Source organism: Streptococcus oralis (assembly GCF_016127915.1).
Lineage (GTDB): Bacteria > Bacillota > Bacilli > Lactobacillales > Streptococcaceae > Streptococcus > Streptococcus oralis_BO.
Map to the genome: position 1 here is coordinate 115,343 of NZ_CP066059.1, position 57,671 is coordinate 173,013.

At 40.7% G+C, this 57,671-nt stretch carries 58 protein-coding genes (2 of these 58 running past the window's edge); 27 read left to right on the forward strand and 31 right to left on the reverse strand.

Annotated elements, in window-relative coordinates:
• The 5 genes from I6H78_RS00530 to I6H78_RS00550 form a co-directional block, all read left to right on the forward strand.
• Positions 1 to 313: the 3' end of a glucose-1-phosphate adenylyltransferase gene (locus I6H78_RS00530; RefSeq protein WP_198459588.1), read on the forward strand. The gene continues 830 nt to the left of window position 1, outside the view; the window shows 313 of its 1,143 coding nt (coding positions 831-1,143); its start codon lies off the left edge, out of view; the stop codon is at positions 311 to 313.
• Positions 303 to 1,442: a glucose-1-phosphate adenylyltransferase subunit GlgD gene (gene glgD / locus I6H78_RS00535; protein WP_198459589.1), complete on the forward strand. Its 1,140-nt coding sequence runs from the start codon at positions 303 to 305 to the stop codon at positions 1,440 to 1,442. Before I6H78_RS00530 ends, glgD begins: the two co-directional genes overlap by 11 nt.
• The gene (gene glgA, locus I6H78_RS00540; protein ID WP_198459590.1) at positions 1,439 to 2,872 is read left to right on the forward strand and encodes a glycogen synthase GlgA; all 1,434 of its coding nucleotides are present in this window, start codon (positions 1,439 to 1,441) and stop codon (positions 2,870 to 2,872) included. The genes glgD and glgA overlap by 4 nt, the downstream gene beginning before the upstream one ends.
• Before the next feature lie 61 nt (positions 2,873 to 2,933).
• Positions 2,934 to 3,578 carry a phosphoserine phosphatase SerB gene (serB, locus tag I6H78_RS00545; RefSeq protein ID WP_198459591.1) on the forward strand — a complete coding sequence of 215 codons (645 nt, stop codon included), beginning with the start codon at positions 2,934 to 2,936 and terminating at the stop codon, positions 3,576 to 3,578.
• A 9-nt stretch (positions 3,579 to 3,587) separates the two neighbouring features.
• Entirely contained in the window at positions 3,588 to 4,703 is a 1,116-nt protein-coding gene (locus I6H78_RS00550; protein WP_198459592.1) for a glycerate kinase, read from the forward strand.
• Here the strand turns inward: I6H78_RS00550 and I6H78_RS00555 are convergent.
• Positions 4,700 to 5,146, reverse strand: a complete 447-nt coding sequence (locus I6H78_RS00555; RefSeq protein WP_198459593.1) for a DUF1694 domain-containing protein — start codon at positions 5,144 to 5,146, stop codon at positions 4,700 to 4,702. The genes I6H78_RS00550 and I6H78_RS00555 overlap by 4 nt on opposite strands.
• 162 nt (positions 5,147 to 5,308) lie before the next feature.
• Between I6H78_RS00555 and eno the strand changes: the two genes are divergently transcribed.
• From eno to I6H78_RS00650, 19 genes are all read left to right on the forward strand, one after another.
• On the forward strand, positions 5,309 to 6,613 hold the full coding sequence (gene eno, locus I6H78_RS00560; RefSeq protein ID WP_000022821.1) for a surface-displayed alpha-enolase: 1,305 nt from the start codon (positions 5,309 to 5,311) through the stop codon (positions 6,611 to 6,613).
• Between the two features lie 174 nt (positions 6,614 to 6,787).
• Positions 6,788 to 7,282, forward strand: coding sequence for a YkgJ family cysteine cluster protein (locus I6H78_RS00565; protein ID WP_198459594.1), 495 nt, complete (start codon positions 6,788 to 6,790; stop codon positions 7,280 to 7,282).
• A gap of 195 nt (positions 7,283 to 7,477) precedes the next feature.
• Positions 7,478 to 8,314 (forward strand): AraC family transcriptional regulator, encoded by an 837-nt coding sequence (locus I6H78_RS00570; RefSeq protein WP_198459595.1) that lies wholly within the window; start codon positions 7,478 to 7,480, stop codon positions 8,312 to 8,314.
• Between the two features lie 191 nt (positions 8,315 to 8,505).
• Positions 8,506 to 9,549, forward strand: a complete 1,044-nt coding sequence (locus I6H78_RS00575) for a bifunctional glycosyltransferase family 2/GtrA family protein (RefSeq protein WP_198459596.1) — start codon at positions 8,506 to 8,508, stop codon at positions 9,547 to 9,549.
• Positions 9,546 to 10,457: a phosphodiester glycosidase family protein gene (locus I6H78_RS00580; RefSeq protein ID WP_198459597.1), complete on the forward strand. Its 912-nt coding sequence runs from the start codon at positions 9,546 to 9,548 to the stop codon at positions 10,455 to 10,457. Before I6H78_RS00575 ends, I6H78_RS00580 begins: the two co-directional genes overlap by 4 nt.
• The gene (locus I6H78_RS00585) at positions 10,432 to 10,842 is read left to right on the forward strand and encodes a hypothetical protein (protein ID WP_198459598.1); all 411 of its coding nucleotides are present in this window, start codon (positions 10,432 to 10,434) and stop codon (positions 10,840 to 10,842) included. Before I6H78_RS00580 ends, I6H78_RS00585 begins: the two co-directional genes overlap by 26 nt.
• A 155-nt stretch (positions 10,843 to 10,997) precedes the next feature.
• Positions 10,998 to 11,912 (forward strand): peptidase, encoded by a 915-nt coding sequence (locus I6H78_RS00590; protein ID WP_198459599.1) that lies wholly within the window; start codon positions 10,998 to 11,000, stop codon positions 11,910 to 11,912.
• Between the two features lie 238 nt (positions 11,913 to 12,150).
• Complete coding sequence (locus I6H78_RS00595) at positions 12,151 to 13,089, forward strand: FRG domain-containing protein (protein WP_198459600.1); 939 nt, start codon at positions 12,151 to 12,153, stop codon at positions 13,087 to 13,089.
• A 58-nt stretch (positions 13,090 to 13,147) separates the two neighbouring features.
• Positions 13,148 to 13,840, forward strand: coding sequence for a pyrimidine 5'-nucleotidase PynA (pynA, locus tag I6H78_RS00600; RefSeq protein WP_198459601.1), 693 nt, complete (start codon positions 13,148 to 13,150; stop codon positions 13,838 to 13,840).
• Between the two features lie 23 nt (positions 13,841 to 13,863).
• Complete coding sequence (locus I6H78_RS00605; protein WP_084881808.1) at positions 13,864 to 14,157, forward strand: hypothetical protein; 294 nt, start codon at positions 13,864 to 13,866, stop codon at positions 14,155 to 14,157.
• Between the two features lie 119 nt (positions 14,158 to 14,276).
• Positions 14,277 to 14,930 carry a uracil-DNA glycosylase gene (locus tag I6H78_RS00610; RefSeq protein ID WP_198459602.1) on the forward strand — a complete coding sequence of 218 codons (654 nt, stop codon included), beginning with the start codon at positions 14,277 to 14,279 and terminating at the stop codon, positions 14,928 to 14,930.
• A 9-nt stretch (positions 14,931 to 14,939) separates the two neighbouring features.
• Positions 14,940 to 15,404: an NUDIX hydrolase gene (locus I6H78_RS00615; RefSeq protein WP_001135768.1), complete on the forward strand. Its 465-nt coding sequence runs from the start codon at positions 14,940 to 14,942 to the stop codon at positions 15,402 to 15,404.
• 12 nt (positions 15,405 to 15,416) lie between these two features.
• A complete protein-coding gene (locus I6H78_RS00620; RefSeq protein WP_198459603.1) occupies positions 15,417 to 16,685 on the forward strand; it encodes a dihydroorotase in 1,269 nt (422 codons plus the stop codon).
• A 41-nt stretch (positions 16,686 to 16,726) separates the two neighbouring features.
• Positions 16,727 to 18,067 carry an MATE family efflux transporter gene (locus I6H78_RS00625; RefSeq protein WP_198459604.1) on the forward strand — a complete coding sequence of 447 codons (1,341 nt, stop codon included), beginning with the start codon at positions 16,727 to 16,729 and terminating at the stop codon, positions 18,065 to 18,067.
• A gap of 178 nt (positions 18,068 to 18,245) precedes the next feature.
• The gene (locus I6H78_RS00630; RefSeq protein WP_198459605.1) at positions 18,246 to 19,214 is read left to right on the forward strand and encodes a thiamine pyrophosphate-dependent dehydrogenase E1 component subunit alpha; all 969 of its coding nucleotides are present in this window, start codon (positions 18,246 to 18,248) and stop codon (positions 19,212 to 19,214) included.
• Positions 19,215 to 19,229: 15 nt separating this feature from the next.
• On the forward strand, positions 19,230 to 20,222 hold the full coding sequence (locus I6H78_RS00635) for an alpha-ketoacid dehydrogenase subunit beta (protein WP_198459606.1): 993 nt from the start codon (positions 19,230 to 19,232) through the stop codon (positions 20,220 to 20,222).
• 290 nt (positions 20,223 to 20,512) lie between these two features.
• Positions 20,513 to 21,556: a dihydrolipoamide acetyltransferase gene (locus tag I6H78_RS00640; RefSeq protein WP_198459607.1), complete on the forward strand. Its 1,044-nt coding sequence runs from the start codon at positions 20,513 to 20,515 to the stop codon at positions 21,554 to 21,556.
• Positions 21,557 to 21,601: 45 nt separating this feature from the next.
• Positions 21,602 to 23,305, forward strand: coding sequence for a dihydrolipoyl dehydrogenase (gene lpdA / locus I6H78_RS00645; RefSeq protein ID WP_269780145.1), 1,704 nt, complete (start codon positions 21,602 to 21,604; stop codon positions 23,303 to 23,305).
• 196 nt (positions 23,306 to 23,501) lie between these two features.
• Positions 23,502 to 24,491 (forward strand): lipoate--protein ligase, encoded by a 990-nt coding sequence (locus tag I6H78_RS00650; RefSeq protein WP_198459608.1) that lies wholly within the window; start codon positions 23,502 to 23,504, stop codon positions 24,489 to 24,491.
• A 73-nt stretch (positions 24,492 to 24,564) separates the two neighbouring features.
• On the opposite strand, the gene xerS is transcribed toward I6H78_RS00650, so the two are convergent.
• The 6 genes from xerS to ylqF form a co-directional block, all read right to left on the reverse strand.
• Entirely contained in the window at positions 24,565 to 25,635 is a 1,071-nt protein-coding gene (gene xerS / locus I6H78_RS00655; protein WP_198459609.1) for a tyrosine recombinase XerS, read from the reverse strand.
• A gap of 177 nt (positions 25,636 to 25,812) precedes the next feature.
• A complete protein-coding gene (locus I6H78_RS00660) occupies positions 25,813 to 26,250 on the reverse strand; it encodes a MepB family protein (RefSeq protein ID WP_198459610.1) in 438 nt (145 codons plus the stop codon).
• Positions 26,251 to 26,315: 65 nt separating this feature from the next.
• Complete coding sequence (locus I6H78_RS00665) at positions 26,316 to 27,056, reverse strand: CPBP family intramembrane glutamic endopeptidase (RefSeq protein WP_198459611.1); 741 nt, start codon at positions 27,054 to 27,056, stop codon at positions 26,316 to 26,318.
• A 48-nt stretch (positions 27,057 to 27,104) separates the two neighbouring features.
• Positions 27,105 to 28,655, reverse strand: a complete 1,551-nt coding sequence (locus tag I6H78_RS00670) for a ClC family H(+)/Cl(-) exchange transporter (RefSeq protein ID WP_198459612.1) — start codon at positions 28,653 to 28,655, stop codon at positions 27,105 to 27,107.
• 12 nt (positions 28,656 to 28,667) lie between these two features.
• Entirely contained in the window at positions 28,668 to 29,447 is a 780-nt protein-coding gene (locus tag I6H78_RS00675; RefSeq protein WP_198459613.1) for a ribonuclease HII, read from the reverse strand.
• Positions 29,434 to 30,285, reverse strand: a complete 852-nt coding sequence (gene ylqF, locus I6H78_RS00680; protein ID WP_000201310.1) for a ribosome biogenesis GTPase YlqF — start codon at positions 30,283 to 30,285, stop codon at positions 29,434 to 29,436. Before ylqF ends, I6H78_RS00675 begins: the two co-directional genes overlap by 14 nt.
• A 215-nt stretch (positions 30,286 to 30,500) precedes the next feature.
• Here ylqF and mazE point away from each other — a divergent pair, with 215 nt between their 5' ends.
• Both mazE and I6H78_RS00690 read left to right on the forward strand, forming a co-directional pair.
• Positions 30,501 to 30,716, forward strand: coding sequence for a type II toxin-antitoxin system PemI/MazE family antitoxin (gene mazE, locus I6H78_RS00685; protein ID WP_001098942.1), 216 nt, complete (start codon positions 30,501 to 30,503; stop codon positions 30,714 to 30,716).
• Positions 30,700 to 31,056, forward strand: a complete 357-nt coding sequence (locus I6H78_RS00690) for a type II toxin-antitoxin system PemK/MazF family toxin (protein WP_084851236.1) — start codon at positions 30,700 to 30,702, stop codon at positions 31,054 to 31,056. Before mazE ends, I6H78_RS00690 begins: the two co-directional genes overlap by 17 nt.
• A 33-nt stretch (positions 31,057 to 31,089) precedes the next feature.
• Here the strand turns inward: I6H78_RS00690 and I6H78_RS00695 are convergent, their stop codons facing one another.
• From I6H78_RS00695 to I6H78_RS00715, 5 genes are all read right to left on the reverse strand, one after another.
• The gene (locus I6H78_RS00695) at positions 31,090 to 32,268 is read right to left on the reverse strand and encodes a hypothetical protein (protein ID WP_198459614.1); all 1,179 of its coding nucleotides are present in this window, start codon (positions 32,266 to 32,268) and stop codon (positions 31,090 to 31,092) included.
• Positions 32,269 to 32,285: 17 nt separating this feature from the next.
• The gene (addA, locus tag I6H78_RS00700; protein WP_198459615.1) at positions 32,286 to 35,939 is read right to left on the reverse strand and encodes a helicase-exonuclease AddAB subunit AddA; all 3,654 of its coding nucleotides are present in this window, start codon (positions 35,937 to 35,939) and stop codon (positions 32,286 to 32,288) included.
• Positions 35,936 to 39,211: an ATP-dependent nuclease subunit B gene (gene rexB / locus I6H78_RS00705; RefSeq protein WP_198459616.1), complete on the reverse strand. Its 3,276-nt coding sequence runs from the start codon at positions 39,209 to 39,211 to the stop codon at positions 35,936 to 35,938. Before rexB ends, addA begins: the two co-directional genes overlap by 4 nt.
• A 106-nt stretch (positions 39,212 to 39,317) precedes the next feature.
• On the reverse strand, positions 39,318 to 39,737 hold the full coding sequence (locus I6H78_RS00710; RefSeq protein ID WP_198459617.1) for an EVE domain-containing protein: 420 nt from the start codon (positions 39,735 to 39,737) through the stop codon (positions 39,318 to 39,320).
• Complete coding sequence (locus tag I6H78_RS00715; protein WP_198459618.1) at positions 39,730 to 40,191, reverse strand: MarR family winged helix-turn-helix transcriptional regulator; 462 nt, start codon at positions 40,189 to 40,191, stop codon at positions 39,730 to 39,732. Before I6H78_RS00715 ends, I6H78_RS00710 begins: the two co-directional genes overlap by 8 nt.
• Positions 40,192 to 40,337: 146 nt before the next feature.
• On the opposite strand from I6H78_RS00715, the gene I6H78_RS00720 reads away from it, so the two are divergent.
• Positions 40,338 to 41,147 carry a Cof-type HAD-IIB family hydrolase gene (locus I6H78_RS00720; RefSeq protein ID WP_198459619.1) on the forward strand — a complete coding sequence of 270 codons (810 nt, stop codon included), beginning with the start codon at positions 40,338 to 40,340 and terminating at the stop codon, positions 41,145 to 41,147.
• A gap of 45 nt (positions 41,148 to 41,192) precedes the next feature.
• Here I6H78_RS00720 and I6H78_RS00725 read toward each other — a convergent pair whose 3' ends face one another.
• The 19 genes from I6H78_RS00725 to I6H78_RS00810 form a co-directional block, all read right to left on the reverse strand.
• Positions 41,193 to 41,930: a TraX family protein gene (locus I6H78_RS00725; protein ID WP_198459620.1), complete on the reverse strand. Its 738-nt coding sequence runs from the start codon at positions 41,928 to 41,930 to the stop codon at positions 41,193 to 41,195.
• A gap of 144 nt (positions 41,931 to 42,074) precedes the next feature.
• Positions 42,075 to 42,950: an N-carbamoylputrescine amidase gene (gene aguB / locus I6H78_RS00730; RefSeq protein ID WP_198459621.1), complete on the reverse strand. Its 876-nt coding sequence runs from the start codon at positions 42,948 to 42,950 to the stop codon at positions 42,075 to 42,077.
• Positions 42,951 to 42,959: 9 nt separating this feature from the next.
• The gene (aguA, locus tag I6H78_RS00735; RefSeq protein ID WP_198459622.1) at positions 42,960 to 44,045 is read right to left on the reverse strand and encodes an agmatine deiminase; all 1,086 of its coding nucleotides are present in this window, start codon (positions 44,043 to 44,045) and stop codon (positions 42,960 to 42,962) included.
• Positions 44,042 to 45,169 (reverse strand): carboxynorspermidine decarboxylase, encoded by a 1,128-nt coding sequence (gene nspC, locus I6H78_RS00740; RefSeq protein WP_198459623.1) that lies wholly within the window; start codon positions 45,167 to 45,169, stop codon positions 44,042 to 44,044. The genes aguA and nspC overlap by 4 nt, the downstream gene beginning before the upstream one ends.
• Positions 45,169 to 46,428, reverse strand: a complete 1,260-nt coding sequence (locus I6H78_RS00745) for a saccharopine dehydrogenase family protein (protein WP_198459624.1) — start codon at positions 46,426 to 46,428, stop codon at positions 45,169 to 45,171. Before I6H78_RS00745 ends, nspC begins: the two co-directional genes overlap by 1 nt.
• A complete protein-coding gene (gene speE, locus I6H78_RS00750; RefSeq protein WP_000366713.1) occupies positions 46,425 to 47,285 on the reverse strand; it encodes a polyamine aminopropyltransferase in 861 nt (286 codons plus the stop codon). Before speE ends, I6H78_RS00745 begins: the two co-directional genes overlap by 4 nt.
• Positions 47,286 to 48,746, reverse strand: coding sequence for an aminotransferase class I/II-fold pyridoxal phosphate-dependent enzyme (locus tag I6H78_RS00755; protein ID WP_198459625.1), 1,461 nt, complete (start codon positions 48,744 to 48,746; stop codon positions 47,286 to 47,288).
• Positions 48,747 to 49,367: 621 nt separating this feature from the next.
• Positions 49,368 to 49,922, reverse strand: coding sequence for a hypothetical protein (locus tag I6H78_RS00760; protein ID WP_198459626.1), 555 nt, complete (start codon positions 49,920 to 49,922; stop codon positions 49,368 to 49,370).
• A 178-nt stretch (positions 49,923 to 50,100) separates the two neighbouring features.
• On the reverse strand, positions 50,101 to 50,607 hold the full coding sequence (locus I6H78_RS00765; protein ID WP_198459627.1) for a YfbM family protein: 507 nt from the start codon (positions 50,605 to 50,607) through the stop codon (positions 50,101 to 50,103).
• Between the two features lie 91 nt (positions 50,608 to 50,698).
• Entirely contained in the window at positions 50,699 to 50,881 is a 183-nt protein-coding gene (locus I6H78_RS00770; RefSeq protein WP_198459628.1) for a hypothetical protein, read from the reverse strand.
• A 21-nt stretch (positions 50,882 to 50,902) separates the two neighbouring features.
• Positions 50,903 to 51,778: a DUF4300 family protein gene (locus I6H78_RS00775; protein WP_198459629.1), complete on the reverse strand. Its 876-nt coding sequence runs from the start codon at positions 51,776 to 51,778 to the stop codon at positions 50,903 to 50,905.
• 156 nt (positions 51,779 to 51,934) lie between these two features.
• Positions 51,935 to 53,674, reverse strand: coding sequence for a glycoside hydrolase family 13 protein (locus I6H78_RS00780; protein ID WP_198459630.1), 1,740 nt, complete (start codon positions 53,672 to 53,674; stop codon positions 51,935 to 51,937).
• Between the two features lie 179 nt (positions 53,675 to 53,853).
• Entirely contained in the window at positions 53,854 to 54,345 is a 492-nt protein-coding gene (locus I6H78_RS00785) for a phosphoribosylanthranilate isomerase (RefSeq protein ID WP_198459631.1), read from the reverse strand.
• Between the two features lie 63 nt (positions 54,346 to 54,408).
• The gene (locus I6H78_RS00790) at positions 54,409 to 55,290 is read right to left on the reverse strand and encodes a diacylglycerol/lipid kinase family protein (protein ID WP_198459632.1); all 882 of its coding nucleotides are present in this window, start codon (positions 55,288 to 55,290) and stop codon (positions 54,409 to 54,411) included.
• A 175-nt stretch (positions 55,291 to 55,465) separates the two neighbouring features.
• On the reverse strand, positions 55,466 to 55,828 hold the full coding sequence (locus I6H78_RS00795; protein WP_198459633.1) for a hypothetical protein: 363 nt from the start codon (positions 55,826 to 55,828) through the stop codon (positions 55,466 to 55,468).
• Between the two features lie 38 nt (positions 55,829 to 55,866).
• Positions 55,867 to 56,160: a hypothetical protein gene (locus I6H78_RS09320; RefSeq protein ID WP_002874562.1), complete on the reverse strand. Its 294-nt coding sequence runs from the start codon at positions 56,158 to 56,160 to the stop codon at positions 55,867 to 55,869.
• Positions 56,161 to 56,169: 9 nt separating this feature from the next.
• A complete protein-coding gene (locus tag I6H78_RS09325; protein ID WP_001108323.1) occupies positions 56,170 to 56,628 on the reverse strand; it encodes a hypothetical protein in 459 nt (152 codons plus the stop codon).
• A 162-nt stretch (positions 56,629 to 56,790) separates the two neighbouring features.
• Positions 56,791 to 57,453 carry a DUF443 domain-containing protein gene (locus I6H78_RS00805; protein WP_084859945.1) on the reverse strand — a complete coding sequence of 221 codons (663 nt, stop codon included), beginning with the start codon at positions 57,451 to 57,453 and terminating at the stop codon, positions 56,791 to 56,793.
• A gap of 115 nt (positions 57,454 to 57,568) precedes the next feature.
• A protein-coding gene (locus I6H78_RS00810; protein WP_000597683.1) for an SAP domain-containing protein crosses the window boundary here: on the reverse strand, positions 57,569 to 57,671 show its 3' portion. Its footprint extends 515 nt past the window's final position; only the last 103 of its 618 coding nucleotides appear in the window; the start codon falls outside the window, past its right edge; it ends in the stop codon at positions 57,569 to 57,571.

The window sequence follows — 57,671 nt, forward strand, 5'->3', positions numbered from 1 at the left end:
AAACTTGATTTCACCACCCAACTTCTTTGGAGCACATGCACACGTTGAAGATTCATTGGTCGTGGATGGCTGTTTTGTAGATGGAACTGTTAAACGTTCGATTCTTTCAACAGAAGCACAAGTACGTGAAGGTGCTGAGGTCGTTGATTCTGTCATCATGAGCGGAGCTATTATTGGCTATGGAGCAAAGATTACTCGTGCTATTATTGGTGAGGGTGCCATTATTGCAGACGGCGTAGAGATTGACGGAACTGACGAAGTACAAGTAGTAGGATACAATGAAGTAGTGGGGGTAGCAACAGATGAAGATTGATAAATATTCAGCCATTTTAGGAAACACAGTTGGTTTTCATGATATGTCAACGTTAACAGAACACCGTCCGGTGGCTAGCTTGCCTTTCGGTGGGAAATACCGTTTGATTGACTTCCCCCTTTCCAGTCTTGCAAACGCAGGTGTTCGTAGTATCTTTGGTATTTTCCAACAAGATAATATCAGCTCAGTATTCGACCATATCCGTTCAGGTCGTGAGTGGGGCTTGTCCACCCTTCTAAGTCACTACTATCTAGGAATTTATAATACTCGTGTTGAAAGCAGTACAGTTGGAAAAGAGTATTACCAACAGCTTCTTACCTACTTGAGACGTTCAGGTTCAAACCAAACCGTTTCGATTAACTGCGATGTGCTGGTGAATATTGACTTGAATCAAGTCTTCCATCTACACAATACAACGAAAGGTCCGATCACAGTTGTATATAAGAAACTTCCGAAGAAAGACATTTCAGATGTGAATGCTATCTTAGAAATTGATGAAACAGACCATGTTCGTTCGCATAAACTCTTTGATAACAAGTCTACGGATGAACTCTTCAACATGTCTACAGATATCTTTGTTGTGGATACTCCTTGGTTGATTGAACAACTTGAAGAAGAGGCTCAGAAAGAATATCCTGAAAAGCTGCGCTATGTTCTTCGTGATTTAGCTGCAAAAGAAGGAGCTTTTGCTTACGAATACACAGGCTACTTAGCGAACATTCATTCTGTTCAGTCCTATTATCAAGCAAACATCGATATGCTTGAATCTAAAAAATTCTACTCTCTTTTCTCACCAAATCAAAAGATTTATACAAAAGTTAAGAATGAAGAACCAACCTACTACGCGAATACTTCAAAAGTAAGTACTTCTCAGTTTGCTTCTGGTAGTATCATTGAGGGTGAAGTAGTTCAGTCAGTCCTATCTCGTAACATTTATGTTCACAAAGATAGTGTGGTGAAGGACAGCATTTTATTCCCTCGTGTTGTGATTGGGCAAGGAGCCCAGGTTGAATATGCCATTCTAGACAAGGGAGTTGAGGTTGCGGACGGTGTTGTCATTCGAGGCACAGCAGAACATCCAGTTGTAGTGAAGAAGGGTGAAACAGTAACAGAGGATATTTATTCATGAAAATTTTATTTGTAGCGGCAGAAGGAGCACCATTTTCAAAAACAGGTGGTTTGGGCGATGTCATTGGCGCACTTCCCAAATCACTTGTAAAAGCGGGGCACGAAGTTGCAGTTTTCTTGCCTTATTATGATATGGTAGAAGCTAAGTTCGGAGACCAGATAGAGGATGTTCTTCACTTTGAAGTTAGTGTGGGATGGCGTAGACAGTATTGTGGTATTAAGAAAACTGTTTTGAATGGGGTTACCTTCTACTTCATTGATAATCAATATTATTTCTTCCGTGGTCATGTGTACGGTGATTTTGACGATGGTGAACGCTTCGCCTTTTTCCAACTGGCTGCTCTTGAAGCTATGGAACGCATCGGCTTTATCCCTGACCTTCTCCATGTTCATGACTACCACACAGCCATGATTCCCTTCTTGTTAAAAGAAAAGTACCATTGGATTCAGGCTTATCAAGGAATCAGAACCGTTTTAACCATTCACAATTTGGAATTCCAAGGTCAATTTTCTGAAGGAATGTTGTGGGATTTGTTCGGTGTTGGGTTTGAACGCTATGCTGATGGCACTCTTCGCTGGAATGATTGCCTTAACTGGATGAAGGCTGGTATCCTATATGCAGATCGTGTCTCAACCGTATCTCCTAGCTATGCGCATGAGATTATGACCAGTCAGTTCGGTTGCGGTTTGGACCAGATTCTTCGCATGGAGTCAGGTAAGGTTTCAGGTATTGTCAATGGTATTGACGCAGATCTTTATAATCCTCAAACAGACCCGCTTTTAGACTATCATTTTGATAAGGAAGATTTGTCTGGAAAAGCTCAAAACAAAGCAAAATTACAAGAGAGAGTTGGGTTGCCTGTGAGAGCAGATGTCCCTCTAGTTGGGATTGTCTCTCGATTGACACGCCAAAAAGGTTTTGATGTCGTTGTAGAAAGCTTGCATCGTTTCTTACAGGAGGACGTTCAAATCGTTCTTTTAGGAACAGGTGACCCAGCTTTTGAACAGTCCTTCTCCTGGTTTGCGCAAGTCTATCCTGACAAACTATCAGCAAATATCACTTTTGATGTCAAACTTGCTCAAGAAATCTACGCAGCTTGTGATCTATTCCTCATGCCAAGTCGTTTTGAACCATGTGGTTTGTCTCAAATGATGGCGATGCGCTATGGAACTCTACCATTGGTTCATGAGGTTGGTGGTTTGCGTGATACGGTTCAATCCTTCAATCCGATCGAAGGAACTGGTACTGGATTTAGCTTTGACAATTTAACACCATACTGGCTTAACTGGAGTTTCCAAACAGCCTTGGATGTCTATAAGCATCAGCCAGACGTTTGGAGAAATCTACAAAAACAAGCTATGGAATGTGATTTCTCATGGGATACAGCTTGCAAGTCTTATCTTGACTTGTACCATAGTTTAGTCAACTAATAGATAAAATCGTATGATTCTTTCATACGATTTTTGGGCTGTTTAGAAAAGAGGAGAAGTGATGACTCAAGTAATGGGGCTCTGTGTTATGGATGTTGATGGCACTCTGATAGCAGAGGAAGTGATTGATCTTTTAGGAAAAGAAGCAGGTTGCGAAGAAGAAATATCGCAGATTACAAGCCAGGCAATGCGAGGCGAACTGGACTTTGAAACAAGCTTACGAGCGAGAGTGGCTTTGTTAAAAGGTCTTCCGGTTTCGGTCTTTGATACTGTCTTCAAATCCATCAATCTGTCCAAGAATGCTCAAGAATTTATCTCCATACTTCAAAAGAAGGGCATTCTAGTCGGTCTAGTGTCTGGTGGATTTGCACCAATAGTTGAGAGATTAGTAAAATCCCTTGGCATCTCCTATTTTTCTGCCAACCAGTTGGAAGTCAAAGACGGTTTTTTAACAGGTCGACTAGTTGGTGAAATTGTGACAGCCCAAGAAAAACAAGCCACTCTTGAGAAATGGAAAAAAGAACTGAAACTTCCCAAAGAAAGAACGATTGCTATCGGTGATGGTGCCAATGACCTCTTGATGTTAAAGTCAGCAGGATGTGGTATTGCATTTTGTGCCAAAGAGGTCGTAAAAACAGAGATAACTTGTCATATAGATACGAGGGATCTTTTAGAAGTTCTACCTTTGATTGATTTCTTAGAATGAGAGGGAACTATGAAAATTGTAATTGCACCCGATTCTTTTAAAGAAAGTTTGACGGCAGAAGAGGTCGCTCAAGCTATAAAAAGAGGATTCCAAAAATCGATAGCAAATGTAGAATGTCTGCTCTGTCCTGTTGGTGATGGTGGGGAAGGAACTGTAGATGCTATTCGACATTCTCTTGAACTCGAAGAAAAATGGCAAGAGGTGACAGGGCCCTTTGGCCAAAAAGAAGCCGTGCGCTACTTTTATAAAGGCCAAATAGCGCTTTTTGAAGTTGCTGACTTGGTTGGTTTAGGAAAGATTCCGCAGGAGAAACGAAACTCTCTTCACATCCAAACTTGTGGTACCGGAGAGTTGATTCGCCATCTCATTGATCAAGGGATGAAAGAAATCTATATCGGAGTTGGTGGTACGGCAAGTAATGACGGTGGGATAGGCATTGCCGCTGCTTTGGGTTATCGTTTTTATGATAAGAATGGAAAGGAATTGCCAGCTTGTGGTCAGACTTTGCTTGAGTTCGAGTCAGTTTCAAATAGCAAGTTGTATAGGATACCTGAAGATGTGAAAATCCGTATTTTAGCAGATGTCGTGAGCCCTCTATGTGGTTATCAAGGAGCAACCTATACATTTGGAAAACAAAAGGGCTTAAATCCTGCTTTGTTTGAGACAGTAGATTTGGCTATACAGCGGTTCTATGAAAAATTTTCACCATCAACCCTGTCTCTTAAAGGAGCAGGAGCCGGCGGTGGGATTGCGGCTGGGCTCTGTGCCTTTGCTGAGGCCACTATCGTATCTGGGATTGATACTTGTTTAGATTTGATTGATTTTGATAAGAAAGTTGCAGGGGCAGACTTGGTTATCGTTGGAGAAGGTCGACTGGACAGTCAAAGCTTTGTTGGAAAAGCTCCTATTGGTGTAGCAAAAAGAACCCCTAACGGAGTCCCTGTTATTGCTATTTGTGGTAGTTTTGCTGACGATTTGCCTCCCCTACCATTCGAAAATATACAAGCAGTATTCTCTATCCTAGAGAAAAGTGAACCTTTGGAAGATAGTCTTAAAAATGCAAGTCTCTATTTGGAGCACACAGCTACTAATATTGGTCGTTTGTTAAATTTGAGAAATCATTAACCAAACCATTTCTTCCAAATAGATTTTTTAGGAGCCTCTGCCTTTTTCTCCTCCCAGAGGTTTGAGAAAGCAAGTCTGAGGTCCTTTTCGTCTACTTGAACAGGTTCATTTGTATGAATGACAAGACCAAAAGGAGAGGTGATATGATCATCTGAAACAATAGTCGCCTGACAGTTGCTTTCCTTTGCTTGTTTTAAGTAAAAGACCTGTTTGTCAAACTCGATATTTGGTGAAATCTTCACAAAAAGTGCCTCTACCTTTTCTTGAAAACCCTCTAAAATAGAGAAAAATCCATGTTCTAATTCAGGACTATTGGCAGTACTGATATCCGCGTAGCCAAGAACTCTTTCCTCAAAAGTGCCGAGATAGCGGCGTTGTTCGTCAGGGTTTAATTTCGGCCCACCATGAGCTTTTTCTAATAGTTGTTTTGATAAATCTGTCATAAAAACAGTATATCACAAAAATCGCAAGAAAACAGACAAAAGAAAGCGATTACTTTATAAAGTTAAGGAAAATTTGCACAAAGATAACGTTTTTTCTTGAAAAACGCTTATTTTTAAGGTATCATAGAGGTGTAAAAAATTTAACTCAAAGGAGAGTAAAAAATGTCAATTATTACTGATGTTTACGCTCGCGAAGTCCTAGACTCACGCGGTAACCCAACACTTGAAGTAGAAGTTTATACTGAATCAGGTGCTTTCGGACGTGGTATGGTTCCATCAGGAGCTTCTACTGGTGAACACGAAGCAGTTGAACTTCGCGACGGTGACAAATCTCGTTACGGTGGTCTTGGTACACAAAAAGCTGTTGACAACGTAAACAACATCATTGCTGAAGCAATCATCGGCTACGATGTACGTGACCAACAAGCTATCGACCGTGCTATGATCGCACTTGACGGTACTCCTAACAAAGGTAAATTGGGTGCAAACGCAATTCTTGGTGTGTCTATCGCTGTAGCTCGTGCTGCTGCTGACTACCTTGAAATCCCACTTTACAGCTACCTTGGTGGATTCAACACTAAAGTTCTTCCAACTCCAATGATGAACATCATCAACGGTGGTTCTCACTCTGACGCTCCAATCGCTTTCCAAGAATTCATGATTGTACCTGCTGGTGCACCATCATTCAAAGAAGCTCTTCGTTGGGGTGCTGAAATCTTCCACGCTCTTAAGAAAATCCTTAAATCTCGTGGTTTGGAAACAGCCGTAGGTGACGAAGGTGGATTCGCTCCTCGTTTCGAAGGAACTGAAGACGGTGTTGAAACTATCCTTGCTGCGATCGAAGCTGCTGGATATGTTCCTGGTAAAGACGTATTTATCGGATTTGACTGTGCTTCATCAGAATTTTACGATAAAGAACGTAAAGTTTACGACTACACTAAATTCGAAGGTGAAGGAGCTGCTGTACGTACTGCTGCAGAACAAATCGACTACCTTGAAGAATTGGTAAACAAATACCCAATCATCACTATCGAAGATGGTATGGACGAAAACGACTGGGACGGTTGGAAAGCTCTTACTGAACGTCTTGGTGGTAAAGTTCAATTGGTTGGTGACGACTTCTTCGTAACAAACACTTCTTACCTTGAAAAAGGTATTGCAGAAGGTGCCGCTAACTCAATCCTTATCAAAGTTAACCAAATCGGTACTCTTACTGAAACATTCGACGCTATCGAAATGGCGAAAGAAGCTGGTTACACTGCTGTTGTATCACACCGTTCAGGTGAAACTGAAGATTCAACAATTGCTGACATCGCAGTTGCAACTAACGCAGGACAAATCAAGACTGGTTCACTTTCACGTACAGACCGTATCGCTAAATACAACCAATTGCTTCGTATCGAAGACCAACTTGGTGAAGTAGCTGAATACCGTGGATTGAAATCATTCTACAACCTTAAAAAATAAAATAGTTCAGTGAACTATTTTATCCCGAACCTTGAAATTCAAAAGTTCGGCCGTTGATTTAACAACGTTTTTAGCCCCTCGGATTTTTTCCGAAGGGCTTTTTATGTGCAATACTCAAAAATGAAAAATAACTTATGGTATAATAGACAAAAACACTTGTATTAGAAAGAAACTATGTCTAAAGAAATTGATATTGAGTATTACCATCAGCTAGCCTTGCAAAAGCAGAAGGAGCACCGCAAAGTGTTAGCTAATCTAAAGAAAAAACCTCCTAAAAACTTAGATAAGATTGCGCAGCAGATTCACCAAGAAGTCTTTGCTGAGATTGATTGTACTGCCTGTGCCAACTGTTGCAAGACTTTGGGACCAGACTTTAAAGAGGCAGACATCACCCGTATTGCTAAGTACTTTAAGATGAAATTACCAGCTTTTGAAGCGGAATTTCTGCAGGTGGATGAAGATGGGGACAAGGTTTTCAAATCCATGCCCTGCCCCTTTCTAGGGGGAGATAATCTCTGCTCAATCTATGATGTTCGTCCCAAGGCCTGCCGGGAATTTCCTCATACAGACCGTAAAAAGATCCATCAGATTAATCATCTGACCATCAAAAATACCCTGACCTGCCCAGCGGCTTATCTCTTTGTGGAGAAGCTGCGGGAGAGATTGTAGAAATCCCCTAAATCTTGTACAAAAATTCTGGGGCGGAAGTATCTTATATCTGTTATACTATAGTTAGAATTGAACACGGCCTAAAAGCTGTGTGAAAAAGATGAAATTTTCTCGGAGCAGGAGCCCCTCCGTCAATTTTCCAATTTTCACTTTGCTTTTAACGGTCTTAGTATCTTTTGTGAGGTGAAAAAGAATATGATGCATCAATTCAATCAAACCATGGATTATTTGGAGCAGCAGTTGACTGGAGAAGTGGATATGAAAATATTTCAGCAGCTATCGGGCTATTCTTACCCTCTCTTTAGCAGGCTATTTTCTATCCTGGCAGATATGACATTAGCAGAATACCTGCGCAATCGCAGGCTGTCAGAAGCTGTGATAGACTTGCGGGAAGGCTCTGAGAAGGTCATTGACATAGCGTTGAAATACGGCTATGAGTCTGCGGATGCTTTTAGCGCAGCCTTTAAGAAATTCCATGGGGCAACTCCCTCAGAAGTTCGAAATGGAAAACCTTATCGGGTTTTTCCTAAACTTCAATTATCCTTAAAAATCACAGGAGGAAAGAACATGAATATCAAGATTCAAAAGAAACCTGCATTTTCCGTGGCAGGCGTCCTATTGGAAGCTATTGACAATAGCCAGTGTCCGTCTGCATGGGAGCAGCTCTATGCCAATCACAGCTTTGAAAGGCTAGAGAGTCTAGGCAGTGGCCAATCCTTTGGTGTCTGCTCCGATGTCAAAGAAGGCGAAATCATCAACTATATGGCTGCCTATGATGTGACGGATAAAGCTAAAGCAGAAGAACTAGGTCTGTTCATCAAAGATATCCCAGCCGCTGAATATGCTATTGTACCAGTCAAAGGCCCTATACCAGCTAGCATTCACAATGCTTGGAAATATGTCTTGGAGGTCTTTTTCCCTGAAACAGGCTATCGCCACTCAGGCTCACCAGACTTCGAAGTCTATACCGAAGGTGACATGTCATCACCTGACTATCAAATGGAACTCTGGATACCAGTAATCAAGGACTAGATCATTTTCTGACATTTTATAAAAATGCAAAACCAACTCTGTAGAAGATAGCTTTTACAGAGTTTTTCTTTGTTTTGGATTGGTGATTTCTGAGAAAAATAATAAATTTGATTTTATTTAAATTTAAGTATAAGGAATTTTTAAGCATTTGTCTGTATACTTTTCCAATCATCAAAGAAAGAGGTGTAAATATGAACTATCTAGTTATTCCAGCTTACGAACCTGACTACAATCTCATCAAATTGATTGAAAAGATTCACAATAAGAGCGATTTTTCCATCATCGTCATTGATGATGGAAGTTTGCCAGAATGCCAAGGCATTTTTGCTCGAGCAGCGGATTTTGCGACAGTCCTTCGCCACCAGGTCAATCAAGGAAAAGGGCAAGCTCTGAAAACAGCCTTTGAGTACATTCAGTCTCTCAATAAGCCAGGGACTGTGGTTACAGCAGACGCAGATGGACAGCACAGGATCTGGGACATATTTCGTAGCTTGACCAAATCAAATGAAAATCCTAATACACTTGTCCTTGGTGTCCGTGCCTTTACTGGCAAGGTTCCCTTGCGTAGTCGCTTTGGAAATAGCTTGACTCGTATCTTGTTTAAACTGCAAACGGGTGTCGCTGTATCCGACACACAGACAGGATTACGTGCCTTTTCAATGGATATGATTCCTTTTATGCTCAAGATAGAAGGACAACGGTATGAATACGAGATGAACATGCTCCTCGAAGCAAGTCAATCCTACCCAATCTTAGAAGTTCCGATTGAAACAGTCTATATCAACGACAATGAGGCTTCTCACTTCCGGCCTATTCGAGATGGATTGATGATTTATAAAAATATTTTAAAGTTTGCGCTCTCGTCTTTTAGTAGTTTTATCGTAGATTATGTGGTCTACGCTCTCTCTATTCTATGCTTGAGCTTTATTCCGACAGGTCTTCGTGTTCTCCTCTCAAATGGTTTGGCACGTGTGACTAGCTCCATCTTTAACTTTTCTACCAACAAAAAATTGGTCTTTAAGAACAAGGCGAGCAGTTTTAAAACAGGATCAGGTTATTTTGGATTAGCAGTTGGTCTCTTTATCTTAGACACCATCCTGATTCGACTTTTCAATTCTAGTCTTGGAGTCAATTTGCTAATCGCGAAGATACTTGTCGGAATCATGCTCTTTATCCTCTCTTGGACCATTCAAACTCGCTTTATTTTCAAAGAAAGGACCTGTAGCCCATTATGAAAGTTTTAAAGAAACCCTATCTATACGCCTCGGTCTTGGGCTTGCTCCTGACAAGTTCCTTTACCTATTCGATGTTGAAGACCTTTGTACTTGCTGAAACGATTTCTACTGTATCTAATGCCAGCTCAACGTCTAACACCACAGCAGCAAGTCAGGCAGCAAAAAATGCCCAGGTGACGGATACTAGCTATTCAGATGGAAATATCAGTGTCACCCTCACTGAAAAGACTGTGAATGAAACGCAGGTCTATGTGGCAGATATAACCCTTAGTTCATCGGATTATCTCAAAACAGCTCTAGCTCAAAACTCCTATGGAACCAACGTCACAGCTAAAACCTCTGTAACGGCTGCTGAAAACAATGCTATTCTAGCTGTCAACGGTGACTACTATGGAGCTAATAGCTCTGGTTATGTTATCCGTAATGGAGTTGTATATCGGGACAGTGTCCGTGAAGATGCTAGTAATGGTGACCTTGCCATTTACAAGGACGGCTCCTTTAAAATCATCTACGAAGACCAAGTTTCAGCCGATCAGTTGGTTCAGGACGGTGTCGTCAATCTACTGGCATTTGGTCCGTCTCTAGTTGAGAATGGAGAAATATCCGTTGATACCAATACAGAAGTCGGTCAAGCCATGTCATCCAATCCTCGTACAGCTATTGGGATTATCGATGAAAACCACTACATCATCGTCGTTTCGGATGGTCGTACCTCTGAAAGCAAGGGATTGTCTCTTTACCAGATGGCAGAAGTGATGAAATCTTACGGAGTGAAGACAGCCTATAACCTTGATGGTGGTGGATCCTCAACTCTCTACTTTAACGGTCAGGTAATCAATAAACCGACTACAGGTGGAAGCAAGATATCAGAAAGGGCGGTGAGTGATATTGTCTACATCGGTTACTAAAATCAAAAACAAACGCCTCAAAAAGACACTCGTTGGCTATAGTCTTCTCACTATTTTCTTCTTTGCATTTAGCCGTATCTACGAGTCCTTTAGTTTTGGGGAGACGTCGCTTCATATGCACTATCTCTTTGCAGTACCTTTAGTAGGGGGCATTGTTCTAGCATTACTGTCGAAAATCATGCCAAACCTAGGACGAATCAGCCTAAACTTATGGAACTCGGCAGTTGCAGTCCTAACAGCTGGAATGCTCTTTCGAGGAATTGTCAATCTATCAGGTCGTTCAACGACCTTAGACCAACCTTACTGGTATGTTGGCCTAGCATTTGTTATTTTGGCTATCGCCTCGCTTTTCTTTCATAAGAAGAATAGTCAAGAATTAGCTTAAAAATTGAAAACTGGATGTTGAGAGAAACAGCCAGTTTTCTTGTTGAAGTTCATGACTATAGATCACAAATACCCATATTTTTTGTTTGGATTTTATGGGGTATGAGAATAGTTTTCTCGGTATAATAGTCCCATAGAAGATAAGGAGGCAGGAATATGCAGATGTATTTTGGAGATGTGTCGCTTTGCTATAGTTATTCATTGGCAATGGCACTGGATTCCTATGGTTATGACTTTAAAGCAGATTTTTTAGAGGCAATCATGGTGATGGGAAATGGCGCTAGTATCGTAAAGGAAGATGAACAACACCCTCTAGTATTCTTTGATAATGGTATGCCAGATCTTTCTATCTCTCATTCTTTAAAAATACTTGGATTTGACTATGAGGATTTCTATCTAAAGAATGAAGCAGAAGTAGATTTGGAAGAGATTAAAAGAAAGTTGGAAACGTTTCTGTTCAATGGACCTGTCGTACTGGGACCTCTTGATATGGGCCATCTGACCTACAACCCCAATCACACAATCCTTTATGGTGTGGATCATTTTGTAACCGTGTATGACATTGATGATCGGTATCTCTATTTGCACGATCCAGCTGGTTTTGCCTGTATGAAGGTTGCTTTTAATGACATACTAGAAGCCTGGAAGGCAGAGGGTATTGACTATAAGCGCGGAGCCTACTCCATGTGGGGAAATTTTAAGAAGGTTAAGAGTCCTAGTCAAACTCAAATCTATCAAGAAACGGCAAGGCTTATAAGGGCCAGATATCTGGATGGACAAAGTAATGTTTTGGAATTCTATGCAAAAGCAGTTGCTGAAAATGGCTTAAATACAGAGCAAAAACAATTGCATCATTATTTCAGCTTTAAACTTGCTGCTGTTCGAAATCTCTATCTCAGTAAGTTCTTAAAAGATCATAATCCAGAAGGTGCAAGATTAAAAGAGAAATTGGCTACATTATTTGGCCAAGCCCATCTTTCATGTTTAAAAGAAGATTACCAAGAACTATCACACTTGCTCTATCAAATAGCAGAAGTAGATGGTCACTTTAAAGATTTGTATGTAAAGTAGAGAACAAGGAGATGACTCTATGCATTAAAAACTAGTTAGTAAAAGCAGTTTTTCGTAAAATGAAGAACTGCTTTTTGAATTGTTAACAACAGAAATATGAGTCCAATTTTTAATATCCTATTTATTTAAAACATAGAAAAATGACAACACTTAAAAAGAACGAATAAGAATTTTAAAATAACTATTTGAGTATTTTTCGTTTCTTACTTTTTCTAAGTGTAAATGATATAATATACCTATGGTTATTAAAAATTATTTTGCAAATTCAATTGAATCGTATATTCAAACTATTAGAGAGATTAATTCAGAGAATCCATCCCATAGACTATGGTATAGAGGGCAAAAGAATTCCGAATATGGGTTAATACCTGGAATTTGGCGTGAGGCTTATTCTGTTTTTAATTCGAGGAGAGAGAAAACCCCAATTCTTCGAACAAATTTTTACAATCCTGAAGGAGAGGTAGTTGTTATGCCATCTCAAAATGTTCTTCTTGAAAAATTTAAGAGTAAGGCAAAGACAGAAGATATTATAGGGCCGCAAAACGAAGTACAGTGGTTAGAACTAGCTCAACATTATGGTTTACCAACAAATTTATTAGATTGGTCTACAGACCCATTGGTTGCATTGTTTTTTGCTGTCTCTACAGTTGATTGTAAAAATAACAATCACACTTACTTAACTAAAAATCAAGTTATTTGTCGACAAGATGATGAAGATGAGGATGAGATAATTCATGATCATGCTTCTGTATGGGTAATAAATCCGTTGGAAATAAACCGAATATTACTAAATGAACCTGGTTTAGAAGGAGTTTTTCAGAGTTTCAATCATAATGATATCGAGAGAATTAACCAAGAAATTTCTTTAAATTGTGGCACATTTTGTTTTGAGGGGTCTAAAATCAATCCTCGTATCACCAGACAATCAGGGAACTTCACACACTCAGGAACAAAACTCACACATCCTCTAGATTTTTTGTCAGCTACTCAATCAGAAATTATAAAAATTAATATACCTTATAATTGTATTTTCCAAATTATGAAAGACTTGAGTGCATTAGATATTACAAATCAATCTATATATTTTAGAAGTAATGAAAGAGATTTGACTGCAGGTGAAATTAAAGACGAAGTATATTCGGAGTTTATGGATTATCTGAATTCAATTATTGAGTAATTATTTTTCTTGCACCTCCTTTTGAATCTTTGCACCCCTAGAAAGGAAAACTCTCAAATTGTCCTACAAATTTCTACTTTTCGATCTCGATCACACCTTGCTTGATTTTGACGCTGCTGAGGATGTGGCACTGACGCAACTTTTAAAAGAAGAAGGAGTTGCAGATATCCAAGCCTATAAAGACTATTATGTTCCTATGAACAAGGCTCTCTGGAAGGACTTGGAGCAAAAGAAAATCAGTAAACATGAACTGGTTAACACGCGCTTTTCTCGTCTATTTGCTCATTTTGGACAGGGAAAAGACGGTAGGTTGCTTGCCCAGCGTTACCAATTTTACTTAGCCCAACAGGGACAAACTCTTTCGGGTGCTCATGAACTCTTGGACAGTCTCATAGAGCGTGACTATGACTTGTATGCTGCGACAAATGGCATTACCGCCATCCAGACAGGACGTCTGGCTCAATCAGGTCTGGCTCCCTATTTCAACCAAGTCTTTATCTCCGAGCAATTACAAACACAAAAGCCTGACGCACTATTCTATGAAAAAATCGATCAACAGATTGCTGGATTTGATAAAGAAAAGACACTGATGATTGGAGATTCTCTAACCGCCGACATTCAAGGTGGCAATAATGCTGACATTGACACTATCTGGTACAACCCTCAACGCCTCGAAAATCACACACAAGCCCAGCCGACTTATGAAGTTCATTCTTACCAAGACTTGCTGGATTGTTTAGATGCTTTGTAGTGATTTCCCTAAGAGGTGTTGATATGGAAATTAAAGTCATTGAAGAGATTGATAACTTACTAAACCTCATCGAGCAGTATCAGTTAAAAGGTGTGGTTGCTCAAGTAAATTCGTTAAAAGAGTTAAAGTATATCATAAGCAATCATATAGAGTTAAGTACTCGAGAGAAGATGAATATCCACTATTCACTCTTTCTCCCTAGGGGTGGCTTATCTGAACTCTACTATATGGACGCTAATCTTGAACGGATGAAGTCTGTAAATAATCAACTTTCCTATGCTATTGATACAATAGAAAAGTTTTTAATGGCTGATTGATACTGTGAATACTAATGTCAAATAATAGGGTCAATAACAGTATATATAAGAACTGTAAAAAGTGGTTTAGATAGCCACTTTTTGCTATAATAGAGGCAGTAAAAACGAAGGAGTCGGCTATGGAACACTCGTCTTGGCATGCTTTGATTAAGGAGCAATTACCTGAGGGGTATTTTGGGAAAATCAATCAATTTATGGAACAGGTCTATGCTCAGGGAACTGTTTATCCACCTAAGGAAAAAGTTTTTCAGGCTCTCTTGACTACACCGCTTGAAGAAGTGAAGGTGGTGATTCTAGGACAGGATCCTTATCACGGGTCAGGGCAGGCGCAGGGCTTAAGTTTTTCTGTACCTGACTCAATCCCAGCTCCGCCGTCCTTGCAAAACATTTTAAAAGAATTGTCAGATGATATCGGGGTTAAGAAATCACATGATTTGACGGCTTGGGCTGAGCAGGGAGTCTTACTTCTCAATGCTTGCTTGACGGTCCCTGCTAGTCAGGCCAATGGTCATGCTGGGCAGATATGGGAGCTTTTTACTGATGCCGTGATTCGGGTTGTCAATAATCTAGACAGACCTGTAGTCTTTGTATTCTGGGGTGCTTATGCACGCAAGAAGAAGGCCTTGGTTACCAATCCTCACCACTTGATTATCGAATCAGCCCATCCTAGTCCTTTATCGGTTTATAGAGGATTTTGGGGCTCCAAGCCTTTTTCCAAGGCCAATGCATTCTTAACAGAGACAGGACAAGAGCCAATCGATTGGCTTAGATAAGGAGAGAATATGCCTCAGTTAGCGACGATTTGCTACATTGATAACGGAAAAGAACTGCTCATGCTCCATCGTAATAAGAAGCCCAACGATGTCCATGAAGGCAAATGGATTGGTGTGGGTGGAAAGCTAGAGCGAGGTGAGACTCCACAGGAATGTGCAGCGCGTGAAATCCTCGAAGAAACAGGGCTCAAAGCCAAGCCGGTTCTAAAAGGTGTTATCACTTTTCCAGAATTCACGCCAGATTTAGACTGGTACACCTATGTTTTTAAGGTGACGGAGTTTGAGGGTGACTTGATTGACTGCAATGAGGGAACCTTAGAATGGGTTCCCTATGATGAAGTCTTGAGCAAGCCAACTTGGGAAGGTGACCACACCTTTGTTGAGTGGCTTTTAGAGGACAAACCTTTCTTTTCAGCCAAGTTTGTTTATGATGGGGATAAATTGTTGGATACCCAAGTTGATTTCTATGAATAAAGGAGAAAGCAAATGCTACTAATCAAAAATGGTCGTGTCATGGATCCCAAGTCAAGTTTGGATCAAGTGTGTGATGTTTTGATCCAAGATGGGAAAATTGTCAAAATTGCGTCTGAAATCAAGGAAGAAGGAGCAGAAGTGATTGACGCTACTGGTCTTGTGGTTGCGCCTGGACTAGTTGATATTCATGTTCATTTCCGTGAACCTGGTCAGACCCACAAGGAGGACATCCATACTGGGGCACTAGCGGCTGCTGCAGGTGGTTTTACAACGGTTGTCATGATGGCTAATACTAGTCCAACCATTTCGGACGTAGAAACTTTGCAAGAAGTTCTCCAGTCAGCTGCCAAGGAAAAAATTAACGTCAAGACAGTTGCGACTATTACCAAGAACTTTAATGGCCAAGACTTGACAGACTTTAAGGCGCTTTTAGAAGCAGGTGCGGTTGGTTTTTCTGATGACGGTATTCCGCTTGAGAGCAGTAAAGTGGTCAAGGAAGCAATGGAAGAAGCTAAAAAACTCAATACTTTTATTAGTCTTCATGAGGAAGATCCAGGTTTGAACGGGATTCTTGGATTTAACGAAAACATCGCTAAGGAACATTTTTATATCTGTGGAGCGACTGGGGTGGCTGAGTACGCTATGATTGCGCGTGATGTTATGATTGCCTATGCAACCAAGGCCCATGTTCACATTCAGCATTTGTCTAAGGAAGAAAGTGTCAAGGTGGTGGAGTTTGCTCAAGGACTAGGTGCGCAGGTCACAGCAGAAGTAGCGCCACAGCATTTCTCTAAGACAGAAGCTCTTCTTTTAACTCAAGGAAGCAATGCCAAGATGAATCCGCCGCTTCGTTTGGAATCAGACCGTCGTGCCGTGATTGAAGGTCTTAAGTCAGGTGTCATCACAGTCATCGCGACAGACCACGCGCCTCACCATGCAGACGAGAAGAATGTCGAGAATATTACTAAAGCACCGTCTGGTATGACAGGCTTGGAAACATCACTTTCTCTCGGTTTGACTTATTTGGTCGAAGCAGGAGAGTTGAGCCTGATGGAATTGCTAGAAAAAATGACTGTTAATCCAGCTAAATTGTATAACTTTGAAGCAGGTTACTTGGCTGAGAATGGTCCAGCTGATATCACTATCTTTGATGACAAGGCTGATCGCCTTGTGGACTCCCATTTTGCTTCGAAAGCAGCTAATTCACCATTTATCGGTGAAACTTTAAAAGGGCAGGTTAAATATACCATCTGTAAGGGACAAATCGTCTATCAAAACTAGATGGGATTTTGCTCTATAAACTATAAGAATAGAGAGCGTATATGTATCCAACCCATCAATTTAAAGATAAGTTTGTCTTATTTCTTAAGATATTTTTCCCTATCCTGATCTATCAATTTGCTAATTATTCTGCCTCTTTTGTTGATACAACCATGACTGGGCAGTACAATACCATGGACTTGGCGGGGGTGTCAACCGCAACGAGTCTATGGAATCCTTTCTTTACTTTTTTAACAGGGATTGTTTCGGCCATGGTTCCCATCATAGGCCATCATCTGGGACGGGGCAAAAAGGAAGAAGTAGCATCTGATTTTTACCAATTTATCTACTTGGCTTTCGGACTGTCTTTGGTCTTGCTTGGAATGGTAGTATTCTTAGCGCCATCTGTCTTAAACAACATCGGACTAGAAGCTCAAGTGGCGGCAGTTGCAGTTTCCTATCTTTGGTACCTTTCTATTGGAATTATTCCCTTGTTGCTTTTCAGTGTCATTCGGTCATTGTTAGATTCTCTTGGTTTGACCAAGCTATCGATGTACCTCATGCTCCTATTACTTCCTCTTAATAGTGGTTTTAACTATCTTTTGATATATGGAGCATTCGGTTTTCCTGAGCTTGGTGGTGCAGGAGCAGGGCTAGGAACTTCGCTAGCCTATTGGGTTTTATTGGGCATTTCCCTGCTTGTTTTGTTCAAACAAAAAAGATTAAAAGCGTTACATCTTGAAAAACGCATTCCACTCAATATAGATAAAATCAAGGAAGGTGTTCGATTAGGTCTACCAATCGGGGGAACCGTCTTTGCTGAAGTAGCTATTTTCTCCGTGGTGGGACTAATCATGGCTAAGTTTTCATCGCTCATCATCGCTAGTCACCAGTCAGCTATGAACTTTTCCAGCCTCATGTATGCTTTTCCTATGAGTATTTCCTCTGCTATGGCGATTGTTGTGTCTTACGAGGTGGGGGCTAAACGTTTTGAGGATGCAAAAATCTATGCACGTCTGGGGAGAATAACAGCCCTCATTTTTGCTGGTTTTACCCTATCTTTTCTCTACATTTTTAGAGATCGTGTAGCAAGTCTATATGGGAATGACTCTCAGTTCATTGAAACAACTGCTGTATTTCTAACCTACAGTCTCTTTTTCCAATTAGCTGATACCTTTGCGGCCCCACTCCAGGGGATTCTAAGAGGCTATAAGGACACTATCGTTCCTTTCTATCTTGGCTTAATCGGGTATTGGGGAGTAGCGATACCTCTAGGATACCTACTAGATCAAGCAACTGACTTAGGGGCATTTGCCTACTGGATTGGGTTAATTGCCAGTTTGATTGTTTCTGGCTGTTTGTATCAATGGCGTTTGAAATCCATAATGAAAAGATTGAGCTAATTTTAAGAAATTATCCTGAAAAATTACTTTGTGAAAAAAATATTCTAACTAGAGAGAATCCTTGTTTTAACAGGGATTTATTTTTTATATTGTGAAATTTTATTAACCATATACTTTGACAGCGTATACTAAAAAAGGTAAAATAGTATGGTAAGAACAATGTTAGAAAGGCAAGATTATGTCAACTTTAGATAAAAATCTTTTGCTAGAGATGTTCCGTAAGATGGAAGAAATCCGTCGCATGGACTTAAAAATCGCTCAGTTAGTGAAAAAGGGAAAAGTTCCCGGTATGACTCACTTTTCTGTTGGAGAGGAAGCTGCTAACGTTGGAGCGATGTTGGCTCTCAACCCAGATGACCTAATTACCTCCAACCACCGTGGACACGGGCAAGCTATTGCTAAGGGGATTGATCTCAACGGAATGATGGCAGAAATCCTTGGGAAATACACTGGAACCTGTAAAGGAAAAGGTGGTTCTATGCACATCGCCGACCTTGATGCGGGTAACCTCGGTGCCAATGGTATCGTAGGTGGTGGTATGGGGATCGCTGTTGGTGCAGCCCTCAGTCAACAAATGCAGAACACTGGAAAAATCGTCGTCTGCTTCTTTGGAGATGGTGCGACCAACGAAGGTGTGTTCCACGAAGCAGTCAACATGGCTTCTATCTGGAACCTGCCAGTTATTTTCTACTGCATTAACAACGGTTATGGGATCTCTGCGGATATCAAGAAAATGACTAACGTGGAACATATCCATCACCGTAGCGCAGCTTATGGAATTCCTGGAATGTTTATTGAAGATGGAAACAACGTCATCGACGTTTATGAAGGATTTAAGAAAGCTGTAGACCATGTTCGTGGTGGCAATGGACCAGTCTTGATTGAAAGTGTCACATATCGTTGGCTTGGTCACTCATCATCTGACCCTGGTAAATATCGTACGCGTGAAGAAGTGGAATTGTGGAAACAAAAAGACCCAATCGAAAACCTTCGCAAGTACCTCGTTGAGAACAACATTGCAAGTTCAGAAGAGTTGGAAGAAATTCAAGCACAAGTCAAGGAAGCAGTAGAAGCTTCTGTTAAATTTGCAGAAGAAAGTCCATTCCCACCGCTTGAATCCGCATTTGAAGATATTTACGCAGACTAAGGAGAAAGAGATAAAATGGAAACAAAAACAATGTCGTTCCGTGACACCATTATCCTTGCTATGTCTGAGGAAATGCGTCGCGATGAAAATGTATTCTTGATGGGAGAAGACGTCGGTGTCTTCGGAGGAGACTTCGGAACTTCTGTCGGAATGCTTGAAGAATTTGGTCCAGAACGTATCCGTGACTGTCCGATTTCTGAAGCGGCCATCTCTGGAGCAGCAGCAGGAGCGGCCATGACAGGACTTCGCCCAATCGTCGATATGACCTTCATGGACTTCTCAGTTATTGCCATGGACAATATCGTCAACCAAGCTGCTAAAACACGTTATATGTTTGGTGGTAAAGGTCAGGTTCCAATGACTGTCCGATGTGCAGCTGGTAATGGAGTTGGTTCTGCGGCTCAGCACTCGCAATCACTAGAGTCTTGGTTCACTCACATTCCAGGACTTAAGGTTGTAGCTCCAGGTACACCTGCTGACATGAAAGGACTGCTCAAGTCTTCTATCCGTGATAACAACCCTGTTATCATCCTTGAATACAAGTCAGAATTTAACCAAAAAGGGGAAGTGCCAGTTGATCCAGACTACACAATCCCACTTGGAGTTGGTGAAATCAAACGTGAAGGTACAGATGTAACAGTCGTTACTTATGGTAAAATGCTTCGTCGTGTGGTTCAAGCTGCTGAAGAATTAGCAGAAGAGGAAATTTCAGTTGAAATTGTGGACCCACGTACCCTCGTTCCACTTGATAAGGATATCATCATTAACTCAGTGAAGAAGACTGGTAAGGTCGTTCTGGTTAACGACGCCCACAAAACAAGTGGTTATATTGGAGAGATTTCAGCTATTATTTCGGAATCAGAAGCATTTGATTATCTAGACGCACCAATCCGCCGCTGTGCAGGAGAAGATGTGCCAATGCCTTACGCACAAAATCTAGAAAATGCAATGATTCCAACAGTTGAAAGCATCAAAGATGCAATCCGTAAGACTTATAACAAAGAATAGAATTACATAAATTAAATTATGTAAAATTTTAGAGATTTTTAACTTTAGTAACTTGAGACACATTCGGACGGGGTCTGCGAAAAAAAGAAAGATTTCCTTGTGTTCAGCGAACACATCGTCAATCTTCTATTTTTTCATTGCACTTTTCGTCCTTAATATCTTAGATTAGAGCACGGGCTAAAAGCTCGGAAAAAAGATAAATCTCCTTGGCTTCATCGAAGCCAGCGTCGATTTCCTATTTTTCAGTCGCTTTTTACGCCCTTTGTATCATAAATAGAATTGGAGAGGTCATGGCTGATGACAAGCTAAGAGCGACTCCTGCGGCTAGAAAGTTAGCGAATGATCTAGGGATCAACCTCTACGACGTTTCTGGCTCAGGTGCAAACGGTCGTGTCCACAAAGAAGACGTGGAAACTTATAAAGACACAAACGTGGTTCGCATTTCGCCACTTGCAAAACGAATTGCCCTCGAACATAACATTGCTTGGCAGGAAATCCAAGGAACAGGTCATCGTGGCAAAATCATGAAGAAGGATGTTTTAGCCTTGCTTCCTGAAAATATCGAAAACGATACTATCAAGTCTCCTGCTCAAATCGAAAAAGTGGAAGAGGTTCCAGATACTATCACTCCTTATGGTGAGATTGAGCGTATTCCAATGACACCAATGCGTAAGGTTATCGCCCAGCGTATGGTTGAATCCTACCTAACCGCGCCAACTTTCACACTCAACTATGATGTTGATATGTCAGAAATGTTGGCTCTTCGTAAGAAGGTTCTTGATCCAATCATGGAAGCAACTGGGAAGAAGACTACTGTAACTGACCTTCTTTCTCTCGCTGTTGTAAAGACCCTTATGAAACACCCTTACATCAATGCTTCATTGACAGAAGATGGCAAGACCATTATCACTCACAACTATGTCAACCTTGCTATGGCGGTTGGTATGGATAATGGTCTAATGACACCAGTTGTCTATAATGCTGAAAAAATGAGCTTGTCAGAGTTGGTTGTAGCCTTTAAGGATGTCATTGGTCGTACCTTGGATGGTAAATTGGCTCCAAGTGAACTGCAAAATTCAACCTTCACAATCAGTAACTTGGGAATGTTTGGTGTTCAGTCCTTTGGTCCGATTATTAACCAACCCAACTCAGCAATCCTCGGGGTGAGCTCAACAGTAGAGAAACCTGTAGTTGTCAATGGTGAGATTGTTATTCGTCCTATCATGAGCCTAGGATTAACCATTGACCACCGTGTCGTAGATGGTATGGCTGGTGCTAAGTTTATGAAAGACTTGAAAGCCTTAATTGAGAACCCAATCTCAATGTTGGTTTAAAAATACAGTATTTATTTTTAGAGATATAGATAAAGGAAGTAAGACATGGCCTTAGAAGTAATTATGCCAAAAGCCGGCGTGGATATGACAGAAGGACAAATCGTCCAATGGAATAAGAAAGTCGGAGAATTTGTAAAAGAAGGAGAAATCCTTTTGGAAATCATGACTGACAAAGTCAGCATGGAATTGGAAGCCGAAGAAGATGGATACTTGATTGCCATCCTCAAAGGAGATGGTGAAACAGTCCCTGTAACGGAAGTTATCGGTTACCTTGGTGAAGAAGGGGAAAACATCCCAACAGCTGGAGCAGCTGCACCAGAATCAAAACCTGCACCTGCAGTTAGTGCCTCAAACGACGACGGCAAGAGCGACGATGCCTTTGATATCGTTGTGATTGGTGGAGGACCTGCTGGTTATGTAGCAGCCATTAAAGCTGCCCAACTTGGTGGTAAGGTTGCCCTTGTTGAGAAATCTGAACTTGGTGGAACTTGCTTGAACCGTGGCTGTATCCCAACTAAGACCTACCTTCACAACGCTGAAATCATCGAAAACATCGGTCATGCAGCAAACCGTGGTATCGTCATCGAAAATCCAAACTTCACTGTAGATATGGATAAACTTTTAGAAACTAAATCTAAAGTTGTCAATACCTTGGTAGGTGGAGTTGCAGGTCTTCTTCGTAGCTACGGAGTTACTGTTCATAAGGGAATTGGTACGATCACTAAGGATAAGAATGTCTTGGTAAATGGTTCTGAATTGCTTGAAACCAAGAAAATTATTCTTGCTGGTGGTTCAAAAGTCAGCAAGATCAACGTTCCTGGTATGGAATCATCACTTGTAATGACTAGTGATGACATTCTTGAAATGAACGAAGTTCCAGAGAGCCTCGTAATCATCGGTGGTGGAGTTGTTGGTATCGAACTTGGTCAAGCCTTCATGACATTTGGGTCAAAAGTAACTGTTATCGAAATGATGGACCGTATCGTTCCAGCTATGGATGCAGAAGTTTCTAAGAATCTTCGCTTGATTCTTGAGCGTAAGGGTATGACCATCTTGACAGGTACAAAACTGCAAGAAATCATCGAGGAAAATGGGCAACTTCGTATTAAAGTTGAAGGAAAAGACGATATCATCGCAAGCAAAGCCCTTCTTTCAATCGGTCGTGTACCAGACCTTGAAGGAATTGGCGATGTTGAGTTTGAACTGGACCGTGGACGCATCAAGGTCAACGAATATATGGAAACTTCTGTTCCAGGAATCTACGCACCAGGTGATATCAATGGTACTAAGATGTTGGCGCACGCAGCCTTCCGCATGGGTGAAGTTGCGGCTGAAAATGCCCTCAAAGGAAATCATGCTGTTGCCAAATTGAACTTGACTCCTGCAGCCATCTACACTCTCCCTGAAGTAGCAGCAGTAGGTCTGACTGAAGAACAAGCTCGTGAGAAATACGATGTCGCTATCGGTAAATTCAACTTTGCAGCTAACGGACGTGCTATTGCATCGGACGCTGCTCAAGGTTTCGTAAAAGTTATCGCCGATAAGAAATATGGAGAAATCCTTGGTGTACACATCATTGGTCCTGCAGCCGCAGAATTGATCAATGAGGCATCAAGCATCATCGAAATGGAAATCACTGTTGAAGAAATGCTGAAGACTATCCACGGACACCCAACCTACTCTGAAGTGATGTACGAAGCATTTGCGGATGTTCTAGGAATGGCCATCCATTCACCTAAGAAAAAATAAATAATTTTTTCAACTAAATTTTCTTAAAGTAGTACGGACGGCAGCGACCTCTATTAGAGTTCCATGCCTAAAAATTGATCCTCTTGTCTCAATTTTTCCGAGAAATGTAACAATAACACGTTACATTTCTTTTTACCACTTTAGAAAATTGGATTGCTATGAACAGAATTTAAAAATTAAATTTTTGGGAAATACTATGAAATATATTATCAATCATTCAAACGACACTGCCTTTAATATCGCCTTGGAAGAATATACCTTTAAACACTTACTAGATGAGGATCAAATCTTCCTTCTTTGGATTAACAAGCCATCTATCATTGTTGGACGTCACCAGAATACTATCGAAGAAATCAACCGTGATTATGTTCGCGAAAATGGCATTGAGGTAGTCCGCCGTATCAGTGGTGGTGGGGCTGTTTATCACGATCTAAACAACCTCAACTACACCATCATTTCAAAAGAAGATGAAAACAAGGCCTTTGACTTCAAGAGCTTCTCAACTCCAGTTATCAACACCTTGGCTCAACTCGGTGTTAAAGCTGAATTTACAGGGCGTAATGACCTTGAGATTGATGGCAAAAAATTCTGTGGTAATGCCCAAGCTTATATCAATGGACGTATTATGCACCATGGTTGCTTGCTCTTTGACGTTGATTTATCAGTCCTTGCTAACGCCCTCAAGGTGTCAAAAGACAAATTTGAATCAAAAGGTGTGAAATCCGTCCGTGCCCGTGTGACCAATATTATCAATGAACTACCAGAAAAAATTACAGTTGAAGAATTCCGCGATTTGCTATTGGAATACATGAAAAAAGAGTACCCAGAGATGACTGAATACGTTTTTTCTGAGCAAGAATTAGCGGAAATCAATCGTATCAAGGATACCAAGTTCGGTACTTGGGACTGGAACTACGGTAAATCACCTGAATTTAACGTCCGTCGTGGAACAAAATTCACCAGTGGTAAGGTTGAAATTTTTGCCAACGTCATTGAATCAAAAATCCAAGATATCAAGATCTATGGTGACTTCTTTGGTATCGAGGACGTTGCAGCTGTAGAAGATGTCCTTCGTGGCGTGAAATACGAACGCGAAGATGTCCTTAAGGCCTTAGAAACTATTGACATCACACGCTACTTTGCTGGTATCAGCCGTGAAGAAATCGCTGAAGCGGTAGTGGGGTAAATCAAAAAGAAGTTGCTTATTTTAGCAGCTTCTTTTTACGAGTTATTGGTTTACATAATTTATTTTATGTAATTTATAAATTGTCCAGAGCATTCTTTTGTTCATCGTTGACGATATGAGTATAGAGGTCAGTGACTTGTGTACTGGCGTGTCCTAGCTGGTGGCTAACCAACACTTGCGATTTAGTTGCATCATAGAGCCTAGTTGCTAGGGTATGACGCAGTTTATGGGGAGTTACACGCACTTTGAAGTCCTCAGAGTACTTAGCAACCATTTTCTCAACGCTGGAAGCATCGATACGATTGGGAACGCCACGATATAAGGTCAGAAAGAGAGCTGTATCCGTCTTTTCCGTCTTATAGCGTTGATTTCGAATGGCTAGATAATTCTCTAGATAAGGTTTTGCAAAGGCAGCGACATTGACCGAGTCACGTTTACCACCTTTTCGAGTGACATCAATGACCATCATTTTTAAATTGAGATCTCTTAGATCCAGATTAACAGCTTCAGATAGGCGGACACCAGATGCTAGGAGAAGGGCGATGATGGCCAAATCACGTTCTTTATTTTTGTTAAATGATGAAAGAGCGCGATTTGAGAGCTGTTGTGGGTACTCCTGGTCGATATAGGTTAGAAAACCTTCTGTTTCATCACCTAGAAAGAGTTTTTGCTTGATGTTTTCAGCTCTGGCAGCAAGAGTTTCTTTCTTTTTCCTGGTTGAAACTTTCTTCATTACATTACGATAGAAATAAGGCTCCCCCTGGTCGTTTTCAACCTCCTCGGTCAGATACTTGTAAAGACTGGAAAGTGCTGACAAGGTCCGATTGATGGTCGTCTGAGAGACACCTTGCTTGGTTGTATTAGCATTCAGCAATGGACGTTCACGTAGATAAAGGATAAAGGATTCCATGTCTTTTTTAGACATATTTTCCAAGACCGATAAAGGAATGTCAGACATTTTATCAGCATTTGAAATACCAGACTCCAAAACCCAGCTAAAAAATCGATCGTATTCCTTGAGGTATTCGTACAAGGTTGTAAAACTGTAGGGAACAGCAAGCTTTGATTGGTAGTATTCCAAGACATACCAGGGCATGATTTGTTTTAGTTTGTCGATTCGTTCCAGTAAAATCTCACGTTTCATGTATTTTCTCCATAATTAAGTCTACTAGTAGTATAGCATAGACTAATATATTTTTCAAGAAAATTATAGTTTTTCGGAAAGATGTTATAAGTGTGTGATGGATTTTAGAAAAACAAAGACCTGGTTCTGCAATTATAAAAACCAAGTCTTTTGTGTGTATGTAATCCGGCAATATGTTTATACTTTAATTTCTCTAAAATATTGCAATTGCCATTTTTGTGTTGCTCGAGCTGTTGTATTTAAATTTGAGCACCAAGGAGGATAAAATCGCATAGACATTTTTCCATTGCTATCTTTTGTCGACAGAATGTTTTTACGAATAGCCACCTCGTTTGGAATAATGAATAGTCCCCTCTTATCATTATCAATGATAACGATTATAAGTTCATTTCCTAAATCCTCATTGGTATAAGGAATGTTCTTGTTGTTTTGGTCTTTTTTCCAAAAAACTGTAAAATATCCTTCTTTTTTCGGTGTTCTTTTTGCCAAGCGGCATCTTTTATACCCTTGCTCTTCCTTTATATTGATAAGAATACCTTCGTATTTTTCATTGTATTTTTCTTCAATGAAATCAAAATCACCATAAAAATTATATAAAACATCGAGTATTTTCATTATGATGTATATCCTCCTTAGCAAATAACTTTTCCAAAGAATAATACTGTTTCCAACAAAATCAGCTACCGACTATACTCATCTTTTTTATATATTACCATATAGCAGGATACCAAGATGATGAAGATTTTAAGCAGGTAGGTTTCGGATCGATCAGTGTCTATGGTTAGCTGAGACAAGACATTAATGATCGAATGTGTCATAACGCAAATCCAGAGATTCTTTGTTTTGTTATAAAGAGCTGAGAGTATGAAAGAATTCGTCAGCAATCCAAATAAAAACGGTAGAATTTGCAGAGTTGCTAGGGAACCATCAATGTAAAAGAACAACAGATGCCAAATCGCCCAGCTGAAAAAGGTTAGGATTGTTGAGTGAAAATACGGTAGCTTCTCTTGTAAAATTGGTTGAAAGACATATCGCCATCCAATCTCTTCTATACCACCAAACACAATAAATTTGAAGAACATCAAAAATGGGAGATACCAGCTAAATTCTATTATTTTCCCACCAAACCTTAGAAAAGAAAAATCAAGGATAATTAGGAAAAAAGATAATAAATAATGTTTATAACTAGTATGGATGTTAAAAAAATCTTTTACGATCTTCTTAAAATGAATATGAAAATAGTGATTTGCAACAATTATTCCCCAAAGAGCTGAAGAAATCCCACCAACAATGATTCCTAAAACAGTTAATAGATTGGAATGAACAGAAAAATGATTCAAGAAAAAGAAAAGGAGACAAACTGATACTATTTGGCTAAATGTGCCTAGTAAATATATCGCAATTGCCTTATTTCTTTTCATAGAGAATCCTTCAAATTTATTTTACGTAAAATAAATTATGTAAAAAACTTACAACAACAAATCTTTGACTTTCCCAATTTCACTTTTTGGAATCACCAGGTGAATCATATCACCCAGATACATTCTAGTTGAGCCGTTAACTGTTTGGCTTTTGCCATTATGAACTTGGGTGGTGATGAGTACGTTATGTGGCAAGTTGAGCTCGTGAACCTGCTTTCCAGCTATCTTGTCAGATACAGGGATTTCAATTAGGGTAACTTCTCCTTCGTCTGTTGCTTCTTCTGGTAGTATTTTTTCAAGCATGGCCTCATAGACTGGAGCACCCTTGAGTAGATCCATGACGATGTAGGCAACTAAGGTCACTAAGCCAAGTGGCATGAGGTTGCGAATATCTCCAACCATTTCGGTTACGAGTATCATAGCAGTTAAGGGAGCCTTAGATATTGCCCCAAAGTAGCCACTCATCCCCAGAATGACAAATATAGGAAATTGTTCCTGACTGACAAATCCAAGGTTGACACAAATAACACCGACTAGGGCACCTAGTAAGGAACCAAGCGCCAAAATGGGTAGGAAAATTCCTCCTGGGAGGCCGCTTCCATAACTAATCATGCTCCAAATAAAGCGAATCAAAAAGTAAGCTAATAGAAGCTGAAAACTAAAATCTTGCTCAGTCAAAGAAAGAACGACCTGATTTCCACCACCAAGAATTTGAGGTAAGAAAATTCCGACTGGTATGATGAGGATAAAGGCTAGGATTGGATAATAAGCTCTATCCAAATGGATTTTTTGACCAAGCCATTCATAAATTTGACCAACATTGAGTACAGCTTTCTCATAGAGAAAACCAGAAAGCCCGAGAAAAACTCCCATAACCAGGTAAATCCAATACTGGTCTAGGGTCATGAGAGGAATATTGTCTGGCATATCTAGTACGGGTGTTAGGCCAAATATGAGTAGTGAGACAAAGTTTGCTACTAGACTGGCTGCTAGAGTTGAGACCCAGAAAAAGCGGGAAAAATGGTGGTATACTTCTTCTACGACAAAGAGCAACCCAGCAATCGGAGCATTAAAGGCAGCAGCTAAGCCAGCTGCAGCACCACTGGCAATCAGGGAGCGTTCCTCTACTAGGCTAGATTTGAGCCACTTGGCGATACCTTTACCACCAACAGCTCCAAGTTGAATACTCGGCCCTTCACGCCCTAGCATAAGACCACCGGCAATAGCAAGAATCCCTAATACATATTTCTTCCAGAGGACACTCCACCAGTTGAGGCTCATCAGTCCCTTCAGCTCGGCTTCGACTTGAGGAATTCCTGAACCCTTGATATCTTTTTCTGACCGAGTTAGTTTCGCACTAAGCCAGCAAACTATTAAATAAAATAGACCAATGATAAAAAGATTGCGCACTAGGTGCGCTTGATCTTGATAAAGTCCTTGTATCAGGTGGAAGCCCTTTTCGATTAAGAAACGAAAGGATCCGACGATTACCCCGACGACGAGACCAACAATGATTCCTCGTCCAACTTGGGATAATATGGTGCTTGAGGCAAAGGCAAATTCTTTCTTGGAACTAAGTGTTTTTGACTGTTCCTCCATAATCATTTCCTCTTACTTATCTTTCTTGGTTGAAACTAGTGTTTTGACTGGTTCAAAACTGGTTCGGTGAATTGGGGTGACACCTAGTTTTTCCAATCCTTCTAGATGTTTAGCTGTTCCGTATCCTGCATTAGTTACAAAATCATATCCAGGATATTGATCATCATAGTCCTTCATCAATTCATCCCGTGTCACCTTAGCCACTATAGATGCAGCTGCGATCGAGAGGGAGTTAGCATCTCCTTTGATAATGGAGGTTTGTGAAATTGGTAACTCCAGTTTCATGGCATCTATCAAGAGGTGCTCAGGTTGCGGACTGAGCTGAGAGATTGCTTCTTTCATGGCGAGTTTTGTCGCTTCATAGATATTGACTTGGTCAATAATGTGATTATCCATGGTACCAATACCGATTGATAAAGCTTGGTCTTGAACGGCTTGAAAAATCTCCGCATGCTTCTTTTTAGGGATTTTCTTACTATCGTTGAGGCCTCTGATTTTACAATTTTTAGGCAAGATTACCGCTGCTGCAACTACAGGTCCAGCCAGAGGACCACGGCCGACCTCATCAACACCTGCTATTAAGGTCACTCCTTGCTTGTAAAGCTCTTTTTCATAGGAAAGCATGGATTCCAAACGAAGGTCCTCATCCAGTTCAGCCTGTATGGCTTTTTTACGCTTGCTGATTTCCTTTTGAACCCCAGAACGACTATCTTTTTCCAGTTCAGGAAAAAGAGGATTGTCTAATTCTTTGACAGTAGCCAGAAGTTCTTTGATTTCTTTAATCGTCGTCATCGATGTCGTCCAATGTATCTAAGGTATAGTTACCGAGTTTTCCATCACGGACTTCCTTGACGAAGAGGCTGTAAAAGCGGTCGTAGTCGTCTCGGAAACCAAGGGCACGTGTCATATCCATGATGATAACAGGTGCTTCTTCTTCTATCTTCATTTGTTTGAAGCGTTCAGCTAGCTTTTCTGGATAATGTTTTTTGAAATAATTGAGACCAAAAATGGTCACTTCATCCATAGGGAGCAACTGGTCTTTAATGGCTCCAGTCAAGGCTAGTTTCAAAGCAACGGTTTCGTCTTCAAATTTAGGCCAGAGAATCCCTGGTGTGTCTAAAATTTCAAGGTCTTTATTGGTTTTAAGCCATTGTTGCCCCTTGGTAACACCTGGTTTATTGCCGACAACCGCAATCTTTTTCCCAGCCAAACGGTTCATGAGAGTTGACTTACCGGCATTTGGAATTCCGATAATCATGGTCCGCAAGGTTTCGATCTTGATACCGCGTTCTTTCTGGCGTGCAATCTTATCAGCCATGAGCTTTTTAGCGGCATCAGTCACAACTTTTACAGTTACTTGCTCTTTGGAGTTGATAGCCAGAGTTTGAATTCCCTGTGATTCAAAATACTGACGCCATTCTTTGGTCATTGCGGGGTCAGCCAGATCTGCCTTATTCAAAATCAAAAGCTTTGGTTTATCCCCAACAATCTTAGTTAACATAGGATTTTGACTAGATAAAGGTAGCCGAGCATCCACCAAAATCGTCACAAAATCAACAAATTTTAAATTCTCCTGAACTTGCCGCCGAGCCTTAGACATGTGGCCCGGAAACCATTGAATAGTAGCCATAATATTTTCCCCTTCCGACTAAAAAAAACGTAGTAAAAACGTTTTCTTTCTTACTACCTATTCTATCATAAATGAGGAACTTTTGCACAGGCTTTGACCACAATAAATGACAAATAAAATAGGTCCGACACATCCTTGATGCCAGTCACGATTTACTTGACTTTTTTTGCCAACAGGTATATACTTAGTGTATACTAATTCGTGGAGGTAGAGCGATGAATACAGTAAAGACTCGGAAGGTAGGGAATTCTCTCACTGTGACCATTCCTAAAAATTTAGGTATGACAGAAGGTCAAGAAATGGTTGTCTACAAAGGGATTGACGGAGTCATTGTCTTAGCTCCAAAACTGAAAGATCCTTTTGATGGGATTACTGATTTGAGAATGACAAATGATTTTGAAGGGGTAAGATCACTTGATAGCGAAATCTGAGTATATTCCTGAAAAGCAGGATATCATTTGGCTGGACTTTGATCCATCAGTCGGTCGGGAGATTCAGAAAAGGCGACCTGCCTTGGTAGTTTCTAGGAGAGAATATGCCTTGCAAACTGGTTTTGTGGCTGTCTGTCCTATCACTCATGGCCAACATCGTTTGGCTGAAAAAGGCTTGCTCGTTCCTGTCTCGTCGGACAAGGTAGATGGCGCTGTCAATCCATTTCAACTCTATACCTTTGATTTTCGGATGCGTAATGCTCAAAAAATAACAAGAATGGACACACAATGTTTTCAGAAAGTCGTCCAACTTTACCAGTACATCTTTGGAGATACTTAAATCCTACCATGCATAGACAAGGTAGGATTTTTTCTATATGAGTAACCTATCTAAAAACGGATGAAGACAATTGAGGAGAATCCCTCTAGTCCAACTTTCTTGTGCAGATGATAGATGTTCTGCCTGAAGGCATTCTTTTAGAAAATCGCGGACTTGTTCTGGTGCAATTTCAAACTCAAAGGCTTTCATCTTGTAGAAAAAATCGATGAGATGCTCAGATAAGTATTCATCTGAAAAGAGTACTTCTCCACTTTTTCGATATTCTAATAGAAGCCGAGAAAATCTAGCTTTTTCATCAGGCAAATCCCGAAAATAGGAATTAAGAAGCCAAGTCTGCTTCTGCTTTCGTTCAATAGGATCTTGATTTGCAATACGCTGATCCTTTTCCAGCTCCTTTTGGTTTTGTTTAGCCTTGATAGCCCGTTCGTCTCTATTTTTACCAAAGAGGATTTTCTCCCATTTTCGTTCTTCTTGGGTCAAGGTTTCTGTAAAGCCAAAGTAATCTTGATAGGCTCGTTCTGCAGGCCCCATGGCAAGAATGAGATTGTCAGCGTATTGCTTGGCGATTTTATCTCTTTTCTTACGTTCTTTCTCTGCTTGAATCCGTAAATGCTGTTCGTAGTCGATTTTCTCCTTGCCTAGTTTGACAAGGTAGAGTTGGTCATCGGTCTTACCAAGTAAAAAAGGTTTGATACACTTTTCCAGCACTTCTTCCATACGAGCCTTCTTATTTGGCTCTGCCTTGGTCCAACTTCCACCTTGAAAGACTTCTAGGAAGAGCTGATAGTCTCTCTCAGGTGCGAATTGATTGCCACGATTGGCTTTGAAAACACCTTTCTCCCAAAACCATTTTAAAAGTCGTTCGTCAAAGTCGTTTTTATTAACCTTGATTTTTTCCTTTTTCTGAGCCTTTCTAGTTAGGTTTTCAACTTTTCTGAGTAGTTTTTCTTCCTCTTCTAGTTGCTGATCGAGGCTAATACGATGAAAATGGCGAACACAGTCACTGCCGATAGGAAAAAGACGTTGACCAGTGGCATTGTTAAAAAGCTCGTAAGCGTACTTAATGGCATTTCCGCAGATACAATTACTGCGCCCAATACCATTAAAAATCAAGGAAACTTCATTCCATTCCTTGGTAGCTTGATCCCAAGTATCGGCTTTTGAAGCCTGTAAAACCGCATCGTGTAGGGATTTTCTAACTGGAAGTGGCATGAGGTCTCCTTTCTAGGTTATACTTTTACAACTTGAACCTCGTCTTTGCCAAGTAAGATCAAGTATTTTTCAATATTTTTAATAGAATAGGCTCGTGATAAAGCCTCTCCGTATAGCGCTAACTGGCCACGATAACGGTCTATGAGTTGACTTGGTTCGTCGTAACGGTCTGTTTTGTAGTCGAAAAGAACGATACGATCCTTATAAAGAAGATAGCCATCCAAGATTCCACGAACAACAAAGTCTTCCTGACTCTTTTGGTCGCGTTTGAGCATGGAGAAAGGTTGCTCGCGATAAAGATGGCTGGTATTACCAAGAATCTCCTGACCAAGTGATGTGTCAAAGAAAGCTAGGATTTTAGAAAGATTGATTTTGTCTCTAACAGCTGGACTAGTCTGAACTTGTTTGAGAGTTTCTGCCAGACTAGCAAGTGTTGGTTGCTGACTGAGGTCAATTCTCTGCATCAGTTCGTGGGTTGCACTACCAATCTCCGCTCCAGTTACCTTTTCTTTAGTTGAAAAATCTGGTAAATCAAAGCTGATTTGCTTTTCCGGTGATTGAGTTTGGTTAGCAATTTGTACCCCTTCCATATCCATAACGGGTTCGTAGAATTTCTTGATTTGGCTTGGGGTTTGAACACTTGATAGTTCAATGGCTGCGCGGTGAAGAGTATTATAAACTTCCACCTCTTTCAGCATTTCCAAAGCCTCTTTGATGGTTTCTGACTGGCGGTTGTCTGCTTGAGAGCTATCTTGTAGAGGACTCTTGTTTTCCAATTCTCCGATAGCTTCTCTGGTCAGCTGGTCTTCACCAACAAAACGATAGCTAAAGTTGAGATTGTCCTTGGCAAATACTTTGCTAATAGCCCAGATCCAATCTTGGAAATTTCTGGCTTGCAGTCTGGTATTGCTATCTAATTTTCCGTTATTTGCTGCTGGGTATTCCTTAGCTTCTAGCTTTTCACGAGAGCCCTTACCGACAAGATAAAGCTTTCTCTCGGCTCGCGTCATGGCAACATACAGCAGACGCATCTGCTCTGAGTAGCTAGCCAATTGCAGTTCTTCTTCATTCTGCGTATAGGTAAGGCTGGGAATGGAGAGTTTGATGGTTTTAGGATAGTGTGCTTCCACTGCTCCTGTTTCCACCTTGGCAATGTATTTGACACCAAGCCCATTTTGACGGCTGAGAATGACGTCTGACATCGAGTCTTGCTTATTGAAGTCCTGATCCATATTGAGGATAAAGACATAAGGAAACTCCAGACCTTTACTCTTGTGAATGGTCATGAGCTCTACGGCGTCTTTTGGTGGTGCGACGGCTACGCTTGCGAGATCATGCTGGGCATCCAAAACCTGATCAATCATACGGATAAAACGAGACAAACCCTTGAAATTGCTCTTTTCAAACTGGTCTGCTCGCAGAGCTAGGGCATAAAGATTGGCTTGTCTGGCTGGACCATTGAGCAAAGCACCAACATAGTCATAGTAAAAACGGTCATTATAAATCTTCCAAATCAAGTCGTAGAGTGAGTGAACTTTGGCATACAAGCGCCAAGAATCTAAAATATCCATGAATTGATTTAGTTTTTCAGCTAGAGCGGTGTGGATTAAGTTTTTCTGGCTAGCTGCTTGTTTTTGAGCATTGACCAGTTTCTCATAGAGATTTTCTTGGATTTTATCCTCTGCTTTCTGAAGGGACAAACGTGCTAACTCGTCCTCATCAAAACCAAACATAGGGGACTTCATAAGGGCAACCAAGGCGTAGTCTTGCAGGGGATTGTGGATGACACGAAGCGTATCCAGCATGACTTGTACTTCTAGGGATTGGAGATAGTTGTTTTGCTCACCGTCGGTTTTAACTGGAATTCCGTACTCAGACAGTGCGAGTAGAATCTGGTCATTTCGACTGCGACTGGAAGTCAAAAGGGCAATTTCCTTAAAGGCTACACCTTTCTCTTGATGGAGCTTCAAGATTTCCTTGATGACCAGACGCATTTCACCAGTTAGTTTCGATTCTGTTTGGCTCTCTTCCTCCTCTTGCCCACTATCGTCCTTATCGTAGAGGAGAAATTCTGCCTTGTTGTCTGGATTAGGAGTCAGCTTGGTATTGGCAAAAACAAGCTGGTGCATGCTATCATAGTTGATTTCGCCGACCTCTTGGTCCATAAGGCGTGCAAAAACATCATTGGTTGCAGACAGCACTTCTGAACTACTACGGAAATTTTCCTTAAGAAGAATCAACTTGCCTTCTTTATGATTTTGCGCATAGCGTTGGAATTTTTCATTGAAAATTTGGGGATCTGCCTGACGGAAACGGTAGATGGATTGCTTGATATCTCCCACCATAAAGCGATTGTGACCATTCGACAGCAATTCCAGCATCCGTTCTTGAATGTGATTAGTATCCTGATACTCATCGACCATGACTTCATGAAATCGTTCCTGATAAGCCTCGCGGACTTTAGGGAAATTCTCTAAAATCTCAATGGTGTAATGGCTGATATCAGCGAATTCAAAGGCATTTTCCAAACGTTTACGCTCACGATAAGCCTCCACAAAATCACTCATAAAGGTTTGGAAGGTTTTAGCTAGCTCCCAAGTATCTTCATGATAATGTTCTTGGTAGTCGAGAATCGTTATCTGGTCCGCCAGTTGTCCTAGTTTAGAAAACAGGGTCTTTCTTTCATCGTTATAGGCATCAGCCAGTGTCTTCAAATCGGCCTTACGACTAGAGTTAGCCAGAGCTCGACCATTTTTCTCCTTAGAGATGGCAACAACACGTGCAAGCACTGCTCGATAAGCCTGGCTATCGGACTCTTGATTTAAGGAGCCAATTTCATCCAGAACCAGCTGCACATTTTCTAAATAGGCAGCTTTTGGAAACTCCTTGGCATCGTTATCCAGATGATAACGAAAGAAACTTTCCAAGTCCCAAAGCGCCTGCTTGATTTGCTCAGTTAATTTGTCTTTTTCAATTACAAAGTCAGCTTCTTCAAACCCTTTGAGAAAAGACTCGTTCAACCATTTTTGGGGACTGCTGGTGGATTGGAGGAAATCATATATTTTGTAGACTTGCTGGCGCAGACCACGTTCATCCTTGCCACGCCCAGCAAAGTTTTTCACCAAACGACTAAAGGTCTCTTTATTTTCACCTGGGTAATGGGCTTCAAACACCTGATGAAAAACTTCGTTTTTGAGGATTAACTGTTCACTTTCATTTTGTAGAATACGGAAATTTGGTGCAATATCAATCAGATAGCCATGTTTACCGAGGAACTTTTGTGTGAAGGAGTCCATAGTTCCGATGGCCGCGTTTGGCAGATCTGCCAACTGACGTCCCAAGTGTTGTTTGAGATCAACATCTCTACTTTCTTGGATTTGCTTGCTGATTTTTTTCTCCAAGCGCTCCTTTAGTTCAGTAGCAGCCTTGACGGTAAAGGTCGAGATAAAGAGTTGGCTGATTTCCACACCTCGCGCTAACTGATCCAGAATGCGCTCGGCCATAACAAAGGTCTTCCCTGAACCAGCAGACGCTGAAACAAGGATATTTTGCCCTGCGGTATAAATGGCTTCGATTTGCTCAGCTGTTTTCTTTTGTTCCTTGTTCGAACTCGCTTCTGCTTCTTGCAGTTTTTGAATTTCTTCCTCAGTTAAAAAGGAAATGGGCTTCATCGATTCAACTCCTCTCTCATTTTCTCAAACCAAGCTTGCTTGAGCTTTTCTCCGACCAGACGCTTACCGTCAGCTAAGTCCAACTTCTCTAGGAAACGGGCTTGTCCTAAGTGGTAATTGGCTTCAAATCCAGTGATGGCTTGGTGTTGCTGGACATACGGGGCAATACTTCTGCCGTTTTCTGTGTATGGATTAATGGCAAAATGGCCTTCTAAAATCTTCTCAGCTGCCTTCTTGTAAAGATGGGCATTGTAGTCCAATAAGAGCTGGAATTCCTCGTCTGTCAGCTGATTAGCCTTGTTTTTGTTGTAAAATTCGCCCAAGTGACTGCTTTCTTTTTCTAAAAAGAGTCCCTGGTATTTCATAGATTTGCTGGCTTCTGCTACTGCTCCTGCCAGACTTTTAACAGCTAATAAAGATTGGACAGGCTCAGCCATTTCCAAGTACATGGCACCGAAAAAGTTCTGCTCCCCTTCTCTTTTTAGGGCAGCAAGATAGGTTGGCAGTTGGGAATTAAGCCCATTAAAGAAATGAGGAAACTGGAACTGAGTCAGACTAGACTTGTAGTCCACCACTCCTAGCGCTCCATCAGCTTTCAGGCGGTCAATACGGTCAACCTTGCCTCGCACATGGACACTGCGACCATCGTCCAATTGAATAAAGGCCTGATCCTTTCCACCAAATGTTGCCTCCTCTTGGATGGTTTCAATGGCTGGATTATGACGAAGGATGTGGCCTGTTGTCCGCGCAACATCAAGCAGAATTTCCTTGGTAAACTGGGCTTCCAAACTTTCCTGATAAATAGCTTCAAATTCGCGTTCTTGGCTGGTTTCCTTGATAGCTTGCTCCAAACGCTGATCAAAGGAATTTTCAGCAGGGAGTTTCAAGGTACGTTCAAAAATACGATGCAAGAAATTCCCATGACTGCGAGCATCAGGACGAAGGCGCAATTCTTCCTGCAAACCTAAGACATAACGGAGGAAATAACTGTATTCATTGCGGTAAAACTCCGTCAAACCAGACGTAGACAGGCAAAACTCCTTGTCAGCGGGATAGAGAGCCTGCAAGGTCTCTTTCTCTAATGGCTTGCTACTTGGATTAGTTGGGATAACTGGATTTGTAAGACCTTTTTGGTCAAGTTTTTTCCCCATGATACGAGCCAAAACCTTGACAAAGGTCAAATCTTGCTCAGTATTACTTGTCTCGCCCTGCTGATGATAGGCAACTAGACTAGACAATAGACTGTGATAAGAACCCATATCATCCTTAGACAGACTTTTTTGATGAATCTTCTTCTCTGTCCGGCTAAATCCAAAACTCACCAGTTCCTGAAGATAGGCCGTTTCCTTGCTCTCATTTTCATTAAGAAGACTTGGTGCTGACAACACCAACTGCTTACGGGCGGCATTGACTAAAGAAAGCATGGTATAGCGATTTTTCTTGAGATTTTCGCTACTTGCAATCAGTAATTGTGCTCCCTCTTCAGTAGCTTGGTTTAGGCTTTGTCTTTCTTCATCTGTCAATAGACTGGTGTTTTGCGCAATTTTTGGCAAATGATCCTGAGTGAGTCCAATGGCATAGACAAAGTCAGCGGTCAGAGGTGCAATCAAATCGTAACTCTGCACCAGAACAGTGTCCACTGTCGCTGGAATAGTGCGATACTGAGATAAAGTCATCCCTGAGTGGAGCAAGGCTAGGAAGTCCTCCAGACTAACTTGCGAACCATCAAAAACCGTCGCAAATTGTTCTAAAGCATGACAAAAGGCTTTCCAAACTTCAGCTTGTCTTTCCTGTTCTAGAGTTTCCATAGTAGCTGTCAAATCTTGCATCTGCTTGCTTAAAGCAGCATTTTTTAGAAAAATACTCCACTTTTGCAAGAGATTTTCAGCTTTTTGCTTCCGACTGGCAAATAAGGTTTCAAGTGGTACCAAAACTCGCAGACGAATGGCGTTCAAACGTGCCAAATCAAATTTTCCGTGGTGGGATTTTGTGAAGGTCTGCTGAAAAGCTGGCAACCCATTGATGCCAAGATAGCGGAGATATTGCTCAAAAGTATCAATATCATCCTGACTAAGGTCAGTATACAAACCAGTTCTGAGGAGATTAATCAAATCTTCTTGACGAAAACGGTAGCGTTTCAAACGCAAAATAGATTCGACATACTGGGTTAAGGGGTGGTGAGCCATAGATTCACTTCTACCAAGATAGAAAGGAATCTGGTACTGGTCAAAAATGGTCTTTAAGGACAACTGATAAGAAGCCACATCTCCTAAGAGAATACGAAAATGCTTGTAACTCAGTTCTGGATTGTCATGTAATTGTTGACGAATGCTGCGGGCTACCAACTCCAACTCTTCCTTTTGTGTCAAACAAGACCAGATTTGCAGATTTTCACGGTCTTTCTCATCGATATCTAAAGCGAGTTCTGAAAAGTCATAAGTAGACTCCAGCAAACGAGAGGCCTTGTCAAAACTATCGATCTTCTCATGCGTCTGAGAACAATCCTGAGCAGGTATTTGGTATTTTGCCCCCAAATGATGGAGGAATTCCACACTGGCTTGGTAGAGATTTCCTTCAGTGAACGGACTGGTATAGGCTTTCTTGCTTGCATAGGCACCAATAACAATCTCGGCACCTTTGCGATGGAGTAGATCCACTACACGCTCTTCCTCAGCAGAAAAACGGGTAAATCCGTCAATTACCAAGGCAAGTTGACTGAAATCACTACTTACCTTATCATTCTCAATAGCCTCAATCAAATGGGACAACTGACTTCCCTGAGCCAACTGACCATGATTGAGATAGGCCGTTACTTTCTCAAAAATCAAGAGTAAGTCTGCTCTCTTGTCCTCATCCGTCAAATTTTCTAAGTCCAAAAAGCTCATCTGAGCAGTCGTCATCTCATGATAAAGTTCAACCAACTGCTGGATAAATTGAGGATCCTGCTTAATTGCACCATAAACACGTAAGTCCTTGGGATCGAGTTCCGCAAGGCACTTATAAAAAGCCATCCCAAGCCCGATGTCATCTAGACTAGTTTTAGTCGGCAAATCATTCAAGACCAGGTAACGAGCCATTTGAGCGAAACGCGTGACGGTAATCGCAAAAGAAGCCTGCTGGGACAAGCATTCCAGCACGGCGCGTTCCTTTTCAAAAGAAAGAGAGTTGGGGGCGATGTAGAAGACCCGCTTGCCAGCAGCAACTAGCTCTTCCGCCTCTCTCGTTAAAATTTCAGTCAAAGAAGTCCGAATATCAGTATAAAGTAATTTCATCTCAGCCTCGTTTGCTTTATCAAAGTTTCTTACTCTATTATAGCAAAGTTCGCTTCACAGTCCAAATCCAAAATTCTAGTTGACAATCATTTAATTAGCAAATCAATCATGCTTCATCATCCACTTTCATATGCTGAAAGATATAGAGGAAAAAGTCTTTGGAAACTTCAAAATGTCCATAACGAAGTCGAGAAGTATAGTCTCTCCATTCAGGATGTTGTCTGGCTATTTCTATGGAACAATCTTTGACTGGTTGATAATACTCGACATTTCGTCTAAAGGGAAAGAATCCTTCGAATTGCTCTACTTGATGGGCCTTGTCGTCTATAATTTTACCTACGGCCACAAAAGCCTGTAACTTATCTTGACCATTCATATCGTATTTTGGACTATAGTATAAAAGGTAGTCTCCTTTTTTCATACGATTTAAGGGGCCACCCTTTCCATGACAGACCTGACAAAAATTTCCTTCAACTCCTCTTAAAACATGGTTCTTCGAAACAACTCCGACCCAATATCTAGGCATTTTTATCCTCCAACTCTACTAACAAACGATTAAAAACTTCTCTATCGTTAGATAGTTTTTCAAAAAATTCTTCATCAACACCTTCTACTAAGGGTAAAGCTTGATTGGCCTTCTCCGCGCCAGACTTCGTCACTGAGACCAGTTTTGCCCGGCTATCCTTTGGATGTTGATCTCGTCCAATGTAGTCCTTCTTCTCCAGTAGCCTAACAATCTGGGAAACCGTCATGACATCCATACCAGTGAACCGAGCAATATCAACTTGCGTTACATATTCCTCTCTATTAGACAGAAACAAAAGCGAAGTCAAAACGATAAATTGGGGCAAAGTGAGGCCAACTGATTTCAAGACTCTTTTTAAGTTGCTTTCCCACTTGTTGTAGACTTTGATGAAAAGAAGACCTGTAGACTCTGTTTCATCATTTTTGTAAATTGAATTAAACTGATACTTTGACATTATCTCTCCTTAAATATTAAGTATACATATTATATAAGAATTTATTTTGTTTTTCAAGAAAAGGAAAGCCGAATGTTACAATTCTGTCAGACATTTTATAGTCTATATGCTATAATAAAAGCAAAACACCTAGAAAAGGAAGTCTTATGATTAAACTACTTGCCTTGGATATGGACGGAACCCTCCTTAATGAAGCCAAGGAAATCCCTCAAGCCCACATTACTGCTATTCACCAAGCCATTGAAAAAGGTGTCAAACTGGTTCTCTGTACAGGTCGCCCACTTTTCGGTGTCCTTCCCTACTATAAAAAACTAGGACTTGACCTCCAGAATGAGTATGTCATCGTCAATAACGGTTGTTCAACTCACCAGACCAGTGACTGGAGTCTAGTTGACTGGCAAGAACTCAGTCCAGCTGACATTGAATACCTCTATGACCTAGCTGAACAAAGCGACGTCCAGTTGACTCTTTTTGATGAGAAACATTATTTTGTTCTCGGTGGCAAGCCAAATGAAATTGTTCAAAATGATGCCAAGCTAGTCTTTTCAGACCTAACTGAAATTTCCCTTGAGGAAGCCACCAGTGGTAAGTACCGTATGTTTCAGGGTATGTTTTTAGGCACCAAAGAGCAAACAGACGATTTTGAGCAGCGGTTTACTGAGGAACTCTGCCAGCGATTTAGCGGTGTTCGTTCGCAGCCTGTCATTTATGAAGCCATGCCACTTGGAACAACAAAGGCTACTGCTCTTTCTCGACTAGCAGCGATTTTGAAGATCGAGCCCTCAGAAATTATGGCCATGGGCGATGCCAATAACGATATCGAAATGCTTCAGTTTGCAGGACTTGGCATTGCTATGGGAAATGCCAGCGACCATGTCAAATCCTTAGCCAATGACGTTACGGCTAGCAATGAAGAAGGTGGCGTCGCGCGTGCCATTGAGAAGTATATTTTATAACAAGAAAAAGCAAATAGAGAGAATTTACTGCTATTTGCTTTTTTGCTATTTAACTAAATAAGCAATCAAAGTTATGATCCATAGATGAGCTGGGTAGAAAATATAAAAGAAATATTTACTCCAACTAGTTTCTTTTCCTCGCTGTCCATTATACAAGGCCATAAAAGGAAAAACGGTGATAAAGAGCCAGTCAGAATTGAAAAGCATCATTTCCAGTGTTTGGTGCCAAGTGTCGTAAATTTGGATGGAAGTCACTAACAAGAAGGCCCACAGAAAGGCATAGAGGAGATTTCGCAAGCCCTTGCGATTTCGACAAGAGTAACTAATCAAGAGAAATGGTAGCATGGTGATGCCACCCTCAGTAAAAAGACACCCGAAAATCAAGAGCCCAGCAAGCCCAATCCGACGCCACAACTTCTCCTTTTTATCCAACTCTTTTCTGGGAAAACCAATCCAAAGCATGGTAACACCGATGGCCAAAGTCAGGAAAATATTATTAGTGACCATTACTCCTTTGGATACAAATAGGGCATTGAGAAGGCTATTTCCAGCAAACATGATAAGCGCCCAACTCCAAAGGCGGATGAGGTAGTTTTTCAAATTTCGAGTATGGATAAATCCTTCCATAGCCATATAGGCAAACCAAACTCCCACACAACGGGTCAAGGCGTGAAAGATGCCTTCCCACAAAGGAGAAACGATCCCTGTGATATGAGGGATATGGTCTAGAACCATTACTGCCGCCATCAGATACTTCAACTGAGTCGCATTCCATTTTTTCATAATAAACCTCTTTCTTTTTGATCTACATAGAGTATAGCATACATTTCCACGTATAATCGTACACCCATCTTACATTTAAAAAGCCTATCTTACATTTTTGTAAGACAGGCGTGAATATCAAAAAATTATTATGATATTTATCTTCTAGTCGGTAATCCGTTGGTACATTTCTGGTCTTCTATCACGAAACAGTCCCCAGTTGAGGCGTTCACTTGCTCCCTTGTCCAGGTCATAAGTTGCTAACAGAACAGCTTCTCCTTGTCTTTCAGCTCTCTCTAGAATAGCTCCTGTTTCATCCGTCATAAAGGAGGAACCGTAGAAGTCAAGACTAGAACTCTGTCCGCCATTTTCCTCACTAGGAGTGACTTCCTCCAAACCATAACGATTGGCTGCAATGACTGGGACAATATTAGCTGCTGCGTGCCCTTGCATAGTACGTTGCCAGTGACCACAACTGTCTGTATCCAAAATTGGCTCTGAACCAATAGCTGTTGGGTAAAAAAGCAATTCTGCCCCATCCAATGCAAGACAACGGGCTGTTTCAGGGAACCATTGATCCCAACAGATACCAATTCCAATCTTAGCATAACGAGTGTCCCAGACCTTGAAGCCAGTGTTACCAGGCGTGAAATAAAACTTTTCTTGATAATAATGGTCATCTGGTATGTGGGTTTTCCGATAAACGCCAAGTACCTCTCCATCTGCATCAATGATGGCGATTGAGTTATATAAGACATTCCCATCTTTTTCGTAGAAACTAATCGGTAAAACAACATTTAGTTCCTTAGCAAGCTCCTTGAAATGCTGAATAGCTGTATTTTCTGTCACCGACTGGGCATACTGGTAGTAGTCATACTGGCGTTCCTGACAAAAATAAGGACGTTCAAACAATTCGGGCAAGAGAATGATTTGTGCGCCTTGTTCTGCAGCCTGACGTACTAGACGTTCCGCTGTTTGGATATTCGTTGCCACATCCTTAGCACATTGCATCTGGATCGCTGCAACTCTTACATTTCTCATCTTTTTCTCCTATTCTGGGATTTGTTGGGTGATACAGTGGATATTGCCACCACCTAAGAGAATATCTCTAGCTGCTATTCCTACGACTTTACGGTCTGGAAAACACTTGCTGAGGATATCTAGGGCCACTTGGTCATTGACATCCTCAAACTGGGGCACTAAGACAGCCTTGTTGGCAATATAGAAATTGACATAGGAAGCTGCAAGACGTTCACCTGCATAACGCTCTTCTTCCCCTTCTTCATAGATGTAGCCTGGCAAATCCTCTTCGGTTACAACTTGTCGAACTGCAGGGATAGGCAATTTATGAATGGTGAAGGGACGCCCTTTTGCATCCGTTTCCTTCTCTAAAAGCTCTAAATCAGCTACTGACATGGCATATTGGGGATCATTTTGATCATCTGTCCAAGCCAAGACAAGTTCTGCAGGACCAACGAAAGCGGCAACATTGTCAACGTGTTCATTGGTTTCGTCCTGATAAATACCATAAGGCAGCCAGATAACGTTTTCAGCGCCAAGGCACTCTAATAAGGTGTTTTCAATTTGCTCTTTAGACAGGTGGGGATTGCGACCAGCGCTTAGTAGGCAACTTTCAGTCACAAGAATGGTCCCTTGACCATCGCTTTGGATTGCCCCGCCTTCCAGTACAAAAGGTTTGGCATCGTAAACAGGCATTTCCAATGCCTCAGCAAAACGACTAGCTACTTGGTTATCCTCTTCATAATCTTGATAAAGACCATCTACAGCTCCACCCCAGGCATTGAAAGACCAATCGACTGCCAACTTGTCTCTTTTATCATTGACGAGAATAGTCGGACCAGTATCACGGGCCCAGGCATCATTGGTAGGAATATCTAGATAAACGACCTTGTCTCCGAGATAGGATTGGGCTTCAGATAGATGGTCCCGTTCCACCAAAAGATAAACAGTTTCCCCTTCTGCTATGGTCTTGATAATTTGGCTAAATGCTTTTTTTGCAGCCTTTCCTTGAAAAGGCCATGAACCTGGTCGAGTCGGCCAAATCATCAAAGTCCCATGATGAGCTTCATACTCTGCTGGCATACGATAGCCTAATTTTTTTGGACTGTCCATCATGATAATCTCCCTTTAAAGTCTTGATAGCCAAAGGCTTTGACTAAGCTGCAGTCACCTCGCTCGTCCATGAGATAGAGACTTGGCAAGCCAATACCGTTAAAGGTATTATTTTTGACAAAAGAATAAATGGCCATGTCTTCGAAATAAAGTCTATCACCGATTTGGACTGGATTTTCAAAGCTATAATCACCAATCACATCGCCCGTCAGACAGGTATTGGAAGAAAGTCTATAGGTATGGGCTTTTTCCTGTGCCTCAAAGCCATTTCTCAAAGGTGGACGATAGGGCATCTCAAGTACATCAGGCATATGGCAGGTCGCAGAGGCGTCTAAAACCAAGATTTCCATACCGTTTTCGACAATATCCAATACTTCAGTTGCTAGATAACCCGCATTGAGCGCAATGGCTTCACCAGGCTCAATATAAACTTCAAGATTGTAAGTTTCTCGGATACGCTTGATTTCAGAAATCAGCAAATCCACATCGTAGTCTTTTCTTGTGATGTGGTGTCCTCCACCCATATTGAGCCATTTGACCTCATGTAAATAAGGTCCAAACTGTTCTTCTACAGCTTTCAAAGTTGTCTCTAAATCATCTGCCCCCTGCTCACAAAGGGTATGAAAATGAAGACCATCTACTAAGTCCAGCAAATCACTCGGTATCTTCTCTAAAGTAACTCCAAACCGAGATCCCGGAGCACAAGGGTCATAGAGCGCATGATCTCCTTGGGTAGAACATTGAGGATTGAGGCGCAAACCGACACTAATACCAGCCTCTCGGCAACGAGCCCCATGTTTCCGCAACTGTCTCTCCGAGTTGAAGACGATATGGTCCGTTATCTCCAGCAATTCCTCCAAGTCTGCATCCTTGAAAGCAGGTGCAAATACATGGACTTCCCCTGGGAACTCTTCTCTAGCTAGCTTAACCTCATAGAGACCACTAGCCGTCGTACCTGATAGATACTGACTAATCAAGGGATAGGTTTTGTAGAGGGAATAAGCCTTCTGAGCAAGTAAAACCTTGCAGCCCGCTTCTTCCTGAACTTGCTGTAAAATACGGCAATTGGCTTCTAACTTGGCCAAGTCAATGACATAGGCTGGTGTGGGTACTTGTTCTAACTTCATTAGTCCACCATTTGTGGATTTTCAACCACAACCCATGGCAAGCCGTACTCATTCAAAGCTTCCATGAATGGATCTGGATCCAATTCTTCAAGATTATAAACACCCGGTTGTTTCCAAGTACCGTTCATCACTAATTTGGTCCCAATCATGGCTGGAACTCCTGTTGTGTATGAAATTGCCTGTGACCCAACTTCTGCGTAACATTCCTGATGGTCGCAAACATTGTAGATATAGATAGCCTTTTCAACACCGTCTTTGACACCTGTAAAGATACAGCCGATATTAGTTTTACCAACTGTGCGTGGGCCAAGGCTGGCAGGATCAGGAAGCAAGGCTTTCAAGAATTGAATCGGTACAATGTCTTGTCCATTAAAGTTAATAGCATCCGTACGAAGAAGACCAACGTTTTCCAAGCATTTCATATGCGTTAGATAGGATTGGCCAAAAGTCATAAAGAAACGAATCCGTTTGACTCCAGGAATGTTTTTGGCCAATGATTCAATTTCTTCGTGGTGAAGGAGATACATGTCTTTTTGTCCAACCTGAGGGAAATCATACTCACGCTTAATTGACATGGCTTCGACTTCGACCCATTTTCCATCTTCCCAGTAAGAACCTGGAGCAGAAACCTCGCGGAGATTGATTTCTGGGTTAAAGTTTGTTGCAAATGGATAACCGTGGTCACCACCATTACAGTCTAGAATGTCGATATAGTGGATTTCATCAAAATAGTGTTTGAGGGCATATGCTGAAAAGACGCTGGTTACACCTGGGTCAAAGCCAGATCCAAGCAGAGCGGTCAAGCCTGCTTCTTTGAATTTTTCCTGATAAGCCCACTGCCATGAGTAGTCAAAGTAGGCTGTAAAACCAAGGTCCTTGCAACGTTTTTCATAAATGGCACGCCATTCTGGATCTTCTGTGTCCTCAGCCTCATAGTTGGCCGTGTCGATATAGTGGACACCTGTCGCCAAACAAGCATCCATGATGGTCAAATCTTGGTACGGTAGAGCTACGTTCAAAACGGCTTCTGGTTTGTAGCTTTCAATCAAAGCAATCACTTCTTCTACCTTGTCAGCATCAAGAGCAGCTGTCTCAATCTTAGTACTTGTTTTGCCTTCTAATTTAGCCTTCAAGTCATCACATTTTGACTTGGTACGACTGGCAATCATAATCTCTGTAAAGGTTTCACTATCTTGGCAAATCTTTGAAATAGCAACTTGGGCAACGCCCCCACATCCGATAACTAATAAACGACTCATTTTTTTCCTTCCTCTTCTTCTAAAATGTCCTCAACATACTTGGGCAACATAAAGGCTCCCACGTGTAAGTTTGCAGTATAGTATTCCGTGAAAAGCTGGCGTTTTTTCCAGCCTTCCTTGTCAAAATCTTTGACAGGGTGATATTTTTTCGATGCAAAGCCAAATAACCAATAGCCAGCTGGACTGGTTGGGATATGGGCCTGATAGACTCGGCTGATTGGAAAGGCTTGATTGACCTTACGGTGCATACTTCGGCAAGCTGACTCATCTTCGTCAAAGAAAGGACTCCCATGCTGATAGATCATGATGCCGTCTTCCTTCAGAGCTCTGTAACTGTTACCGTAAAATTCCTTGGTAAAGAGCCCTTCCGTATGTCCAAATGGATCTGTCGCATCGTTGATAATGATATCGTAATCATCCTCACAGTTTCGTAAAAAACGAAGCCCGTTTTGATAGTAAATGGTAACACGAGGGTCATCAAGCCCTGCAGCAAAGTCTGGGAAATACTCACGACAAACCTCAACCAACATCTCATCTGGTTCTACAATATCGATTTGTTCCAATTCTGGATACAGTGTCAAAACTTGGGCAACACCGCCGTCACCACCCCCTATAACCAAGACTTTCTTTGGATTTGGGTGGACAGCCATGGGAACGTGGACCGTCATTTCGTTGTAGACAAAATCATCCGCATCTGAGAACAAGACATGCCCATTTAAAATCAGTATTTTCCCAAAAGCTGGTGTGTCTAAAACTTCGATATCCTGCCATTCACTTTTACCGGCGTAGAGTTGCTTGGCAGTTCTCAAGGACAATTTCACATCTGGAGTATGAACTTCAGAAAACCATAAATCCATCTAGTTCTCCTTTCTTTCAATGACGTTGATGTGATTGACCTCTGGATCTTCCGTCCCTTGGAGGGAGCAACCACGCTCTTTGGCAAACAGGATATAATCCACAATTTCTCGTGTAATGCGTTCACCTGGTGCTAGGATTGGAATTCCTGGAGGATAGCACATGACAAATTCCCCACAGACTTGTCCAACAGAATCATCCAAGGTTAAACTTCTTCTCTCTGAATAAAAGGCTTCCTGAGGAGACAGCACTAACTCTGGCTGGATATATTCTCCAGCTATCAAGTCCTTTCCATCTCGTGAGTAAAGTCTCTTAATATCAGCTAAAGCACCAACCAGACGCTCAATGTCTTGGATGCGGTCACCAATTGAAATATAGGCCAATATATTGCCAATATCCCCGAATTCAATCTGAATATCGTATTCATCTCGCAAGAGGTCATAAACCTCGATACCTGTTAGCCCAATTCCCTGAGTGTAGACTGACAGCTTGGTCACGTCAAAATCACAGACTGACACACCGTCTATTAACTCTTTTGAGTAGGCATAGTAACCACCGATAGCATTGATTTCACGACGAGCGTATTCGGATAGCTCAATGACTTTCTCAAAAGACTCTTTGCCACGAAGAGCTAAGTTACGACGTGAAATATCCAGACTAGCCATCAACAAGTAAGATGCTGATGTTGACTGGGTCAGGTTGATAATCTGACGAACGTACTCAGGATTCATCTGCTCCCCGATAAGCAGGATAGAGCTCTGAGTCAAACTTCCGCCAGACTTATGCATAGAAACTGCTGCCATATCCGCCCCAGCATCCATAGCGGATAGCGGCAATTTATCTGTAAAATGCAAATGCGCTCCATGGGCTTCATCCACTAAAACCAGCATGCCAGCTTCGTGAGCCATCTCTGTCAATCCCTTAAGATCTGAACAAATCCCATAGTAAGTAGGATTGTTGATTAGGATAGCTTTAGCATCTGGATGTTCCTTAATGGCCTGGGTAGCCCGGTCATTTTCAAGACCTAAAGCGATGCCAATTTTAGGATCTACACTCATCTCGATATAGATGGGAATGGCACCACATAGAACCAGCGCATTGATAGCAGATTTGTGGACATTTCGTGGCAGAATAATCTTATCTCCTGCCTTACAGGTCGAAAGAATCATGGTCTGAACTGATGAGGTTGTTCCCCCAATCATGAGAAAGGCATGGGCTGCGCCAAAAGCATCCGCAGCCAGCTCCTCCGCATCTCGAATAATCGAAATGGGATGGCCTAGATTATCCAAGGGTTTCATCGAATTGACATCAATACCAACACATTTTTCCCCTAACAGTTCGACCAGTTCTGGATTTCCCCGCCCACGCTTGTGACCTGGCACATCAAAGGGAACAATCCTTTTCTTGCGTAGCTTGACCAAGGCCTCATAAATTGGGGCTTGGTTTTGATCTAACTTCTTCAAGACATACTCCTTTACCGTATTTTTAGCACCTCAAGAAGATAAAGGCGCTAAAGGTTGACTTATGAAAAAAGAGCAGGTTTTCACCTGCTCTGCAATCTTCTGACGTGTGTATTTTGGTTTCTGTTGAGTATGTCTGTTCCTGATGTTTCCTAACTCTCTAGTAGCAAATATTACGTACTTTATTGATCGTTTCACAAGATGACGTGTGCTTTCACCACACTAAAAATTTATGAATTAGGACAAGCGTCCTAACATCAACTTATAAAAGTAGGCTTTTAACCCTATCAATAATGTGGCTTTTCAACCACGCTTCGGCATTCAACCCTGCCTGTCCGTAGGCATTTTTTACTCGGGTTTATATTTGCTAGAAAACATCTTCTCATTTTCTAAGCCTTATAACTATATCATGTTTATAAGAGCTTGTAAAGGATTTTGTGAAACTTTTTTAAACAATTTCTTTTTTTGTTCGTAAAATATTATTCATTAATAAAAGGAAATCGCTTTAAAACGTCAAAGATATAAGAAAAAAGAAACTACAACCATTAGATATTTTAATAATCTTAAAGTATGACTTGATATTGAAAATCAATTCTTTTCATCAGATTTTATATATATTTCCAGCTAGGAAGTGCAAATCAACTGCTCCAATTCTACTTTTGAAAGCTGTCCTTGATTGTAAAGTTTTCTAAGTAAGTCCTCATCTACGGTAATTGAATAGTAATCCGTCACAAACTCATGAAATTTCTCAAAACTGTCAAAGAAATAGGATAACAACCATTCGCCACCGTCCTGATCTTGGTGGCTATTTTGATGCTCTTGACCGTCATACCAGATAAAGAAGGTTGTTTCATCTTTTTGCTCTTCTGAGTAAAGGTTTTGATACTTTTCATCTAGTCCTCTATAAAATCCGTCTATGATGTCTTGATTCCACTCGTCAGCAGCAAATTGACTCAAACTGCTTTCATGATCAAAACCCTTTATAAGGATCATTTTATCAGTAAAGATCACATCTAGAGAATCACCAGAACCGTTGTCGATAAGGTAACGGACCCCATAGCTCTCCTCAGTCTTACTGATCAATCGAAGCCAGGTCTTGTTTGGATCTGTTCGATACTCATCAATGACGAGCAAAGCGTCTAAGCGAGTCTTTACCTTGTCCCATTCAATTTTTCCCATCTCTTTAATTCTCCGTCTTAAAGTTTAAAATCTATTATGCTTACAAATTCTATAACCAATTTCTATCTATCCCGTCCGACTACACGGTGGAATATTTCCTGCACCAGACAAGTCATCAGGTGTTCGGTTTTCTAGATGTGCATTCATCACGCACCTGACTAACAGTTGGTAAAAGCACTTAACAAATAGTCACTAAGATATTTCCCTTGAGATCTAAGATTTTCTTGTAAAAGTCTTTCATTTTTACAAAGCTGGTTCGAATATCATTCTTGATTTCTTCCTCTTCTTCAAGATAATCCCAAATATCAGGGTATAAATCTGCCTTCTTGCATGCTTCCATGCTAAAATCTGTCAGAGCCCCATCCATGTCAAAATTCTCTAAAGCTTGAACAATCTCAGCTATCTTTGAGTGTTCAGTATAGGCTATATATTCTGACACATTTTCTAAAGGGGTCACTCCCAAGACAGCTTCTCTCAAAGGATCTTCATCCATAAATTCTGAACTACTAAAACCTGTCATAGCAAAGAGTAAGGCATCCCACATTTTGTCAATATCTATCAACGTCTCATTTTCCTTAGTAGATTCCTCGACTAAGTCAAGCAATTCCTCTTCCTGACGAGAATCTCGCATTATTTGGCTTAATTCATTGTCAGATAGATATCGATAATTAGCAATCATTCCCATAATGTTTCCTCCTATAAGTTCCTTAGGATAGCACTAATGTTACTAGTTCCCTTTCTTGAAAAGGCATAATACTGTTTTTGGACTCTCCTCCTTATTTCAAATCCTCATCATCTGTCACCTCCCAGACTTCTGACTGATAGCCCTCACCGTCAATATCATAGCGCTGCATATAGCCAATAAATCTTTCCTTTTTATTTGACTTACGAGGCTTGAGAATGTTTACAGCCCAGAATCCGATAAGAATAATAACTAAAAGCGCTATTACAGTCTCCATATTGCTTCTCCTTTGCCTATCTTAATATCCTTCAACCCATTTTTCATTGTCCATGATGAAAGGCTTAGCAAGTCCATCACCTGTATAATCCGCATACTTTGTAGCTAAATACTTGTAACAATCCTCTTTACTCGCAAACTTAATAGCTTGATAGGGCTCTTCAAAAGTCAGTTTCTCTACAAATAAGAAACCCTCCTCAGCTGGCACTAAAACACCAACATGCCCGACAAAAAGATACTCTCCATCCAAATTGTCATGCAATACAACAGACAACATTCGAGCTTTATCATTGAATTGAAACTGAGAGAAGAATTTCTCCATCTTCTGCGCGTGAACTTTTACATCCGTCGTTGCTTCCGTCTCCACTCTAGAAAATAGAATATCAAACTCTTCCTTATCTTTCGCATCAAATACTTTTCCCTTATCGATAGCATCGTTATCCACAAAAAGCAGCTGATCATTCTTTTCAAGTTTTGGAATGGTGACCGAATTTTTTAAGAGCGCATAGCTATTGATGCGACAGTTGGTCCCAACAAAGTCACCCTTTTTTTGATTCCAGAGATTGCTGATTTTCTCTACGTCATATTCTGTCTTCGTAAAGGAGGTAAAATCCCCACTTAAACCAGTGGAGCCGACAGTCACATTATAGTCTGTAACAAGATTGAAAAATGCCTCAACACTATTTGGATCCAAGTGAGCTGATAAGAGAGATTTGACCTCTTCGGAACTTACCTGACTGTTTAAATTGGTATATGAAGCCGTCCAAGGAACTTTATCTGAACTGGTCTGTGTCTGATTTGCAGCTTCAGTCCTCGTATTATTTTGGTGACAAGCAATTAGTCCAAGTAATAAGGGCAAACACAGTCCTAAGGCTACTACTTTTCTCGTTCGTTTCATGCAATTTCCCTTCTAGAGCGCAAGTCTCTATTTCATTTTAAACACACTCCACTAATCACTCCTCCAATAATCAGTGACTTAGCTATATTATACTACATAAGTCAAAAAAAGACTGTACGAATTACCCATTCATCACAGTCTTTTTGAGTACGATTTTTATCGGATTATAAAACCTTTAGGCAAAATTTTCAATTGCTGTCCTAGTTCTTGGCAATGACTGGCTAGCGCTACAGCATCACTATCTACTAGATAGTTTTCAGCCGATTGGTTAAAAATAGCTTGGATTTTTTGTCCATCATAATCCCATGACAGAGATAACACATCTGGCTTGATTTCTTTTAGGCTATAAGTTCCATGTTGGATAATGCCTGAAACATTCTTACGAAGCTGGATCAATTTCTTCATGAAGTTCAGCATGTCATTACTGTCTGAAACACGGTCCCAAGGCATGACACGGCGACAATCTGGGTCTGGTCCGCCACCTAACTCCAACTCAGTTCCATAGTAGAAACACGGTGTCCCTCTTTGTAAAAAGAGACAAGCAAGGGCAGACTTAACGAGTTGGACATCTCCCTTGGCAGTAGCCAAAATCCGCTCCGTATCGTGCGAATCCAAGAGATTGAACATCACTTCCGAAATCTGCTGTCTATAGTACATAGACTGACTATTGATCTCATCGATGAATTGAGGTGTCTTCTTAGTCCCACGCAAGAAATAATCCTTGATGCTATCAGAGAGAGGATAGTTCATGACTGCGTGGAATTCATCGCCATTTAGCCAGGGCCGAGAAGTGTGCCAGACCTCTCCAAGAATATAAAGGTCAGGCTTTTTAGCCAAAACGGCCTTACGGAAATCTCGCCAAAAATGATGGTCTACTTCATTAGCTACATCTAAGCGCCAAGCATCAATATCAAACTCTTCAATCCAGTAGGTCGCAACGCTTAGCAAATAGTCCCTCACTTGAGGATTGGCCGTATTAAGCTTGGGCATATAGCTGGCAAAGGCGAAGGTATGATAAGGGAGTTTTCTTGGATTTCCAAGCTTATCCTTGGTCACTGGGAACTCTTGAATATGGAACCAGTCTTTATATTCCGACTTTTCACCATGCTTGAGAACATCCTGCCACTGCGGAGACTGATCCCCGATATGATTGAAAACAGCGTCCAGCATGATTTTCATCCCTCTCTGATGAGCCTCATCCACCAGTTTACGGAAGGTTTTCTTATCTCCAAAATGATGGTCAATTTCGAAATAATCCGTCGTATTGTATTTGTGATTGCTTGGGGATTCAAAAATCGGACAGAGATAAAGGCCTGTAATCCCCAAATCTTGCAAGTAATCCAGATGGTCAATGATGCCTTGTAAATCACCACCAAAGAAATCACTCGTTTTCGGTTTGATTGATGAATCCCAAGCCAGAGTCTCTTCGGGAGAAATCTCAGGATTGCCATTAGCAAAGCGCTCTGGGAAAATCTGGTACCATACCGTCTCTACTACCCAGTCAGGAACATGGCAAGCATCAATCTCATGGATATACGGGATTTTAAAGCCATTTCCTTCATAATGAAGGTTTTCTAGCGTGTTTTCAACACACCCCTTATCGCCATATAAGATCTTCTGACCTTGCTTATCCTTGAGTTCAAAGAGATACTGGAGTCGCGCATAGCCAACCGTAACTTCCACTTGCCAGTAATCAAATAAGGCATCGGAAGTTACTTTGACCATCGCCTTGCTTGCTTCATAATGGTCCTCTAAAAAGATAAAAGTGTCTCCATAATGCAAATGGATACTTTCAATATCATCTTTCTTAGTCCGGATACGAATATGCATTATCTTTTCCTTATAAAGATAAGCATACTCCGACTCTGGTCTATGGTAAATGGCAGTTAATTCCATTGTATCTGTCTCCTAGTTTACTTTGAATCTCTTTACAACGCAAACGTTTTCATCTTTGTTATTCTAGTATACTACTTTAAAATTTTATTTTCAAGACTAGTCCGTAGTTTTGAGTGGATTGTTTTCGAGAATATAAAAAAGCAGTAAGTCTTAATAGCTACTACTTTCTGAATGATGATTTACAAATGTCTTTCCAGCCACTCTATCTTTTTAAAATCCTTATTGTTATTGTGGTCATTTCGATAGGAATCTTGGGAAGAAGCCTTGTATATACTGAAATACTGTTCTAAACTTGGAACACGAAACGTGATATCCTCGAGATGAATCAACTCTATATCTGATTCCGAAACTCCTGCAAAATCAGGTAATGAATCGATACTCCCAAATTCAACACTCACACCATCTTTTTGGAATTCATGCTCATGAATATCTATTAAGGTATAGCCTAAGTGATTCATCACTTTCATTATCTTGTCCCAGTCATAAATCCTGAGATGATCAGGTGCTTCCCAACCTCTAGGGTCACCAGGCACATGAATGTCAATGTCAGACGGCCCCCATTCTTCATTTGAACGGTATTCAAACCCCAAAGACCCCATGAGCGTCGGAGTGATTCCGACTTGGTTTAAATGAAAACAAATTGTTCGAAATTCATCAAATAGAGAATTCATTTCTCCTCCAATCGTTGATATAGAACTTAATTTCGTTGTGAACAATAAACTAATTTTTACCTTCTACTCTTTCGGTTTTGAAAATATTTCTACTCGTTGAGCTAGGACTTTGATTTCTACAGGTAGGTTATCCGATTTATCGCCGTCAACATCTGACTCCAATTCACTATCTGAAGAGATTTTAATATTACGTGCTCTGATATACTCAATATTATCATTTCCGATAACATCCCCTTTTAGTAAATCAGGAATGACGGATAATTTTGAGAATATAGAAGCATCTTTTAGAATCAAAATATTGGCGTAGCCATCCTTGTTTTCTTCAAAGATTTTCTTATCAGCGAAGTAATTTGTCAAGAGAACCAAAACATGACTCGCTTCACCATCATAATTTCCATTTTCTGTCTCAATCTTAATGTTAAATACCTGATCCGTCATCACAGACTTCATGGTATTTACAGCATAGGCTAAAATACCGAATTTTGTCTTGTCTTCGATCTCCACATTGTGAATCGCCTCAGGCAGAGAACCGATACTAAAGATATAACCAAAATAGTTGTCATTCGCTTTACCGATATCAATCTTATTGGTTAAGTTAAAATCGAGTTCATCAATCGCGCCATCGATGTCTTGATTGATTTCCAACAGTTTGGTAATGAGGTTGCCCGTACCGCCAGGGATAATCCCTAACTTCGGAGTGTAGTCTCTCTCAGCAATACCCGAAATAACTTCATTGACAGTTCCGTCTCCACCGAAAACAACCACTGCATCGTACTGCTCACGAGAAGCTTCCTCAGCAAAGTGTGTTGCATCCAGCGCCTTTTCGGTAATTTTGGTTTCCACGTGTTCAAAATAATCTTTTGCTTTATTCTCCAGTTTGACCTTATAATCCAAGGCCTTTTCCCCACCAGAGGTAGGGTTGATAATTAACATTGCTTTTTTCATTGATAATACTCCTTTAATAGTTACAAAAATTCTAGTAACTAATTATATCACTTGAGTTATGGAAACGCCATCCAAATGCTTGAAACATCCACTAACTAGAATAGAGACGTTAATGTATCAAGCACTAACCTCAACTTAAACAAGAATAAATACTTATTGTTAGCAATTCACTACTTTACTTTTTCGACAATTTTATATAATCCATTAAGTATAAAATAGCTGAAACAAATGCGAACACACTGGAAAATCCAGCTAATATTGGAATAAAACCAATAATCGATGCAATCAAAAGAAACTGATAAGTCTTCTTATTGACTTTTGATTCCTCATCATGAAGAAGGAATGCTGCAAAACCAAAAAACAGCAATATTAAACAAGTTGAAAAGTAGATTCCATCCCAACTAGAAAGTCTAACAAGCTTAGGTATCACCCAGTAAATGATTTCAAATTTCCACATTTTAGAAGAAAGGTAAGTAATCGTTAAAGCTCCAATTAAAGAAATAACTCCGTTTATTAGCAATAATTTATTTGATTTCACACTTAGTCCTTTTTATCCTTTTCTGTACTTATTCATCGCTAATTAATAGATTCACTATTTAAAAATTCTTTAGACTTCTGAACGATATAGAGCTGTTCATCTTCTTGAGCAAGTTTTCTAAACAACTCATTCGCCCTGCTCACCTCTCCTTTTAATTTAGAGTTCAAAGCTTGATAGTAAGTGATTTCCAATTGTTGATATTTAAATTCGTTTTCCAAGTCTTCAAAGTAATCATTGGCTTGATGAGTAATTGTTAAATCGTAGAGCGCACTGCTCACGCATTTTGTTTTCTCAGCTAGAGTTGGATCTGATATGGACATTTTGTTTAACATAAGTTCAAGTTAGTCCCTAGTTAGCTCAGGATGCGCAAGAATACTCGAGCGAATGAGGTAACTCTCAAAGAAATCCCTGTATTTCGGCTTCAGTTTTTGATTAGTCATTGCTTCAAAAGCCTCCTTAATGGCAGCATCAAAATCACCAATCATATAGGAATAGACAACAGATGTTAGCGTCACATCCATTTTTATAATAGCTCTTTTTGCAACTTTCTTCAATTCAATGTATTGCTTCCAAGATGGTAAATCTAAGTCCATATGTAGTAACTTAGTGCTACTCCTTACATACCCTCTTCTGATTAGTGCAATAAAAAGAAATAAGAGTGCATTTATGAAAAAAATACAAAGGGTTTGAATAGTCCTATCTTTCACCATCCAAGCTACAAAAAGGCTGAGAAGAACAGCCAAAACAATCGCAACTTTTCTATAAAATCCATATTTCTTGCGTATTTCTAGATAATTCATTTTACTCCTTTTCTAAATTATAATGCGGCATTACGAGAGCAGTTCTGAACCTTAAATGAGTCATTGACTAACAGAATTCTCTCTAATCAGTTCCCTAATTTTCTGATAAAATAGCCCAATGTGACCTGCAAAAGAGGATCATAAAACGGCTTTTAGCTTAATTTATAACTTCTCTATTCTATCAAAAATAATCTCTTGCTTTTCGACACCTTCTCGGAGTGGTGACATGCCTAAAATCACTGTAAAAAATCCCAACAATAGAATACTATTAACAACAAGTAAGGCTCCCTCTGTTCCATTAACAGTATATAGATAGAATGCAAAACATCCAAGAGTCGGAACAAGGATAAAAGGAAGAAGTTTGTAATGTTTTAATTGACGTTTATTTCCAACTGGTTTAAAGGTTATTTGATAGTTTGAAACTTTATTCTCAAGTCTTTTTTGGACGCTATGACGAGCTCTTATGGCAATGAACCAGAAAGCAAGATAAGCTAGGAATATGAACAGACCATATAAACCTATCTTTAAAGGAAGATTGTGACTAATCCCATTATTTCTAAAAAAATTCGTCACTAGCCGATAGCCAGACCCCCCTATTGCTACACCAATTGCAGCACCAATTGATTTACTCATAGTTGGAGCCACACTTTCAAAACGCGTATCTCTTTTATCTAACTTTTGCATTTTTGCAGTAATCTCATCGGGAAGAGAACCCCAGAAATAGGATTTGGGGCTAACGGTCGTCAAATCTAGAATATACTTTTCTCCCCCTACTTCTACTATTTTGAAAAATACTTTATTCGTTTCTTTAAATTTTACTTTCATACTCACCTTTCAAACTTTTTCTGAGTTAAATCAATTCTTATATCAAAGACCTTATTTGTCTTACTTTTTTGTATTGGCTTTTTTAAAATTGGTTGTTAAGCAAATAAATAATATCCTACTTGCCATACTCGTTTATTTTATCAGCATATTCAGTCAAAAGATTTTTTGAATATATTTTTTCATTACTTGAATTTCTAACTTCTTTCCAAAGAATAGAA

Excerpts from the sequence above, each read along its gene's own strand:
- rexB (WP_198459616.1), bottom strand. The coding sequence starts at position 39,211 with ATGAAATTACTTTATACTGATATTCGGACTTCTTTGACTGAAATTTTA.
- I6H78_RS00630 (WP_198459605.1), top strand. The coding sequence starts at position 18,246 with ATGTCAACTTTAGATAAAAATCTTTTGCTAGAGATGTTCCGTAAGATG.
- aguB (WP_198459621.1), bottom strand. The coding sequence starts at position 42,950 with ATGAGAAATGTAAGAGTTGCAGCGATCCAGATGCAATGTGCTAAGGAT.
- I6H78_RS00575 (WP_198459596.1), top strand. The coding sequence starts at position 8,506 with ATGAACTATCTAGTTATTCCAGCTTACGAACCTGACTACAATCTCATC.
- addA (WP_198459615.1), bottom strand. The coding sequence starts at position 35,939 with ATGAAGCCCATTTCCTTTTTAACTGAGGAAGAAATTCAAAAACTGCAA.
- glgD (WP_198459589.1), top strand. The coding sequence starts at position 303 with ATGAAGATTGATAAATATTCAGCCATTTTAGGAAACACAGTTGGTTTT.
- I6H78_RS00775 (WP_198459629.1), bottom strand. The coding sequence starts at position 51,778 with ATGAAACGAACGAGAAAAGTAGTAGCCTTAGGACTGTGTTTGCCCTTA.
- I6H78_RS00570 (WP_198459595.1), top strand. The coding sequence starts at position 7,478 with ATGATGCATCAATTCAATCAAACCATGGATTATTTGGAGCAGCAGTTG.
- I6H78_RS00660 (WP_198459610.1), bottom strand. The coding sequence starts at position 26,250 with ATGAAAATACTCGATGTTTTATATAATTTTTATGGTGATTTTGATTTC.
- I6H78_RS00785 (WP_198459631.1), bottom strand. The coding sequence starts at position 54,345 with ATGAATTCTCTATTTGATGAATTTCGAACAATTTGTTTTCATTTAAAC.
- I6H78_RS00640 (WP_198459607.1), top strand. The coding sequence starts at position 20,513 with ATGGCTGATGACAAGCTAAGAGCGACTCCTGCGGCTAGAAAGTTAGCG.
- I6H78_RS00765 (WP_198459627.1), bottom strand. The coding sequence starts at position 50,607 with ATGGGAATGATTGCTAATTATCGATATCTATCTGACAATGAATTAAGC.
- I6H78_RS00710 (WP_198459617.1), bottom strand. The coding sequence starts at position 39,737 with ATGCCTAGATATTGGGTCGGAGTTGTTTCGAAGAACCATGTTTTAAGA.
- I6H78_RS00550 (WP_198459592.1), top strand. The coding sequence starts at position 3,588 with ATGAAAATTGTAATTGCACCCGATTCTTTTAAAGAAAGTTTGACGGCA.
- xerS (WP_198459609.1), bottom strand. The coding sequence starts at position 25,635 with ATGAAACGTGAGATTTTACTGGAACGAATCGACAAACTAAAACAAATC.
- I6H78_RS00720 (WP_198459619.1), top strand. The coding sequence starts at position 40,338 with ATGATTAAACTACTTGCCTTGGATATGGACGGAACCCTCCTTAATGAA.
- I6H78_RS00675 (WP_198459613.1), bottom strand. The coding sequence starts at position 29,447 with ATGACGACGATTAAAGAAATCAAAGAACTTCTGGCTACTGTCAAAGAA.
- I6H78_RS00695 (WP_198459614.1), bottom strand. The coding sequence starts at position 32,268 with ATGCCACTTCCAGTTAGAAAATCCCTACACGATGCGGTTTTACAGGCT.
- aguA (WP_198459622.1), bottom strand. The coding sequence starts at position 44,045 with ATGATGGACAGTCCAAAAAAATTAGGCTATCGTATGCCAGCAGAGTAT.
- speE (WP_000366713.1), bottom strand. The coding sequence starts at position 47,285 with ATGGATTTATGGTTTTCTGAAGTTCATACTCCAGATGTGAAATTGTCC.
- I6H78_RS09325 (WP_001108323.1), bottom strand. The coding sequence starts at position 56,628 with ATGAATTATCTAGAAATACGCAAGAAATATGGATTTTATAGAAAAGTT.
- I6H78_RS00605 (WP_084881808.1), top strand. The coding sequence starts at position 13,864 with ATGGAAATTAAAGTCATTGAAGAGATTGATAACTTACTAAACCTCATC.
- I6H78_RS00725 (WP_198459620.1), bottom strand. The coding sequence starts at position 41,930 with ATGAAAAAATGGAATGCGACTCAGTTGAAGTATCTGATGGCGGCAGTA.
- glgA (WP_198459590.1), top strand. The coding sequence starts at position 1,439 with ATGAAAATTTTATTTGTAGCGGCAGAAGGAGCACCATTTTCAAAAACA.
- I6H78_RS00565 (WP_198459594.1), top strand. The coding sequence starts at position 6,788 with ATGTCTAAAGAAATTGATATTGAGTATTACCATCAGCTAGCCTTGCAA.
- I6H78_RS00650 (WP_198459608.1), top strand. The coding sequence starts at position 23,502 with ATGAAATATATTATCAATCATTCAAACGACACTGCCTTTAATATCGCC.
- I6H78_RS00610 (WP_198459602.1), top strand. The coding sequence starts at position 14,277 with ATGGAACACTCGTCTTGGCATGCTTTGATTAAGGAGCAATTACCTGAG.
- I6H78_RS00665 (WP_198459611.1), bottom strand. The coding sequence starts at position 27,056 with ATGAAAAGAAATAAGGCAATTGCGATATATTTACTAGGCACATTTAGC.
- I6H78_RS00595 (WP_198459600.1), top strand. The coding sequence starts at position 12,151 with ATGGTTATTAAAAATTATTTTGCAAATTCAATTGAATCGTATATTCAA.
- I6H78_RS00615 (WP_001135768.1), top strand. The coding sequence starts at position 14,940 with ATGCCTCAGTTAGCGACGATTTGCTACATTGATAACGGAAAAGAACTG.
- serB (WP_198459591.1), top strand. The coding sequence starts at position 2,934 with ATGACTCAAGTAATGGGGCTCTGTGTTATGGATGTTGATGGCACTCTG.
- I6H78_RS00590 (WP_198459599.1), top strand. The coding sequence starts at position 10,998 with ATGCAGATGTATTTTGGAGATGTGTCGCTTTGCTATAGTTATTCATTG.
- nspC (WP_198459623.1), bottom strand. The coding sequence starts at position 45,169 with ATGAAGTTAGAACAAGTACCCACACCAGCCTATGTCATTGACTTGGCC.
- eno (WP_000022821.1), top strand. The coding sequence starts at position 5,309 with ATGTCAATTATTACTGATGTTTACGCTCGCGAAGTCCTAGACTCACGC.
- I6H78_RS00555 (WP_198459593.1), bottom strand. The coding sequence starts at position 5,146 with ATGACAGATTTATCAAAACAACTATTAGAAAAAGCTCATGGTGGGCCG.
- I6H78_RS00670 (WP_198459612.1), bottom strand. The coding sequence starts at position 28,655 with ATGGAGGAACAGTCAAAAACACTTAGTTCCAAGAAAGAATTTGCCTTT.
- I6H78_RS00620 (WP_198459603.1), top strand. The coding sequence starts at position 15,417 with ATGCTACTAATCAAAAATGGTCGTGTCATGGATCCCAAGTCAAGTTTG.
- I6H78_RS00745 (WP_198459624.1), bottom strand. The coding sequence starts at position 46,428 with ATGAGTCGTTTATTAGTTATCGGATGTGGGGGCGTTGCCCAAGTTGCT.
- I6H78_RS00770 (WP_198459628.1), bottom strand. The coding sequence starts at position 50,881 with ATGGAGACTGTAATAGCGCTTTTAGTTATTATTCTTATCGGATTCTGG.
- I6H78_RS00635 (WP_198459606.1), top strand. The coding sequence starts at position 19,230 with ATGGAAACAAAAACAATGTCGTTCCGTGACACCATTATCCTTGCTATG.
- I6H78_RS00760 (WP_198459626.1), bottom strand. The coding sequence starts at position 49,922 with ATGGGAAAAATTGAATGGGACAAGGTAAAGACTCGCTTAGACGCTTTG.
- I6H78_RS00580 (WP_198459597.1), top strand. The coding sequence starts at position 9,546 with ATGAAAGTTTTAAAGAAACCCTATCTATACGCCTCGGTCTTGGGCTTG.
- ylqF (WP_000201310.1), bottom strand. The coding sequence starts at position 30,285 with ATGGCTACTATTCAATGGTTTCCGGGCCACATGTCTAAGGCTCGGCGG.
- I6H78_RS00780 (WP_198459630.1), bottom strand. The coding sequence starts at position 53,674 with ATGGAATTAACTGCCATTTACCATAGACCAGAGTCGGAGTATGCTTAT.
- lpdA (WP_269780145.1), top strand. The coding sequence starts at position 21,602 with ATGGCCTTAGAAGTAATTATGCCAAAAGCCGGCGTGGATATGACAGAA.
- I6H78_RS00625 (WP_198459604.1), top strand. The coding sequence starts at position 16,727 with ATGTATCCAACCCATCAATTTAAAGATAAGTTTGTCTTATTTCTTAAG.
- I6H78_RS00715 (WP_198459618.1), bottom strand. The coding sequence starts at position 40,191 with ATGTCAAAGTATCAGTTTAATTCAATTTACAAAAATGATGAAACAGAG.
- I6H78_RS00790 (WP_198459632.1), bottom strand. The coding sequence starts at position 55,290 with ATGAAAAAAGCAATGTTAATTATCAACCCTACCTCTGGTGGGGAAAAG.
- mazE (WP_001098942.1), top strand. The coding sequence starts at position 30,501 with ATGAATACAGTAAAGACTCGGAAGGTAGGGAATTCTCTCACTGTGACC.
- I6H78_RS09320 (WP_002874562.1), bottom strand. The coding sequence starts at position 56,160 with ATGTTAAACAAAATGTCCATATCAGATCCAACTCTAGCTGAGAAAACA.
- I6H78_RS00805 (WP_084859945.1), bottom strand. The coding sequence starts at position 57,453 with ATGAAAGTAAAATTTAAAGAAACGAATAAAGTATTTTTCAAAATAGTA.